This is a genomic window from Halobacteriovorax sp. XZX-3 (assembly GCF_043196495.1).
GTDB lineage: Bacteria > Bdellovibrionota > Bacteriovoracia > Bacteriovoracales > Bacteriovoracaceae > Halobacteriovorax_A.
In genome coordinates, this window is the sequence record NZ_JBEBMO010000002.1 from 461374 (window position 1) to 519044 (window position 57671).

At 36.2% G+C, this 57671-nt stretch carries 56 protein-coding genes, 1 other RNA gene and 1 pseudogene (2 of these 58 only partly in view); 40 read left to right on the forward strand and 18 right to left on the reverse strand.

Annotated features, from left to right (window positions below; genetic code table 11):
* Together ABMA70_RS12740 and ABMA70_RS12745 are read right to left on the reverse strand one after the other, a co-directional pair.
* A protein-coding gene (locus ABMA70_RS12740) for a hypothetical protein (protein WP_103219217.1) crosses the window boundary here: on the reverse strand, positions 1-286 show its start. It extends 347 nt beyond the left edge of the window; the window shows 286 of its 633 coding nt (coding positions 1-286); it begins with the start codon at positions 284-286; its stop codon lies beyond the left edge, outside the window.
* 172 nt (positions 287-458) lie between these two features.
* A complete protein-coding gene (locus ABMA70_RS12745) occupies positions 459-1112 on the reverse strand; it encodes a hypothetical protein (protein WP_103219218.1) in 654 nt (217 codons plus the stop codon).
* 436 nt (positions 1113-1548) lie between these two features.
* Here ABMA70_RS12745 and ABMA70_RS12750 point away from each other — a divergent pair, with 436 nt between their 5' ends.
* Positions 1549-2031 carry a hypothetical protein gene (locus tag ABMA70_RS12750; RefSeq protein ID WP_103219219.1) on the forward strand — a complete coding sequence of 161 codons (483 nt, stop codon included), beginning with the start codon at positions 1549-1551 and terminating at the stop codon, positions 2029-2031.
* A 7-nt stretch (positions 2032-2038) separates the two neighbouring features.
* Here the strand turns inward: ABMA70_RS12750 and ABMA70_RS12755 are convergent, their stop codons facing one another.
* Positions 2039-3016 carry a bifunctional oligoribonuclease/PAP phosphatase NrnA gene (locus ABMA70_RS12755; RefSeq protein ID WP_103219220.1) on the reverse strand — a complete coding sequence of 326 codons (978 nt, stop codon included), beginning with the start codon at positions 3014-3016 and terminating at the stop codon, positions 2039-2041.
* A gap of 110 nt (positions 3017-3126) precedes the next feature.
* Between ABMA70_RS12755 and ABMA70_RS12760 the strand changes: the two genes are divergently transcribed.
* The 10 genes from ABMA70_RS12760 to ABMA70_RS12805 all read left to right on the forward strand — a co-directional run bounded on the left by ABMA70_RS12760 (position 3127) and on the right by ABMA70_RS12805 (position 11665).
* Complete coding sequence (locus ABMA70_RS12760) at positions 3127-4035, forward strand: ABC transporter ATP-binding protein (protein ID WP_103219221.1); 909 nt, start codon at positions 3127-3129, stop codon at positions 4033-4035.
* Positions 4028-4780 (forward strand): ABC transporter permease, encoded by a 753-nt coding sequence (locus ABMA70_RS12765; RefSeq protein ID WP_103219222.1) that lies wholly within the window; start codon positions 4028-4030, stop codon positions 4778-4780. The genes ABMA70_RS12760 and ABMA70_RS12765 overlap by 8 nt, the downstream gene beginning before the upstream one ends.
* Positions 4777-6288, forward strand: a complete 1512-nt coding sequence (locus ABMA70_RS12770; protein WP_392993058.1) for a Gldg family protein — start codon at positions 4777-4779, stop codon at positions 6286-6288. The genes ABMA70_RS12765 and ABMA70_RS12770 overlap by 4 nt, the downstream gene beginning before the upstream one ends.
* On the forward strand, positions 6288-6836 hold the full coding sequence (locus ABMA70_RS12775; RefSeq protein WP_392993055.1) for a hypothetical protein: 549 nt from the start codon (positions 6288-6290) through the stop codon (positions 6834-6836). The genes ABMA70_RS12770 and ABMA70_RS12775 overlap by 1 nt, the downstream gene beginning before the upstream one ends.
* 47 nt (positions 6837-6883) lie before the next feature.
* Positions 6884-7555 (forward strand): hypothetical protein, encoded by a 672-nt coding sequence (locus tag ABMA70_RS12780; protein WP_103219225.1) that lies wholly within the window; start codon positions 6884-6886, stop codon positions 7553-7555.
* Between the two features lie 132 nt (positions 7556-7687).
* Complete coding sequence (locus ABMA70_RS12785) at positions 7688-8350, forward strand: thymidine kinase (RefSeq protein WP_103219226.1); 663 nt, start codon at positions 7688-7690, stop codon at positions 8348-8350.
* Positions 8334-9149, forward strand: coding sequence for a uracil phosphoribosyltransferase (locus ABMA70_RS12790; protein ID WP_103219227.1), 816 nt, complete (start codon positions 8334-8336; stop codon positions 9147-9149). Before ABMA70_RS12785 ends, ABMA70_RS12790 begins: the two co-directional genes overlap by 17 nt.
* Positions 9150-9166: 17 nt before the next feature.
* On the forward strand, positions 9167-9679 hold the full coding sequence (hpt, locus tag ABMA70_RS12795) for a hypoxanthine phosphoribosyltransferase (protein ID WP_103219228.1): 513 nt from the start codon (positions 9167-9169) through the stop codon (positions 9677-9679).
* Positions 9672-10694 (forward strand): hypothetical protein, encoded by a 1023-nt coding sequence (locus ABMA70_RS12800; RefSeq protein ID WP_158246952.1) that lies wholly within the window; start codon positions 9672-9674, stop codon positions 10692-10694. The genes hpt and ABMA70_RS12800 overlap by 8 nt, the downstream gene beginning before the upstream one ends.
* Positions 10691-11665 (forward strand): hypothetical protein, encoded by a 975-nt coding sequence (locus ABMA70_RS12805; RefSeq protein WP_103219230.1) that lies wholly within the window; start codon positions 10691-10693, stop codon positions 11663-11665. Before ABMA70_RS12800 ends, ABMA70_RS12805 begins: the two co-directional genes overlap by 4 nt.
* Here ABMA70_RS12805 and ABMA70_RS12810 read toward each other — a convergent pair.
* Positions 11634-12143, reverse strand: a complete 510-nt coding sequence (locus ABMA70_RS12810) for a hypothetical protein (protein WP_392993051.1) — start codon at positions 12141-12143, stop codon at positions 11634-11636. The two genes, ABMA70_RS12805 and ABMA70_RS12810, sit on opposite strands and share 32 nt — an antisense overlap.
* 23 nt (positions 12144-12166) lie before the next feature.
* Here ABMA70_RS12810 and ABMA70_RS12815 point away from each other — a divergent pair, with 23 nt between their 5' ends.
* The 5 genes from ABMA70_RS12815 to smpB are packed head-to-tail and all read left to right on the forward strand — an operon-like array spanning position 12167 to position 16881.
* Entirely contained in the window at positions 12167-13105 is a 939-nt protein-coding gene (locus ABMA70_RS12815) for a calcium/sodium antiporter (protein WP_103219232.1), read from the forward strand.
* Between the two features lie 51 nt (positions 13106-13156).
* Positions 13157-14491: an HD domain-containing phosphohydrolase gene (locus tag ABMA70_RS12820; protein WP_392993047.1), complete on the forward strand. Its 1335-nt coding sequence runs from the start codon at positions 13157-13159 to the stop codon at positions 14489-14491.
* Positions 14492-14536: 45 nt separating this feature from the next.
* Entirely contained in the window at positions 14537-15619 is a 1083-nt protein-coding gene (gene tsaD / locus ABMA70_RS12825) for a tRNA (adenosine(37)-N6)-threonylcarbamoyltransferase complex transferase subunit TsaD (RefSeq protein WP_158246953.1), read from the forward strand.
* A gap of 2 nt (positions 15620-15621) precedes the next feature.
* On the forward strand, positions 15622-16428 hold the full coding sequence (gene rsmA / locus ABMA70_RS12830; RefSeq protein WP_392993045.1) for a 16S rRNA (adenine(1518)-N(6)/adenine(1519)-N(6))-dimethyltransferase RsmA: 807 nt from the start codon (positions 15622-15624) through the stop codon (positions 16426-16428).
* A gap of 3 nt (positions 16429-16431) precedes the next feature.
* Positions 16432-16881 (forward strand): SsrA-binding protein SmpB, encoded by a 450-nt coding sequence (smpB, locus tag ABMA70_RS12835; protein ID WP_103219236.1) that lies wholly within the window; start codon positions 16432-16434, stop codon positions 16879-16881.
* A 24-nt stretch (positions 16882-16905) separates the two neighbouring features.
* Here the strand turns inward: smpB and ABMA70_RS12840 are convergent, their stop codons facing one another.
* Genes ABMA70_RS12840 through pal form a run of 4 tightly spaced genes read right to left on the reverse strand, consistent with a single transcriptional unit; the run spans position 16906 to position 20142 of the window.
* Positions 16906-18510: a multiheme c-type cytochrome gene (locus tag ABMA70_RS12840; protein WP_392993043.1), complete on the reverse strand. Its 1605-nt coding sequence runs from the start codon at positions 18508-18510 to the stop codon at positions 16906-16908.
* Between the two features lie 8 nt (positions 18511-18518).
* Complete coding sequence (locus tag ABMA70_RS12845; RefSeq protein WP_103219238.1) at positions 18519-19304, reverse strand: tol-pal system YbgF family protein; 786 nt, start codon at positions 19302-19304, stop codon at positions 18519-18521.
* Positions 19305-19328: 24 nt separating this feature from the next.
* Positions 19329-19640 (reverse strand): DUF4398 domain-containing protein, encoded by a 312-nt coding sequence (locus ABMA70_RS12850; RefSeq protein WP_103219239.1) that lies wholly within the window; start codon positions 19638-19640, stop codon positions 19329-19331.
* A 10-nt stretch (positions 19641-19650) separates the two neighbouring features.
* Positions 19651-20142, reverse strand: a complete 492-nt coding sequence (pal, locus tag ABMA70_RS12855) for a peptidoglycan-associated lipoprotein Pal (RefSeq protein WP_103219240.1) — start codon at positions 20140-20142, stop codon at positions 19651-19653.
* A gap of 520 nt (positions 20143-20662) precedes the next feature.
* Here pal and ABMA70_RS12860 point away from each other — a divergent pair.
* Positions 20663-24337: a hypothetical protein gene (locus ABMA70_RS12860; protein ID WP_392993038.1), complete on the forward strand. Its 3675-nt coding sequence runs from the start codon at positions 20663-20665 to the stop codon at positions 24335-24337.
* Between the two features lie 198 nt (positions 24338-24535).
* Complete coding sequence (locus tag ABMA70_RS12865) at positions 24536-28321, forward strand: hypothetical protein (protein ID WP_392993037.1); 3786 nt, start codon at positions 24536-24538, stop codon at positions 28319-28321.
* 53 nt (positions 28322-28374) lie between these two features.
* Here ABMA70_RS12865 and ABMA70_RS12870 read toward each other — a convergent pair whose 3' ends face one another.
* Both ABMA70_RS12870 and ABMA70_RS12875 read right to left on the reverse strand, forming a co-directional pair.
* The gene (locus tag ABMA70_RS12870; RefSeq protein WP_392993035.1) at positions 28375-29550 is read right to left on the reverse strand and encodes a hypothetical protein; all 1176 of its coding nucleotides are present in this window, start codon (positions 29548-29550) and stop codon (positions 28375-28377) included.
* A complete protein-coding gene (locus tag ABMA70_RS12875; protein ID WP_392993033.1) occupies positions 29550-30326 on the reverse strand; it encodes a hypothetical protein in 777 nt (258 codons plus the stop codon). The genes ABMA70_RS12870 and ABMA70_RS12875 overlap by 1 nt, the downstream gene beginning before the upstream one ends.
* Positions 30327-30439: 113 nt before the next feature.
* On the opposite strand from ABMA70_RS12875, the gene ABMA70_RS12880 reads away from it, so the two are divergent.
* From ABMA70_RS12880 to ssrA, 3 genes are all read left to right on the forward strand, one after another.
* Positions 30440-31255, forward strand: coding sequence for a hypothetical protein (locus tag ABMA70_RS12880; protein WP_392993030.1), 816 nt, complete (start codon positions 30440-30442; stop codon positions 31253-31255).
* Between the two features lie 10 nt (positions 31256-31265).
* Positions 31266-31847 carry a pyroglutamyl-peptidase I gene (locus tag ABMA70_RS12885; RefSeq protein WP_392993028.1) on the forward strand — a complete coding sequence of 194 codons (582 nt, stop codon included), beginning with the start codon at positions 31266-31268 and terminating at the stop codon, positions 31845-31847.
* A 121-nt stretch (positions 31848-31968) separates the two neighbouring features.
* Positions 31969-32336, forward strand: a transfer-messenger RNA (tmRNA) gene (gene ssrA / locus ABMA70_RS12890).
* A 495-nt stretch (positions 32337-32831) separates the two neighbouring features.
* Here the strand turns inward: ssrA and ABMA70_RS12895 are convergent.
* A complete protein-coding gene (locus tag ABMA70_RS12895) occupies positions 32832-33980 on the reverse strand; it encodes a hypothetical protein (RefSeq protein ID WP_392993026.1) in 1149 nt (382 codons plus the stop codon).
* Between the two features lie 54 nt (positions 33981-34034).
* Positions 34035-34292: pseudogene (locus ABMA70_RS12900) on the reverse strand (tyrosine-type recombinase/integrase); the annotation flags it as partial.
* A gap of 152 nt (positions 34293-34444) precedes the next feature.
* On the opposite strand from ABMA70_RS12900, the gene ABMA70_RS12905 reads away from it, so the two are divergent.
* The gene (locus ABMA70_RS12905) at positions 34445-34750 is read left to right on the forward strand and encodes a hypothetical protein (RefSeq protein ID WP_392993023.1); all 306 of its coding nucleotides are present in this window, start codon (positions 34445-34447) and stop codon (positions 34748-34750) included.
* On the opposite strand, the gene ABMA70_RS12910 is transcribed toward ABMA70_RS12905, so the two are convergent.
* Positions 34715-36379 (reverse strand): DNA/RNA helicase domain-containing protein, encoded by a 1665-nt coding sequence (locus ABMA70_RS12910; protein WP_392993020.1) that lies wholly within the window; start codon positions 36377-36379, stop codon positions 34715-34717. The two genes, ABMA70_RS12905 and ABMA70_RS12910, sit on opposite strands and share 36 nt — an antisense overlap.
* Positions 36380-36440: 61 nt before the next feature.
* Here ABMA70_RS12910 and ABMA70_RS12915 point away from each other — a divergent pair, with 61 nt between their 5' ends.
* On the forward strand, positions 36441-36800 hold the full coding sequence (locus tag ABMA70_RS12915) for a nucleotide pyrophosphohydrolase (protein WP_392993017.1): 360 nt from the start codon (positions 36441-36443) through the stop codon (positions 36798-36800).
* An 825-nt stretch (positions 36801-37625) separates the two neighbouring features.
* On the opposite strand, the gene ABMA70_RS12920 is transcribed toward ABMA70_RS12915, so the two are convergent.
* Positions 37626-38111 carry a PH domain-containing protein gene (locus tag ABMA70_RS12920; protein ID WP_392993015.1) on the reverse strand — a complete coding sequence of 162 codons (486 nt, stop codon included), beginning with the start codon at positions 38109-38111 and terminating at the stop codon, positions 37626-37628.
* Positions 38112-38614: 503 nt separating this feature from the next.
* On the opposite strand from ABMA70_RS12920, the gene ABMA70_RS12925 reads away from it, so the two are divergent.
* From ABMA70_RS12925 to ABMA70_RS12950, 6 genes are all read left to right on the forward strand, one after another.
* Positions 38615-39199 carry a YajG family lipoprotein gene (locus ABMA70_RS12925; RefSeq protein WP_392993012.1) on the forward strand — a complete coding sequence of 195 codons (585 nt, stop codon included), beginning with the start codon at positions 38615-38617 and terminating at the stop codon, positions 39197-39199.
* A 3-nt stretch (positions 39200-39202) separates the two neighbouring features.
* Entirely contained in the window at positions 39203-39331 is a 129-nt protein-coding gene (locus ABMA70_RS12930; RefSeq protein WP_392993009.1) for a hypothetical protein, read from the forward strand.
* Positions 39332-39409: 78 nt separating this feature from the next.
* Complete coding sequence (locus ABMA70_RS12935) at positions 39410-42274, forward strand: DEAD/DEAH box helicase (protein WP_392993007.1); 2865 nt, start codon at positions 39410-39412, stop codon at positions 42272-42274.
* A gap of 91 nt (positions 42275-42365) precedes the next feature.
* Complete coding sequence (locus ABMA70_RS12940) at positions 42366-42839, forward strand: thermonuclease family protein (protein ID WP_392993006.1); 474 nt, start codon at positions 42366-42368, stop codon at positions 42837-42839.
* Positions 42840-43096: 257 nt separating this feature from the next.
* On the forward strand, positions 43097-43741 hold the full coding sequence (locus tag ABMA70_RS12945; RefSeq protein ID WP_392993003.1) for a hypothetical protein: 645 nt from the start codon (positions 43097-43099) through the stop codon (positions 43739-43741).
* 1 nt (position 43742) lies between these two features.
* On the forward strand, positions 43743-44708 hold the full coding sequence (locus tag ABMA70_RS12950) for an HNH endonuclease signature motif containing protein (RefSeq protein ID WP_392993000.1): 966 nt from the start codon (positions 43743-43745) through the stop codon (positions 44706-44708).
* A gap of 53 nt (positions 44709-44761) precedes the next feature.
* On the opposite strand, the gene ABMA70_RS12955 is transcribed toward ABMA70_RS12950, so the two are convergent.
* Complete coding sequence (locus ABMA70_RS12955; RefSeq protein WP_392992997.1) at positions 44762-45670, reverse strand: phosphorothioated DNA-binding restriction endonuclease; 909 nt, start codon at positions 45668-45670, stop codon at positions 44762-44764.
* A gap of 61 nt (positions 45671-45731) precedes the next feature.
* Here ABMA70_RS12955 and ABMA70_RS12960 point away from each other — a divergent pair, with 61 nt between their 5' ends.
* The 4 genes from ABMA70_RS12960 to ABMA70_RS12975 all read left to right on the forward strand — a co-directional run bounded on the left by ABMA70_RS12960 (position 45732) and on the right by ABMA70_RS12975 (position 50396).
* A complete protein-coding gene (locus ABMA70_RS12960) occupies positions 45732-46298 on the forward strand; it encodes a class I SAM-dependent methyltransferase (protein ID WP_392992994.1) in 567 nt (188 codons plus the stop codon).
* Positions 46299-46501: 203 nt separating this feature from the next.
* On the forward strand, positions 46502-48235 hold the full coding sequence (locus tag ABMA70_RS12965) for an ATP-dependent endonuclease (protein ID WP_392992991.1): 1734 nt from the start codon (positions 46502-46504) through the stop codon (positions 48233-48235).
* 111 nt (positions 48236-48346) lie between these two features.
* Positions 48347-49675 carry a Shedu immune nuclease family protein gene (locus tag ABMA70_RS12970; RefSeq protein WP_392992989.1) on the forward strand — a complete coding sequence of 443 codons (1329 nt, stop codon included), beginning with the start codon at positions 48347-48349 and terminating at the stop codon, positions 49673-49675.
* A 433-nt stretch (positions 49676-50108) separates the two neighbouring features.
* Positions 50109-50396 (forward strand): thermonuclease family protein, encoded by a 288-nt coding sequence (locus ABMA70_RS12975; RefSeq protein ID WP_393022285.1) that lies wholly within the window; start codon positions 50109-50111, stop codon positions 50394-50396.
* A gap of 61 nt (positions 50397-50457) precedes the next feature.
* Here ABMA70_RS12975 and ABMA70_RS12980 read toward each other — a convergent pair whose 3' ends face one another.
* Positions 50458-50835, reverse strand: coding sequence for a hypothetical protein (locus tag ABMA70_RS12980; protein WP_392992983.1), 378 nt, complete (start codon positions 50833-50835; stop codon positions 50458-50460).
* Between the two features lie 212 nt (positions 50836-51047).
* Here ABMA70_RS12980 and ABMA70_RS12985 point away from each other — a divergent pair, with 212 nt between their 5' ends.
* Positions 51048-51239: a YwbE family protein gene (locus ABMA70_RS12985; protein WP_392992980.1), complete on the forward strand. Its 192-nt coding sequence runs from the start codon at positions 51048-51050 to the stop codon at positions 51237-51239.
* 9 nt (positions 51240-51248) lie between these two features.
* Here the strand turns inward: ABMA70_RS12985 and ABMA70_RS12990 are convergent, their stop codons facing one another.
* A complete protein-coding gene (locus ABMA70_RS12990) occupies positions 51249-51881 on the reverse strand; it encodes a metallophosphoesterase family protein (RefSeq protein WP_392992979.1) in 633 nt (210 codons plus the stop codon).
* 129 nt (positions 51882-52010) lie between these two features.
* On the opposite strand from ABMA70_RS12990, the gene ABMA70_RS12995 reads away from it, so the two are divergent.
* The 4 genes from ABMA70_RS12995 to ABMA70_RS13010 all read left to right on the forward strand — a co-directional run bounded on the left by ABMA70_RS12995 (position 52011) and on the right by ABMA70_RS13010 (position 55140).
* On the forward strand, positions 52011-52331 hold the full coding sequence (locus ABMA70_RS12995) for a hypothetical protein (protein WP_103218351.1): 321 nt from the start codon (positions 52011-52013) through the stop codon (positions 52329-52331).
* Between the two features lie 3 nt (positions 52332-52334).
* Complete coding sequence (locus tag ABMA70_RS13000) at positions 52335-52871, forward strand: metalloregulator ArsR/SmtB family transcription factor (protein ID WP_103218350.1); 537 nt, start codon at positions 52335-52337, stop codon at positions 52869-52871.
* Between the two features lie 200 nt (positions 52872-53071).
* Positions 53072-54655 carry a C1 family peptidase gene (locus ABMA70_RS13005; RefSeq protein ID WP_393022262.1) on the forward strand — a complete coding sequence of 528 codons (1584 nt, stop codon included), beginning with the start codon at positions 53072-53074 and terminating at the stop codon, positions 54653-54655.
* A gap of 158 nt (positions 54656-54813) precedes the next feature.
* Positions 54814-55140, forward strand: a complete 327-nt coding sequence (locus tag ABMA70_RS13010; protein ID WP_392992974.1) for a hypothetical protein — start codon at positions 54814-54816, stop codon at positions 55138-55140.
* Here the strand turns inward: ABMA70_RS13010 and ABMA70_RS13015 are convergent, their stop codons facing one another.
* Entirely contained in the window at positions 55141-55944 is an 804-nt protein-coding gene (locus tag ABMA70_RS13015; protein ID WP_392859131.1) for a TIGR02147 family protein, read from the reverse strand. It abuts the gene before it with no gap.
* A gap of 163 nt (positions 55945-56107) precedes the next feature.
* On the opposite strand from ABMA70_RS13015, the gene ABMA70_RS13020 reads away from it, so the two are divergent.
* Both ABMA70_RS13020 and ABMA70_RS13025 read left to right on the forward strand, forming a co-directional pair.
* Positions 56108-57415: a hypothetical protein gene (locus tag ABMA70_RS13020; protein ID WP_392992972.1), complete on the forward strand. Its 1308-nt coding sequence runs from the start codon at positions 56108-56110 to the stop codon at positions 57413-57415.
* A gap of 93 nt (positions 57416-57508) precedes the next feature.
* Positions 57509-57671 carry the beginning of a hypothetical protein gene (locus tag ABMA70_RS13025; RefSeq protein ID WP_392992970.1) on the forward strand. It continues 233 nt past the right edge of the window, so 163 of the gene's 396 nt are visible here — the first part of the coding sequence; the start codon lies at positions 57509-57511; the stop codon falls past the right edge of the window.

Below are 57671 nucleotides of genomic sequence, written 5' to 3' on the forward strand. Positions count from 1 at the left end.
TATCATCAAGTGAAACAGTAAACGTTAGAACTGAACCAGCACCTTCTAGGTTAGGGTTAAGTCCGATAAATGACTTCTTGTACTTTGGTACTTTGTAAGTAGCACCTGCCATAATTGAAACATCTTCAAGTACCATTGAAACGACAACGTTATCTTCAAGTAGATTAACATTCGGTCCATCAACACCTGGGATTTCAACATTTCCTTCTCCACAAGAAACAGAGAAGAAAGAGAAGCTTAGTAGAGCCACGACTGTCAGTAGTCTTTTTCTTAATGTGATTTCCATATCCATACCTCACTAGTTTATAGGAAAAAATTCTCTCGTATGTTCATCTATCGACAGATATGAAGGGGTTCTTAATTTTTTTTGAAGAAAAAAAAAGCCCCTAGATTCCTAGGGGCATTTTTCCTGTATAGAATGTTTTGGTCAGTTATTACAGAATTTTTAAAACTTCTGATTAGTATCTATCAGCAAGTCTTTCAAGTGATCTTTCTTGTGAGCTTGAAACTGTAAGCGCTAAGAAGAAACCACCGTTTTCACCATTTGCATCTTCACCAACAAGTGAAAGGTTACCAACTCTCTTGCTATCAGTGTAGAAACGAGTTGTAAGCATTGCACCTGCCATATTAAGGTTGTTTACTGGAACCCAAATACCAAAGATTTGTGGACCTACGTAAAAAGCGATGTTCTTAATACTTGGTACTGAGAAAGCAACTGCTGGAAGGGCACCACCAGAAACACCTGGAATTGCACGTCCACCTGGTAGAGTAAGTGGATCAAGACGATCAACTTTTCCGCCAAAAATATCATCTAACGATACAGAGAAAGCAAGTAGTGTACCGTTTGATTGAAGGTCTGGTGAAATTTCAACATAAGAATTTGTGTAGTTAGGGATATTGAAACGAGCTCCACCCTCAACAACAACGTTTTCTAAAATAATATCAACTAAGATATCATCACCTAGAAGGACTACTTTTGGTCCATCTACACCTGGAATGTCCATGTTTCTAGAACTGTCCCCCGAACCACATGACGTCGTTAATAGTGACAGGGCCATAAGTGCAGAAGTGATTAAAAGTTTTGATTGCTTAAATACTACAGAATTTTTCATAATTACCTCAAATGACTTTCTATTGATTATTCATTTTCCTTTTAATAGAAGTCTCTTTGAAGGCTTGTGCTCTTTTACAACTAATTGAACTCCACTGACGTACGACAAAGACCACAAATCGTTCTCTCTTCAATTTCGATAAATGCATTATGAAGAAATCAAGAATTTAAACAAGGTGATGTTGATCTGAATTTACTTTTTTTGAAAAAAATGTAAATTTTTTCAGAAATGGTCTTGTTATTTCAGCTACTTAGTGGTGCTCTACATGACTTTTTTTGAGGGTGATCGCCTCGGATGGTCGTTTAGAATTTTACTTTCAAAACTGCCGTAGAAAATGGACACTGCCTTTGTAACTAGTCGAAACCTTAATCGAAAAGGCCCATCCCCCGAAATTTTCCACCTAACATCTCAAGTGAGAAAAGGTTAAAATATAGGGGTGAGATTATTAAGTGACAGAACAAATTTACGAACTAATTCAACAACGGCCACTAAGAAAGTAGGGCGTAGTAATGCCGCTGCAGACTTACCTGTTGCTTCAAAATCTACTGGTGGTCAAAGTATCGTTCGACGTGAAAGGCCTTCTGAGCTAAGTAGAGGCGAAATTAAGGCAAAAATAGAAAATCACAAAAGAGAAAAAGAAGAAAAAATGAAGGCCGCAATTGCTGAACATAAAGCTACTAAACAAGGGCAAGCAGTGCAAAAAGCGTCTTCACCTGTAGAGAAAAAAGCGCAGGCCATTAAAGAGGCGACAAAGGCGGAAGTAAAGATCACTCCTGAAGGAGAGCCTTTTGGTGATATCGCAAAGAATGATCCAAAAGATCCAGCTACTCAAGAAAAGCTTAAGGGTGTACTAACAGCAGGGGCATTTAATTTTTCTGATAAAGAAAGAGATGTTCTGGCAAAAATTCTTAATCAGTAGAGTCTACTTACTCAATCATTAATTCAATTTTTTCAATCACCTCAGGAATGACCTTTGCAAGGTTTCCATCAATGATTGTAGCTGCTGAGTGATTGTGTCCACCACCACCAAGGGCCTGGGCAATCACGCCAACGTCAACTGTTTGATTGACTGAGCGAAATGAGATCTTAACTTTGTCACCAACTTCTCTAAACATACAAGCAACTTCAATACCTTCAAGAATGAGTAGGTGATTGATAAAGCCGTGAGTGTCTTCAGTTTCACAACCAAAGCTTTCAATCTCTTCTTCTGTTAGAGAAATCCAAGCAACCTTGCCATTAGGACTCATTTGACAAGAGGATAGAACCTTTCCTATGAGCTTCATGTATTCAACTTGTTTAACACCGTTGATTTGATTAAATGCTTGAGGAGGAGAAATTCCAGTATCCATAAGTTTTGCAACAATACGATGCGTATTACCTGTTACAGTAGGATAGCGGAATGAGCTTGTGTCGATAATAATTGAAGTATAAAGGGCCAAGGCCATTTTCTTATCAAATTTTACACCAAGCGCCTCAATTAACTCGCCAACTAGTTCTCCTGTTGCAGCCTTTGAAGAATCGACACAGTGGATGGCCGCAATTTCTTTTGGGCAAGGGTGGTGATCGATAAATAGAAGCTCGCTTGATTTTAAAACAAGCTCTTGAACGTTCTTTCCGATGCGAGGAAGAGCGTTAGTATCTGTTACGATAAATAAATCAATTTTATCAAAGTAGTCTTTTGAATCATTGTAATTTGTAATCACACCATCTGGATCTAGGTAGCGATAGCGATCGAATAATTTTTCTTCATTAATGCAGATTGCATTCTTCCCAAGCTTTCTTAAGGCCATGCAAAGGGCAATCTCACTTCCGATACCATCGGCGTCTGGAAAGATGTGAGTTGTAATAACAATATTATTAGCTTTTTCAATAAGCTTCTTGAAGCGTTCTACATTTCTGGTCATATTTATCCTAGTCGGCAGAGTTAGGTAAATGATTAAATTTTAAGACTTTTCTTATTGTTTCATTTTTTGCTAGGATTTTAAAGAAGGATTTTTAATTAAGGACTTATGGAATGAGTGACAATAACCTTGTAGAGTTGTCGGACATTAGAAAAACATTTCCTGGTAAAGATGTTCTCAAAGGGGTGAATCTCACAATTGGTCGCAAAGGAGTTTTAGGATTCCTTGGACCAAATGGTGCAGGTAAGTCGACTCTAATGAAAATCATCCTTGAAGAACAGGAGTATACGGGGGGAAGTCTCGTTAAAGATAGCGAGCTAACGATTGGCTACCTTCCTGAAGAGCCAGCGCTCTATCGCCATATGTGTGTTAGGCCATTTCTAAAATTCGTCCAAGAAATTTATCAAGTTGAAGAAAATATCTATTCAATCGAAGAAGTTATTGAGAAGTGCGGACTTAAAGAAGTTGCTCATCAAAGAATTGAGAATTTATCTAAAGGTTATAAACAAAAAGTAGGGATTGCTGCTGCAATTTGCCACAATCCAAAGCTTCTTGTGCTAGATGAACCACTTGTTGGGCTTGACCCACATGCCATTATTCAAATTAAGGACGTGATTAAGGATCTTTCAAAAGATCACACGATCTTCATTTCTTCTCATCAGTTAAGTGATCTTGCTTCGATTTGTGATGATATTGCAATCCTTAATGAAGGTATCATTGTTGCTCATGGGCCTATAGGTGATATTGAAAAGCAGCTTGAAGTTGATCAAAGAGTTGAAGTTGAGTTTGAATCAGTTGATGAAAATAAGCTTCAAGGCCTAAAAGAGATGGGAATAAGCTTTATTAAAAAGAATGATCTTTATGAGTTTAGCGGACAAACACAAGACAGTGATTTAAGAATTACGCTATCTAAATATTTTGCTCAAAATGATTTAGCTATTTTATCGCAGCAAAATATTAAGGTAGGACTTGAGGATATCTTTAAAAAGCTAACAGCAAAAAAGGAGGGAACTCATGAATAAGAAGCTTCCTCTGTTTAAAGGTATTAAGTTGATTTATAAGAAAGAAATTAGCGAAAGCTTTTCTTCTCCAATTATTTATATCTTTGCGGCCATCTCAAATTTTATTATGTCTGCAATCTTTTACAATAATCTACAAATGGCACCGCAATTAACAAATAAGACAATAGTGGACTTTGTTATTGCACCGACATTTTCAGCACTTAATTTTATTCTTCTCTTCTTTGCTCCAATGCTAACGATGGGAGCCTTTGTGAAGGAGAAGAGAGAAAATACTTTTGGGCTTTTAAAGCTTTCAAATTTAACTGACGATTCAATCTTCTTTGCAAAGTATTTTGCAGCTGCAACGAAGCTTGTTTTCATTACTTTACCTATTTTTATTATTCCACTTTTCTTAGCGCCAAAAGGCTTTAACGACTTTGCCATTTTATTTACAAATATGCTGGGAATTTATGGACTAGGGCTTTGTTACTTAATTGTTGGGCTTAACGCTTCATTATTAAGTCGCTCTTATATTGCATCCATTGTTATTTCATTTGGTGCACTTTTTTCTTTCTTAATTATTTATGCAAGCTCGAATGTTATTGATAATGAAATGATTCAGGCCATGATGAGATACTTTAGTTTTAGCTCACATATCTTCTATTTCGCTAGAGGAGCTGTTTCTAGCTTTGACTTAGTTTATATCCTTTCTTTCGTTGGCTTCTTTAGCTTTATTGGTATTCGAAACTTGGGAGTTAGAAAATGAAGAAAATTACCCTAAGCCTCTGTGCCATTTTTTATCTTATTGCTTGTTTTCTATTTCTTATAATTCCTGAGCATATTTTTTTAGTTGGCGCGACATTTATCATTGCTCTTTGTTTAACTCTTCTAACTTTTTACTTTCATCTTGAAGAAGTTAAAAATTTTGTTAAGAGTACATTTGGAAAAAATCTTCTATCAAACTTTACTGCCTTCTTTCTAATATTTTGTATCCTTGCAGTATTAAACCTAATTGTTTTTAAACGAGGACCAATCTGGGACTTAAGTAAAAGACAATTAAATACTCTTTCTGAACTAACAATTAAAACTGTTAAGAAGATTGATGATAAGGTTGAAATGGTGGTCTTTTCTAATAAAGAATCAAAGAATGCTATTCTTTCACTACTTGAACTTTATAAGAATCAAAATCCTTCACTTGTGACTAAGTTTTATGATCCTGAGTTAAGGCCAGATATGATCGCCCAGTATGGAGTGACAGTTTCTCCTTCAATTGTATTAGCAAAACAAGAAGGTTCAGAACTTAAGAAAGTTGTGGTGACTCGCATTCTTGAATTAGGAATTACTAATGGTCTCATTCGACTTGAAAGAGATAAGGATCCGACTATTTGTTTTAATTATAATGCGAAATTTCAAGACAGTTCTGATAATGGTTTTACAGGACTATTACATGTTCTTAAGCAGTCGGCTTATCGTTTAAATGTAGTTGATCTTTTAAAAGCAAATGAAATTCCCAAGTCTTGTGATGTCTTTACGATCCTTGAGCCAACAAATGATTTCTCAAAAGAAGAAATCTCAAAACTAGAAAATTACTACCTCGATGGTGGTCGAGTTTTTGCAGCGATTATGCCGAATTTCCACGGAGAAAAGCTGGCAAATATAAAGAAATTCTTTTCGGATAACGGACTTAATATTGCAAATGACATCGTGATGGATCCTGTTAATGGACTTGAGTCATCAAAAGGGACTGCGCCGATTATTTCTCGCTACGATTCTCTAAATATAAATTCAGACTTTACTGAGAGAGTTTTCTTTCCGCTTGTTTCGTCCATAACTTCAACTCTACCACAAGAAGAGAAGGGAAGTTTCCACGCCCTGGCAACTTCGACGCCTGAAGGCTGGGCAGAGAAGAAGATGATTTCTGTTATCGCTGGGGATGTAAAAAAAGATAGTGAGGATATTGAAGGACCTATTGATATGGCCGCGGCCATTACAAGAGATGGAGTTCCTGCAATTGTTGCTATTGGAAACTCTGCCTTTATTTCAAATAAGTTCTTTAGTTATCAAAGTAATTTTAAATATGTATCAAATCTTTATCACTGGTTATCAGGTCAAGGACAACTGACTTCTCTACACTCAGTCGTATTTAAAGAAATTCCACTTTTAGTTTCAGATATTGAAAAGAAAGTGATTTTTTATTTCTCTATTGTTGTTCTACCTCTTGTTTATCTTGTGATCGCTCTAGTTCTTTACCAGAGAAGGAAGTTTGCAGCTTAATGAAGAATCGTTATCTCTTTGTCATATTAGTTCTTTCTATTTTTGCAGCGTATTTCTTAGTTGAAAAAGATGAGCAAAAGGAAGTTGCCTTAATAACTCAGAAAAGAAATATTCTTAGCTTCTCTACTTATGGAAAGATTAAATCTATTACTGTTGCTGGAAATACAATTGAGATAAAAGAAGCAATTGAAGATAATCTTAACCTTTTCTATGATGAATTACAGAAGCTGAAAGTTGATCGCATCCTTGAAAGTGATGAAGTAGACGAGAATCTTTTAAAATTTGATGGGGCAGAGACTATCACATTTAATTTTACTAGCGGAAAAGCTGTCAGCTTCTTAGTGGGAAAGAAGATTGAATTAAATCAGTCTTTTTATATGGCCGTAATAGATGGACAAAAGTCGACATGGCTTATTGCTCGCTTCGAAACAGCTTTTCCAGCAGATGCTAACGATAAGAATCGCGATCGCTCAAGTATTCCTTATGAGAAATTTCGTGAAGTTTTACAAACACCTAAAGAGTTTTTTTATACTAAACTTAAAGAGTAGGTCATTGCCTAGTTTCAATTTATGAGGAACTCGATTAAAATAGAGACGTGCTAGAAATATATATTCAATACATTAAATTTCTTCTTTATCCGAAACTTGTGAACTCTAATATAGCTCACCACAGGTTAGAGATAGAACGCATCAAAGAAGCGAGGCTTTTTGAGATCGTTAAAGAGGAGAGTGAGCGTGGAGTTAATTTAAAGTTTGCAGACTTCGCTCTAGCTTCATGGCCCTTTGTTTTCATTTATGGACTATACTCTCTTGCACAAATTCATATTGGAATAAATCTTGCGGGGAAAATGGCCGAAGATGGCTTCTTGCCAGCAATCTTTTCTTCAAGTGAATTTCAACAGAAGCTTTTTCTCTTTTCGACACTTTTTAAAGTCGTCTTCTTTCCACTTTCTGCTTGGGTATTTGTTAAGTTCTGGCGTTTAATTATCACAATGTTTGCAAGTCTATTCGATAAAGACCTAAAGGATATTGAGTTAGAAGATGTGATAGCAGGTGCGTTAGTTGGGAATTTCTTCTTAATCATCCCAATTTTTGGAGATTTTTTAAAATTTATTTCTCAAGTGATCTACTTGTACTTTGGACTGCGTTATAATCTGCAATTCTCATTTGTGCAGAGCTTCTTCATCCTTATGTCTCCGTTATTACTCATCGTGGGCTTCATGCTCTTTATGGTGATGTACCTAACGCTCATGATAAGCTTTATTTAGTCTTTACGCGTTGAGCGCATTGCCTTCCTTTTTTGAAAGAAGATGTAAGTGGCCTAAAACTGGCCCGGCCGTCATAATAGAATTTAGAGACACAACACAAAAAAAATCTGACATTAAGAGGAGTTTAAGTCAATGTACGCAAGTCACGCACACGCAACTGGTGGCATTGAAGTCGTATGCGGCCCAATGTTTTCTGGAAAAACGGAAGAACTTATCCGTCGAGTAACTAGAGCACAAATTGCTCGTCAAAAAGTTCAAATTTTCAAGCCTGTTATTGATGATCGCTATCACAAGACAAATGTCGTAAGTCACTCGTCACGTCATGTGGAAGCTGAGCCTGTCAAAGACGCAGTTGAAATCTTACAGAAGGTTTATGATTCAACTCGTATCGTGGCAATTGATGAGGTTCAATTCTTTGATGCAACAATTATCAAAGTTGTTTCAAAGTTAGCACGTCGTGGTATTCGCGTTATCTGTGCTGGTCTTGATCAAGATTTCAAATCAAAGCCATTTGGTCCAATGCCTGAGCTTTTATGTATTGCTGATGATGTTATGAAGATTCAAGCGATTTGTACTGTTTGTGGCGCACCTGCTTCGAAGTCTTACAGACTACCATCTGACAATAATAAAACAGTATTAGTAGGTGAGGCCGATCTTTACGAAGCTCGTTGTCGTGCTCACTTCGATTACTACGAAGAAGATGAAGATGTTAAGGCATTTTCGATTTCACTTGGAGGCCTAAAAGAGGTAAACTCTAATGGCGAGGTGAAATTGAACAATGAAAACACAATCTAAAAATTCGAACCAATATAAAATTAGTCAAATCGAACATAAGTATGGAGAGAATGTTTTTATTCTCTCCAATCCTCTTGCTGAAAGTTTACTTGCACGCTTCTCAAGCGAAGGTGTTATTCAGCCAGAATTAAATCACTTAATTCATAAACTCTATTTCATTTTATTAGAATCTGTTTTAGGAAACTCGTTTCCTAAAGAAGTTGTGGAAGTGCGCTCTCGTATGGCCGGATTAACAGAGAAGGCCATCTTTAAACAAGAGGTGATAAAAAGGGAACAGCCAGTTCTTTGTGTAGACCTTGCTCGCGCGGGAACTTTTCCAAGTCATATCTGTTTTGAGAATTTAAATTACTTTTTAAATCCTGAACTAATTCGCCAAGACCATTTCTATGTTCAGCGCAAAGTCGATGAGAATGAGCAGGTCATTGGTGTTGATGTTTCGGGCTCAAAAATTGGTGGTGGCCAAGAAAATGCAATTGTTCTGCTTCCTGATCCAATGGGAGCAACTGGTGGCTCAATGTCGTTTGCCGTTGGTCATTATAAAGACAAAGTTAAAGGGCGTGCACTTAAGTATATTTCACTTAATCTTATCGTAACTCCTGAGTATATTAAGAGAATGCAAAAAGATCATCCAGATGTTGAAATCTATGCTCTTAGACTTGATCGTGGGCTATCTCCAGATCATGTTCTTAAAACAATTCCAGGAACACTGTGGGATGAAGAAGTTGGGCTTACTGGAAAGCAATATATTGTTCCGGGCGCAGGTGGCGTTGGGGAAATTTTAAATAATTCATTTGTATAGGAATTGGGGAAGAATTCATGGCAATCGAAACTTATTTTTCTGAAGAGAAAATTAACGAAAGAATCAAAGAGCTTGCAACTAAGATTGATTCAGACTTTCAAGGTGAGGAAGTTGTGATCATTGGCGTGCTTAACGGAGCCTTCGTTTTTGTGGCCGATCTAATTCGCCAAATGAGTTCTCCTGTATATTTTGACTTCATTGGAGCAAGTTCTTACAAAGGGACCGAAAGTACTGGAAAGGTTTCCATTACAAAAGATATTAAAGTCGATATCAAAGATAAGAATGTTATTCTTGTTGAAGATATCGTGGACACAGGTCTTACAATTAGTGAGCTAACGAAAATGTTAAAAGAAAGAGGACCTAAGACAATTAAGCTAGCGACTCTTTTACATAAGAAAGTAAAAACACAACACGAAGTTCAAATTGATTACCTCGGCTTTGAAATTGAGGATAAATTTGTTATCGGCTATGGGCTTGACTTTGATGGCCGCTACCGAGAGCTTCCGTTTATTGGAATTTATAATGGATAATATGATTGCCAAGGCCGAAGGATCGGTTCGCGTTGACCTTCTTGGTGGAACTCTTGATATTGTTCCACTAAATCAGGTCTTAAGACATACAATTACTCTTAATCTTGCAACTTCTCTTAAGGCCAAGGTTAAGGTTGAAGAAATAGAATTTGAGGGTGTTGAGTTTGTTTCAGTTGATTACGATTCGGTAACAAGACACTCTAGCGTAGAATTCACATACGAAGACTTTGATAGTGATACATTTGGAGCTTTATCTTTTCTGGCCCAAATTCTTCATCACTTTAAATTAACTAGTGGTATTCGTTTAACGACAGAGTCTGGTTCTCCTCCGGGGGCAGGCCTTGGTGGTTCGTCTTCTATGGGAGTAACTGTTTATAAGGCCCTGTGTGACTATTGTGGAGTTGAGTTTCATCGCCAAACTGCGATTAATACAGTTCAAAATATTGAGGCCAAGATTTTAAATAAGGGCCCTTGTGGGTATCAGGATTATTATCCTGCTCTTTATGGTGGCGTACTTGCTCTAAAGGCGACAAATAGTTGTATTGAAGTTGAGCAGCTCTACAATGAAGAATTTAAGAGCTTTGTGGAGTCACACTTAACACTTGTGTATTCAGGACAACTTAGACTTTCGGCCATTAATAATTGGCAAGTTTATAAAGACTTCTTTGATAATCAAAATGGTGTAAGAGAAGGGCTTGGAAAAATTCGTGATTTAACTTTTAGCGCATACAATGCAATTCGAAATGGTGAGTACGATGACTTTCTTGGAATGCTTTGCCAAGAGGGTGCGCAAAGAGAAAAGTTATTTTCGGGTATTGTTACAGATGATATGCGAGATATTTATAATAAACTTCGTGAAAAAGACTTGGTTATTGGAATGAAGGTTTGTGGAGCTGGCGGAGGCGGATGTTTCTTACTGGCACATGGCCCTCAGCATAAGTCCCAGGTTTTAAAAGAACTAGCACGTGTAAAAGATATGCAAGTGTTAGAGTTTAGTGTTGAGAAACCGCTATGAATTTAAGCTTCAATCGTGTTGCAGGACTATCAATGAAAGGTGGACGAAGAGATAATTTCTTCTTCTGTCTTCTTGATCATCACGAGGGGAGCGGACGCTGGTTTTTAAAATCAATTCTACATGTAAAAGATGAAGTTCGTGATGAAGACGTTGAGGATGGTGATGATATCCTCAATCAGTGGATAGATAAGTATAATCTTAAGCACGTTATTATCGACTTTCCATTATCGAAGCCTCCTTGTCATAACTGTGACCTTAAGTGTCCAGGTGTTGCAAAATGCCCAGTTGGCGATGTGAAGCAGGTTCGTGAAGATATTGCATCGATCTTAGAGATGGATCGAAAGATGGAAGAGGAAAATCCAAAAGAGTATGAGCGAAGGAGAAATTTTGAAGACCTCACTCATTTTGATCGCGATACATTTGTAAAAGAGTCTAATGATTTCATGCTTTCGAAGTCTTTTAAGAGAAGATTAAAGAAAGGCTTTATTCCTTACTGGAATCGCTCTCTTGATTTTTGGATATGGTGCTCTTATCACGATCAGCTATTAGAGCTCTTCAATACAACTTTTGATTCATTTGGAAATACATCTCTTATGATGCTTTCACGCTTCTCATATATGAAGAGACACTTTCCTGAAGAGTGCCAATTCTATGAAGGACATGTAAACCTCATTCTATTAGAGCTTTTAAAGAGTCGCATTGTCCTTAAAAAAAATATCGTCAATTTAACGGATCTTGATCTTGGAGTTGAGGCACGCCTTGATATCGTTAAAAAGATTGAGAATAAATTGGGAATCTTTATTTACGATAATGATCTTGAAGTTATTGTAAAAAATGTAAGGGCCTTTGACTCATTCTTACTTGCAGTTTGTGGATTGCAAAAAGCAAAGGGACAAGCTCGCAGTATGCCAGATTGGACTCTTCCTCACTTAACAAATTTTATTCTTCCTTCATTTGATCCACGTGCTTAAAGCCTAGTGCATTAAATAAAAGTAAAACCCCTGGAATCATAAACATGGCCACTCTTGGAGTATCAAGATTAAAGAGCGCTATAGAGATCATAAGCACGCCACCTGTCCATGAATAGAGTTTGATATAACTCTGTGCAAACTTTTTATTATAGAGGCGAAAGATATAAATAATTAGGTGAATAATTAAGTAGACACAAATAATTGAGATCACCGTATGGACCATTAATTGGATAACTTGATCTTGAAAGTGAGGATCTTTTATTCCATTTGCAATATTCGGATCAACAAGCCTTAGTGATTGATAAGCAATCTTAAAGCTTTCTCGATAGGTTTGCGGATTTGCGTAAACTAAATAAAGATAAAAAGCGACAAAAGCATCTGCAATCATACATGTCGAAATACTTAGAAATTTGAATTTCTTTTTGCTAAACTTAGAAAAAATATTTTTTAGAAATGAAGAGTTATTTGAATTAGTCATAAGCTAATTATTGGAAATAAAATATGGTTTTACAAGTTGTGTTATTAATTCTTGCTATTGTTATGCTTTACTATGGTGCAGAGTTCGCTCTGGAGTCAGCTGAAAAGATTGGACTTGCTCTAGGGTTATCACCACTTGTTATCGGTTTATTAATTGTGGGCTTTGGGACTTCGCTTCCGGAATTCTTCGTTTCTCAACTTGCAAGTTATCGCGGTGAGCCGGGAATTGCTCTGGGAAATATTGTCGGCTCTAATATTGCCAACCTTTTTCTAATTCTTGGTGTATCTGGATTAATGGGACGTCTTTTCATCTCTGGAACAGAAATCAAGAAACAACTTCTTCTACACCTAGCACTTACAGTAATTCTTGGGATCGTTCTTCTACAAGATCAAATCTACTGGTGGGGAAGTGCTCTACTAATTGGTTTTATGCTTTTCTATCTATGGGACACATTTGCTTCGATGAAAAAAGAGCGTGCTCACCTAGGTAATCAAGAACAGCCTCATCACATGGATGAGAAAATAGGGCCAAAAGAAATCATTCACCTTTTTGCTGGCTTTGCCCTTTTATATGGAGGGGGAGAGTTACTGGTTAAAAGTGGAACAGCTGTTGCTCTTGAGTTTGGAATTTCAAATTATGTTATTTCGGCAATTTTCGTTGCCTTTGGTACTTCATTCCCTGAACTGGTTACGGCAATCATGACAAGTCGTAAGGGAAAGAACTCGGATATCATTACAGGAAATATTATCGGTTCAAATATTTTCAATGCGGCTTTTGTTTTAGGTAGTTTAGTGTTCTATAAAATCAAGATTGCGGAAAACTTTATACCGGAGATGTCCGCTCTACTATTTGCTTCACTATTTTTACTAGCAATCTGTTTTGCAAAAAGGGCCTTTTACCGCATCGCTGGTGGAGTTTTTCTGGCCTGCTATATTGCCATGGTCCTATACTGGGTTCGTTAAAGCACAAAGTTCCTTCTAGTTTATAAACATGGAAGTGTTAAAATAACTCCTATGAGCTTTAACGTACTAGTGGCCGAACCAGATTTTGAACTAAGTGATATTTATGTCTTGGGTATTGAAAATGCATTTCAAGGTGTAAACGTCATTCGTGTTTCAAACTTTCGCGAATTAAAATTAAAGCTTCAATCATCAAAAGATTATAAATTAATTGTCACAGACTATTTTAGAGAAGGTGATGATGATATCTTCTCATTCTATGATTCAATTGATTGTAATATCCCATCTCTTGTCATTACTTCATACACTGAAGCAGAGTTTGTTAACTTTGAAAGAGATGTAACTTATCATAAGAAAAGAGAACATCTACCAAAGCCATTTTCATTTGTTAAATTTGAAAAGCTTCTAACTCAATTAGGTGGTGTTTCTACTTTTGTTCAATCAAGTAGTGCATATAAGAAAATTAATACAGAGTACTTCTTAAGAGGAACTCTGGCCATTTGTGATACATACGTAAAGCTTAGTGACTCTAAATTCGTAAAGGTTATTCACCGCGGAGACACATTTACGATTTCACAAATTGAGAGCTATCTTGATCGCGATATAAACTACCTCTATATCAACAAAGACGATATCGATGAGTACGTTAAGAAAGCAGGAGAGGTTTCATTTTTAAAGTATGATCCCTCAACTCCAGCAGAGCATCTTGATATAGCTCAAAAGTCCATGATGACTCTAAAGCGCCTCGTTGGCCGCTATGGAATTAGCACAGGAACCTCTACTGTTGTTGATAGCTATGTTTCAAATATTTCAAAACTTGCGCAGGGAAGTCCAAAACTTCGAAACCTTTTAAAAGAGCGCGAGAATATGACAAATTATCTCTACGATCATTGTTATCTAACAAGCCTCTTTGCCGTTGAAATTTCAAAGCAACTAGAGTGGGGGAAGAAAGATAATATTGAAACTCTTATTCGAACAGCTGTCTTTCATGATCTTCTACTTGAAGATGAGGCCCTTGCTCGTATTTCGTCACAAGAAGAACTACTTAAGGCCGAGCTTACAGATTATGATAAGAACCTTGTCCTTGGGCACGGGCGCTTAATTAGTGAGATGCTTGAGAAGGAAGGGCTGGCAGATCAGAATATGTATGAGATTCTGATTAACCACCATGAAAGGCCAGATGGGTCCGGATTTCCTCGTGGACTTTATGCGAATCAGATTAAGCCACTAACGGCCGTCTTTATTGTTGCCCATGAACTTGCTAAGCAAATTGAGCTTCGAAACTACAATCTCGACGAAAGCCGTACTATTTATCAGTACTTAGCGGATAATTTCGGGCGCGATCACTTTGAAAAAATCATCAAAATTGTCGATAAAATCTTAAAATAATGATAGGGTGCATCTTATTATTTAATCGTAAGAACGGAATATTTCGTGGCCACTAAATATATTTTAGGTATTGAAACAAGTTGTGATGATACATCAGTAGCAGTTCTAAAGGGAGATCCTGATAAGATTTCTCAAGGTGAAGTGCCTGAGGTGTTGGCCTTTGAGCTATTTTCTCAAGAACAAATGCTCGCCCAATGGGGTGGAGTTGTTCCAGAAATTGCCTCTCGAAATCATCTTGAAAAATTAGCACCTCTTATCAAGCAAACAATTGGTAAGGCCGGTGTAAACCTTTCTGATATTGATCTTGTTGGTGTGACGACTTTCCCTGGACTGCTAGGGCCATTACTTACAGGACTTAATGCTGCTAAGACAATTTCTCTTTTAAAGAAAGTTGATCTCTTTGCAGTAAACCATCTCTTTGCTCACCTGGAAGCAATCCACTTAACAGAAAAAGTCTCATATCCATACTTAGGACTTCTCGTAAGTGGAGGCCACAGCCTCTACACACTTGTGAGCGCAAGTGATGAGATTGAAGTTCTTGGCTCAACAATTGATGACGCCGCTGGTGAAGCATATGACAAAGGTGGAAAGCTAATGGGGCTAGGCTATCCTGCTGGTCGCATTATTGATGATCTTGCAAAAGAAGGTGATATTAATCGCTTTGAGTTTCCAATTGGGCTTAAGACATCAAAAGATTGTAACTTAAGCTTCTCTGGTGTGAAGACATCTTTAAGAACCTTCCTCGATAAGAATCCTCAGTATCTTGTAAAGTCGCCAGAAGATATTAATCAAGATACAAAAGATATTTGTGCTTCTTATCAGCATGCTATCGTTTCAGCTCTTAAACTTAAGCTACGTTATGCACTTGAAGCTGCAAAAGAGAAGGGATTTAATAATCTTCCAATTGTTGTTGGTGGTGGAGTTGCTTGTAATAGCTATCTTAGAAAAGTGTTGCAAGAAAAGTATAAGCAGGTACATTTTGTACAGCCGAAATTTTGTACCGACAATGGTGCAATGATCGCTAATTATGCTTTTAGAAACTATAATAGTCGTATCCAGTATCCTGATACACTGAGTATCGATGCCAGATCACGATTTATTAATAAGAAAGAACATAGGAAGGCCTAATCATGGAAGAATCAAAATCAAAACTACCTTGGGCCAATAAAGAACTCGGTCAGCACTTTTTAAATAATCAAAATATTATTACTAAAATTACAGATGATTATGCAGATGTTGCAAAGAATATCATCGAAGTTGGACCTGGTCCTGGAATCCTAACAAAGCATCTTGCTGCTCATGATGGCAATCTTAACGTTGTTGAAATGGATACTCGTATGATCGAATATCTTGGACCAATCGTTAAAGAAGAAAATATTCTTTTCACAGATGCCCTTGCGCTAGATTTTGATCAATTTATTAGCGATAAGAATATTAGTGACGAGTTATGGCTGGTTTCAAACCTACCATATAATATCTCGACACCACTTCTTTTAAAATTTCTACAAACACCAGCGATTAAGTATATGACGCTGATGTTTCAAAAAGAAGTTGCTGATAAGGTTTTTGCCTTTGCTTCAAAGAAGAATTTCATGGGGTCTTTAATGGCCCTGTCACAAACATATTTTAAGACATCTTTGCTTGTAAAAGCGCCTCCAGGTGCCTTTACACCTCCGCCAAAGGTTGACTCAGCTGTAATTAGCTTTGAGCGCCTGGAGAGTCCAGTGATTCCTCTGTCTGAATTTAGTAAATTTGAGAAATTCTTAAGAGCTGTCTTTCAATTTAAGAGAAAACAGCTTGGAAAAGTTCTTAAAACCTATGCTCCAGCAGATAAGATTGCCGAGGCCCTGGCCAAAATCAATCAGCCTTTGACAGTTAGAGCAGAAGCGCTAAAATTAGAGGACCTTCAAAATTTATATAAGTATCTAAATGAGTAAATAATGGGAAAGAAAATAATCGCCAAAAATAAAAGAGCAAAGTTCGACTATCAAATACTTGAACTTTACGAAGCAGGAATGATGTTAGTGGGAACTGAGGTTAAGTCTTTGCGCGCTGGAAAAGTCTCAATTGGTGAGTCCCATATTACAATTGATAAGAACGGCGAAGTTTGGGCCAATAATATCAAAATCCCTGAATACGAATTTGGAAATCAATTCAATCACGAAGAGGCGAGAAAGAGAAAACTTCTTTTAAATGAGAAGGAAATTGCTGAAATCGCTCACCGTGTGAAGGCCGAAAGGCTTACGATTGTTCCAACGATCATCTATTTTAAAGGCTCACGTGTTAAGCTTGAAATTGCTCTTGCAAAAGGGAAGAAGCTTCATGATAAGAGATCTGATCAGCAGAAAAAAGATGTTGAGAAGAAGCTAAGAAAAGGGGACTATCAGTAAGAAACTGAAGTCCCCGTCGTATTTTTAGTGTGTCATTTTTTGATACATTTTATCGAAGTACTCGTCATTTATTCCAGAATAAATTCCATCGCGATCTTTCTTATACCACTCTGGTGATTGGTCACTAGTGTGACAACCAAGACATTTATTCTTAATGGCCGCTTTTGTATGGGCCTTTTTTTGTGTCTCATCTTCAATGGCAAATGGGTGATCTGTTACCATCGAGTGGCAGTTTAGACACTGAACATTAGCAAATGAGTGCTCCACATTGTGTTTCTCATTGGCCTTATCCCATGCAACGCGAATTGATTTAACTTTCTTAGCATCGAGTTTACGAACAGAAGTAACACCACTAAAGGCCTTTGATACATCCTGCCAGTACTTTTGTTTGTGAGCATTAAATTTGGCATCACTTGTTTTTAAATCTTTAAAGTGCACGATATCGTTGTGGTTGATATAGCCACCTTCTTCATTCATTCCAAGAGAGTGACACTGCATACAGCTCGTTTTATTCTCTTCTTTGGCAATCATAAGAGTTCCAAAAGAAATCGCGTGAGGTGTCTTGGCCCAGTGATCACCTTGATCTGAGTGACACTCAAGACAGCTTTTTGTATCGGCAAGCTTTTTAATACCGCTATCAGCAAAGCTTAGGCTTTTTTGTTCTTTATCGCGAATGCTATCAAGCTCTTGTTTGTGATTATTGATATAGCTTGTAAAAGGGTTATTTGGAATCCTCTCTCCTAACTGCTCACGCATTTCATGGTAAGAGAATTCTTTTTCAATTTTTTCAGTCCCTGCAGAGAAGGCGACTTCTCCGATATAGTGGTTCTTTGAGAGAACTTGAACGATTTGTGTTGTACCAACGTCAATAGAGTAATTTGTAAAACTTTGTGAGTGTGAACCAATTATCCAATCGATCATCGGGTATGTTTCAGCAAATTTCTTATCGTAATCAAGTCCAGCATGGGACATGAGAACTAGTTTATGGAGTGGATTCTTATCATCAAAGCCAGCTTCTTTTAGCGTTGTTAATGTATTTTTAAAGTTTTTAACTGGATTGATAAATAGATCTCTAAACTCTGATTGCAAGCTTCCGGCCGCCACGATTCCTGTTAGAAAGATTGTGCTCTTTCCAAATTGAATCTTTGCATATTCTTGGTGGGGTAGGGACTTCTTATCAGCAAGGTTTGAAACGAGAACTTTAAAACTTACTTGTGAAAGTACTTCTTTGTAGAAATCAAGTCCAGCAGCTAGATCCTGATCTCCTGGGATTGTGTATTTAAGCCCAAGTTTATCTAATCCTTTTGCAAGTGATAAGGCCGCAAATTTCTGAGACTTTTCAATATGGCCAGGAACAACTGATGAAGGAAAGAGCATATCACCAGTGTCAATATAGAGGTATTGATGATCCTTTTTAAAATCACTCATAAAGCCTGCAACTTGCGGAAGACCTCCTAATGGAAATTGGCGGCATCCACATGGGTGAGTCTCTCCAGAGATTGAGTGAGAGAAGAGGATTGAAAATTTTGGTCCTTCAATTTTTAACTCTTCACTGTCGCGATCCAGGTCAATAATACTTTGACACGAAAGTGCGAAAGTTAAGCTTAGGAGTCCTAAAATTTTTTTCATGCTATTCCTTATTTTTTGTAGCTTGCTAATAACTTTTTAGCAGTAGGGACGTGGCGACTTTTTGGGAATGACTTAAGCATCTCCTCAAGTGTCACAACTGCTTGTTCGGCTTGGCCTTGTCTTTTAAAAGTTCTGGCCAAATAAACTAGTCCATTAGCATTGTAAGCAGACGAAGGCATTGATGTATAAAGAGTTGAAAAGTATGTGACAGCATCGTCATTTCTTTTTTGGATATACGAGATCATTCCTAGATTGTGAATGATACGACCTCTTCTTTTACCTTTGATTTTATTTTCATTATAGAGTTTTTCAAGAATAGGACGAGCTTCGCTGTATTTACCTTTTCCATAAAGAAACATGGCCTGATCATAAGGTGAGCGACTTTTTGCTTTCGCTATCTCTTTTCTTTCAGTTTCTTTTTTTTTTAGGAGTGCTAATACTTCCTTGATGAACTTATCTTGTTCTTCAATCTTAGCTGTAAGCTTTGTTACCTCATCAGTTAAGACAGTATTCTGTTCTTCTAGTTTTAGAAGTTTTTGATCAACTGTTTCTAGCTTTTGATCCTTACCGTTTGTGTACTCTTCAAGTTGTCCTTGAAATTGAAGAACGCTATCTTGTAGCTCTTGTACTTTTGAGAGTGAATCAGCATTAAGCTTTTGATTCTGTTGCATTTGCACAGACATCGTATTGATCTTTTGTTCGCGCTCAATTTGTTCTTGTGTTTTACAAGATGTCATTGAAGCACCCATTAAAATTGTTAATGTAATCGTTGTAAGTAGGGAAGGTTTCTTCATGAGAAATTCTCCGAATAAGATATATTAAATGCTATCGAGAGTTTTCTTACGATATGCCTTGAACTCGGCCTTTTCTGAGAATTGCTTAGATAGAATGGCGTACTTCTTAGCTTTGTTAAAGAATTTTCTCTTGTAGCTTGATTTTGCTTTTAAGTAGTAGAATTCGGCTTTTCGGTAAAGGTTAGGGGCGAGTGTTTGTCCGCCAGCTTCCTTGGCCGCAAGGAAAGCAACCTGTGCATAAGTCATTTCTAACTTCGGGCGTACGGTCGTTAGACCGCAGCTACCCAAAGATAGAAGTAAAATTAAAAATGTGATTTTATTTTTTAATTCTTTCATTTTTTAAAGATTACTTAGCAATAATTACGAAGTTTCCTCTTCTGTTTTGTGACCAAGAATCTTCATTGTGACCAAATGAAATTGGTCTTTCTTTACCGTAAGAAGTAGTAGAGATTCTTGAAGCATCAACACCAAGAGCTACTAGGTAGTTCTTAATTGCACGTGCACGGTTTTCACCAAGTGCCATGTTGTACTCACGTCCACCTCTTTCATCAGCGTGACCTTCTACTTGTACTTCAACAGAAGTATTTCCTTTAAGGAAGTCAGCGTTTGCTTCAAGAGTTGCTTTAGTTGATGAGCTAAGTCCTGATGAATTAAATGCAAAATAAACAGTTCTTAGTGCACCAGCTTTACCTGAATCTGAGTCACCATTCACTTCAAGAGAAGCATTGCTGTAATCAACAGATTCTACAGAAGTTGTGTCATCAGTTTTTGATGATGAACCACATGAAGTCATAACTAGTGCAGAACCTAAAAGTAATAGTGTAAAAAGCTTTTTCATTTGTTCCCCCTTTCCATTTTATGTAGAGATTTTATTGTTATCTGGAAAATAGCTATACCTATAAAGTATATAATAAATTTAGGTGTTTAGATACCGGCAGAAAAGGAGATTTCACTAGAGTAATTTGCTCGGGTTATTAAAAACCCATACTTGATTGACTTTATCTTTTGAAAAATGTCTTTTTCCAAAATAAGGAAATCTTCAAATAATTGCCAAGTATTTAAGTAAAGAAAAAGTAAAGTTTAACAAGAGCTATTTACAATGTGATTCGCTCAAAATAATGTTTATTTGAGGTTATTGAAAAGTCCTTATCTTGTGTGTAAAAGCCTGGCCGCCGTCTTTTCCTGTCTCTGCTTAAGTTGCGGCCAGGCATTTTTCAATCCTCAAATTTATAATTAAATCTCAAGTTGCTTTAATACTCCTCACAAAATTTAGATGCACTGAGACTGTTGGTAATACCAATGGGCGGTTTTTTGTGCATAAAGTTAGTCTTTTGAACTTTTAGAAGAAGGGGAGAAATATGAATACAATTGGAATTAGTAAAAAATTAGTTATTTTATCACTTATGGCCGTTGCTTCACATGCAACATTACCTGATGAAATTGATTATCAAAAGTATTCGAAGCTTTATGATACTTCGAAGGCCCAAAGCCATTCAGCGATGTTTAAAGTAGAAGAGCTTAAAGCTGAAATTATGAAAATCGCTGAGCTTCTTGAAGTTAATACTCACGATGTTGAATTAACTCAGAAAATCGTTGCTGATGCGACTGCTATGATTGATCAATTAAGCGGGGAAAGCGAAATTCTCGAAGTTAACTTAAATGAGCTAGTTAGAGAACAGGGGCAAGTAGAAGAGCTCTTAGTTTCTGTAAAAAAGGAACTGAGTGAAGGTCAAGTCATCATTAGTAATAATGAGGCCATGCTTACATCTCTTAAAAAGAGTGTTGAACTTGAGCAGTCAATTCTAAAAGAAACAATCGCACAACTTGATGCTAATAGTCGTTTAGCTAAAGAGAATGAAGATCAACTTATCTCTTTAAAGGCAAGAGTTACTCTTTTAAGTAAGCAAACTGATAATAAGTCTGTTGAAGTGAAGAGCTTAACGAATGAGTACAGTAGTGTACTTAGTAAAGTCTCTAAGAATAAGAAGCAGCTCGATACTCTTTTACCAAAAGTTAGACCATTAGAATTAGAAATGGAAAAGCTTGATAATTTTGTTGCCCGAAAAAGAGAAATCTTTCGTTCAGCAAAACTTAAGGCCGAAGAAATTAATATCGACTATAACGAGCAAACAAGTAATATTCGTCCTCTTTTAAGAAAGAGAGATACAATTCTTGCAAATCTTAGTGTTGAAAAGAAAGAATATTCTAAAACTCATGTTGCCCTCATTAAGTACCAAGAAATTATGGATACTGTTAAAGAAGAAGCAACTGCTCTTGAAGCTGAGATTGAAAGAATTGAAGCAGATCAAACGATTAAAAAACATGAATTAGAAAAGATCGAAATCGACTTACTACAGTTAGGTGATGATCAGACTTCTCAAAGAAAAGATTTACTAGCTAGAAAGTTACTCGTTGAAGGTGAAATTAAAGCATTAAATGATGATTTCCAAGCTGTTAAAAAGAAACTTTCAGTAGTTGAGTACAGGATTAAAGAAGGCGATTTAAAGCTAATGTTCCTTGAAAAACAATATATTAGTGCTGAGAAGAAACTAAGATATCAAGAGTCACTACTTGTCTCTGTTGATGAGAGGATTATTAGAACTGCTCCACGATTTAAACAAGTCGAAGCTGCTCTAGAAGAAGCTAAGTTAGAGTTAAAACGTTCTCAAGATGATCTTGGTGCATCGATCAATGATTATGAAGAAGTGAAGCATAAACTTACTGTTTTAAATGGTGAGATTAAAGTACTTAGTGAAGAAGGTGCTGATCTTAGAAAGAAAGAGCTTCTTGCAAAGGATAAGCTAAGAGTTGCTCAAGTGTCTCTTAAAGAACTTAAAGAAGAGCATGTAAATACTCAAAATAAACTCGTTGAAACTGAAGTGAACTCAGGAAAGATCTCAAGAAATCAGACGACTCTTGAATCAAATCGTGACTTACATCAGAAGAAAATTTCAAGTCTTAATGACAAGATTTTTGAAACTAAAAAAATGTCTGAAGATACTGCTAAGAGAACAGAAGAGTTAAATATCATTGTTTCTGAAAAGACTAAGAGAAAATCTGAGCTTACAGATGAAATCATAACAACACGTTCTCGTCTTAGAACAAATTCTTCTGCTATCGTTGAAAATCAAGCGGAACTTAAGGCCGGTCAGGATTTCTTGGCCAAGCTAGAAAAAGAAAGTACAGAACTTCTTATGCGTAAGACTAAGAGTGAAGAAACTCTAATTGTCTCTGAAGCAAGAGCAGAAGAATTAGAGCAAAAAACTCAAGATGCTCGAATTAAGTTTGAAACTCGTCAAAACCTATTCAATGAGTATGTAAGTGAGTCTAAGGTTCTTGGACAAGTTGATGCTATTACTGATGGTGCAAGTATTGGTTCTGAAACAGCATCTGCAGATGCAACAGCTGATGCTAATAAGTACGGTGGTCTAAATGGTCAAAGCGTAGGAGAGTTAGATAGCTACCTTGTTGGTCTTGAAGAAGGACTTGAGCAAGGGAAGACTGATGGCTATGAGCAAGGTGTTAATTCAAAAGAAGATTACGACCTAGGACATAATGAAGGTTATGCAATAGGGCTTCAAAATGCCAAAAATATTGCTATGGAAGAAGACTTTCACACTGCGTTTACGCAAGCAAAAGAGCTTAAGATGTCAGTTCTTCCAGACAGTCATGTTGTTCTTGTTAATAAAGTACAAGAAAAAGCTTTCTTTATGGGTGCTGTGGAAATGCCATATCTTGCAGGCCTTGATGAGAACACATCTGATGATACTCATTCAGATCATGTTCCATTTGATCTTGGAAATTCAAAAGATACTTATGAGGAAGAAGTTACTCGTATCCAAGCTGAAATAGAATCTCTTACAAGTAATATTGAAGAGATCAAAGGAAGTGCTGAATATGTATATACAGCGCCAGCTAAGATTGCAGAAGGTAAGGCAGAGCTTCGTTGTCAAAAAGTATATAAAGCGGTTGCTGAGCTAAGGGCCATTTGTGAATCTTCTTATCATGAGCTTTACGGGCAGGAGTTCCTAGCTTCACATCGAAAGGTATACTTTGAAGAGTACGATCAACTCTTTGTCGATGCCAGAGAAGAAGCGAGAACTAACGATCATGCTGATACTCGTAAGATTGGTTTTGATCGTGGACACCGTTATGGATTTGGGGATGCGATGGTTGAAGGTAAGAACGTGGCCTTCGAAAATGGAAAGAAAGATGGAGCACTTTTAGCTGAAGAGGAAAATCTTGGAGAGCTACGCGAACAAATGGCAATGGAAGGAAAAGAGAAAGGAAACGCTCTTTTTGAAGAACAAGCTGTTGTAAGAGTTGATAAGTCGAGAGGGGCCATTTTAACAAGTGGAGATCCTAGAGGACTTGCTCAAGATAGTAACTTTGGAGTTGGACTTGGACTTGTAAACTTCGGAAAGATGGCAAGTGAGAAAGGCGCTATCTCTGCAAAGGTTATTTCTACAACTGATAACGTTGAAGTTTTCGATAAGAAGGTAAACCTTATTGATCTTCCAGCAGAAACTAAAATGGATCTAAAAGATGTGATTTTTGCGAAAATTGCAAATAATGCTCAACCAGGTTCCGAAGTACTTATGGATATTGAACTTACTTATCCAGGTGATAGCTTAAAAGATAAGTATACTGAAGTGACAACTTTCAAATCTGTTGTTCTTCCTAATCCTGACATTAGATATGCGGTTTCATTCGATGAAACTGTCGAGTACGGGAAGTGTTGGCTAGGATGTAAGTATAAAACTCACGATGTTAAGTTCCAACTTAAGGGAGTACGTGACAATATCCCTGGTGAATTTAATGTTAGATTAGAGGTTCTAGAAGGTGGTAAGTATATAGATTTAAAAGAATCAGTACTTACTCTTGGGGTTCCTGGGCAAGGTAAAATTGAGTCAGGAAAACTTTCTTACAAATTTAAAGAGAAGGCTTCTGGAAAAGAGTTAAAATTTAAATTTGAAGTCCTCTATAAGGGGAGCGTACTGCATACCAAAGTTTTCAATGTTAAAGTAAAGTAATGTCAAAAGGGCCCACTTAGTAAATAGGTGGGCCTTTTTGGCCTTTAGATCCTGTAAATATTTCAAATCACAATGTCATATTCTGATAAAAACTTACAATTGCCTCGATAAATTAATTTCTTTTTGAACTGCCCTCAACATTCTCAAAAGGGAATTATAAAACAATTCTTATCAAAGTGATCAAAAGGAGAGGGAATCATGATGAGATCAATTGCTGAAGTAGCAAAGAAGAGAAATGTTGTTTTATTAGCTGTTATGGCCATGGCCGCCAATGCACATGCGGGACTTCCATCGGGGCTTCCAGACGAGATTGATTACCGTACCTATCTTTCCGCATACAACTCAGCTAAGTCTCAAAGTGATGCTGCTAGAATGTCTGCCACTCAAATCAGTGATCTTATCCTTGAAATCGTTGCTAGGCTTGAGGCCAATGGAAGTGAGATCTCAATCTCAAAAAGAGAGATCGAAGAGGCCATCCTTCTTGTTTCTGATTTAAGTACACAAAATATGAATCTTGAAACGACAATTTCAGAGCTAAGCTTTGAAAACCAAGGCCTAGAACAAGAACTTCAAAGACTTGCTGACTCTCTAAGCGATGTAAACGGAGAAATTAATCGCACTGAATCTGATCTTTCAGGCCCTCGCAATACGGCCCGCAACCTTAAGCGTGCTCTAGACTCTGTTCTCTCAAGTCTAAGAACTAATGGAGATCGACTCGATAAAGCACAAAAGAAATTAGACCGCACAAGAGATCAGATCAAATCACTAGAATCAAATATCTCTAAAGCAATAGATGAGCGCGACCGCTTAAATATCAAACTCCCAAAAATCCAAGAAGAAATAAAATCAAAGAAACAAGATCTTGCGCAAGCAACTTCTAAGGTTTCTACTTTTGAGTCACAAGTCGTAAATGCTCGCACAAAACTTCAAACGGCAAATTCTGAAGTTAGTGAAGCACAAGCGCAAGTAACTCAAATCGAAAATAAGATCAGTAAACAAGAACAAGCAGTTAAGCCACTAGTTCAAAAAAGAAGTAATTTACAGTCTCAATTAAGTACTGCTCAAACAGCATTATCTGCTAAAACAAGCGAACTTGAAAAAGCGAAGAGGGAACTTGAGAGTGCAAAGTCACAAATCGATGGACTTAAATCACAAAGAGGTCCTCTTGCTTCTCAAAAGACTAATCTTGATAATAAGAGATCGGTACTAGAAGCTGAAATGGTACAAGTTGAGGAGGCCCTTAAAACTCTAATGGCCGGTGATCGCAACGATCGTGGCAATGCTAATCAAATCAAAAATCTTAGAGAGCGTCGTAAAATTTTAAGAGATAAAATCCAAGAAACAAAAACACGCCTAACTCAAGTGACTACAGAGCTTGAGCAACTTGCTAAAAAGATTGCTAAGGCCGAAAGTACAATCAGTGGTGGTAGCAATCAGATTGCTATCCTTGAGTCTGAAGTAAATACGAAAAAGGGTGAGGTTAGAAGTCTTCGCCAAGATATTAAAGATGTTGAAGCTGAGATCGCACAAGCGGCACCTCAGCTTGAAAAGCTAAAGCAAAGACTAGTTGCAGCTCAAAATAGTTTAAATAGTGCAAAGACAGCTCAAGCATCGGCCAAGTCTGATCTTGATAAGGCACAAGCTAAGCTTGCCCTAGTTAAATCTGATATAAAGCGTCTTGAAGGTGATATCGCTTCACTTCAAGATCAAAAGCAAAAAGCATCACAAAGAGTTGCACTCATTGATTCAGATTTAAAGAAATTTAGAAATGAACTAAACCGTGAGAAGAATCAGTTTGATAGTCAGCGCCGTGAAGTTGGCTCACTTAGAAATACTCAAAATGCACTCGTGGCAGAACGTGATTCATATGAAAGAAGACTATCAGTAGTTGAGTCAGACATTAAATTACTTGTTGATCGTCTTGATTCACTTCATGTAACTCGCTTAGAGTTAGAAGAGCAGTCTCAAGCAAGAAGTGAAAGACTTGTTGCCAACCAAAATATCATCGCTGATTCATCACAACGAATCATGCAAAACTCAAGTGTTATCGCTTCGAAAAGATCACAGATGGCAAGTAACGAAGACCGTATCGCAGATCTTGAAGTTGAAAGAAGTCGTCTTCTTGAAGATAAGCTAGTTAAAGAGCAAGAGTTTGCAAGAGCAGACACTGTTGCAAGTGATCTTGAAAATATCACAAATAATAAGTACCAAGCTTACCAAGGCCGCAGCAACCTTTATGTTCAATATGAAAGAGATGCAAAAGCTCTTGGAGCATCTCAAGGTGAAGCCGCTGGAGCAACTGCAGGTGAGTACAAGGCAAGTGCTGATGTACAAGAAGATGCAAGTTTCTTTGGAGGTGCCAACGGGAAGAAGCTAGGTGAGTTACGTGGCTACCTTGCAGGCCTTGTGGATGGAAAAGAAGATGGTCTTACAAAGGGGTATGAGGCCGGTGTTAATTCTCAAGCAAGCTATGATGAAGGTTTTGCAAAAGGGTATGAAGCTGGTGTTGCAAAAGCTAAGAGCTTAGCAAAGTCACAAGAATTTCCAAAAGGATATGAGCAAGTTAAGAGCGAGACTTTCTCAAATAAACCAACAAATAGAGTGATGTTATCAAATAGTGTTAACGGAAGCCTTTTCTTAGAGAAAGCATTCTCAATGGCACAAGAATTTGTTTCCCCTGCTTTTGAAGGATTTGATTTTGTCGCTCCTGAATACACAGCGACTACTGAATCATTAAGTTCAAGATTTACTTCAAAAGTAGATCAAGAGATCGCAAAAACACAAAGAGAGATCGAGTCATATGAAAATGATAGTGCAAAAACAAAAGCGCTTCCTCAGTATGCCTACACTGCGCCAACTCGTATCGATATCGATGAAGACTTCAAAAATTGCTTTGATGTTTACAAAGGTGTTAATGAGTTCAAGAAAGCGTGTGGTGCTTCTTACGATGCCGCTTATAAAGCTGAATTTAGTGTTAGTCACAAAGATACTTACTTCGCAGGCTACGTGGACTTCTTTGAGAGTTCTCGTGATGAAGCTGCCGCTGGTAATTTTGAAGCAGAAACGCAAAAAGGTTTCGACAAAGCTTACAAGACTGCCTTTGCTGAAGCTCGCTTAGAAGGAGAAGGTGTTGCCTTCAAAAATGGTGTTGCAGATGGTGAGGAAGCTGGATTTGATGAAAATATCCAAGCAGCAAAAGAAGAAATGCTTGCTCTTGGTAAGGCCCAAGCAAAGAAGCTATTTGCTAGTAACGCTGTTGTTCGCCTTAACCAAGCAGCACAAACAAGTGTAAAAACTGAAGATGCAAAAGGTCTAACTCAAGATGGAAAATTCTCTGTAGGTCTTGGGCTTGTAAACTTCGGAAAACTTGCTTCAAATCGCGGTGCGATTAGTGCAAAGGTAGTTGCAGCAACTTCAAATGTTGAAATCGTAAACTCTCGTACAAACTTAAGAGTTCTACCAGCACAAGCACAAATTGAGCTAACAGATGTTATCCAAGCGAAAGTTGCAAATAACGCTCGTCCAGGTTCAGATATCGAAATGAAGATCGAGTTAACTTACCCAGGTGATGAGCTAAGTGGAAGCTACACTGAGATTGCAACATTCAATGCAAATGTTGTGGTTAACCCAGAGGTTCAAGTTGCCCTTGATTTCGAAGATAAGGTTAAGGATCGCAAGTGTGCGCTAGGTCTATTTAACTGTAAGTTTAGAAGCCACGATGTAAAAGTTAAGCTAACAGGTCTACGTGACTTTGTTCCTGGAAGCTACGATGTTGCAATCAGTGTACTAGAAGGGGATAAGTTTGTTGAACTTAAGAAAGGATCAACTAAGGTTGCAGCTCCTGGTCGCGGTGTAACAGCAACTGGTGCCCTAACTTACAAGTTTAAGAAAAAGACAAAAGACGACAAACTTAAGTTTAAAGTCGATGTTTCTTACAAAGGCGAATTACTACAAAGTAAAGTAATCGATGTAAAAGCAAAATAAGAATCAAAGAAATTTATAATTAAAATTAGACCCCTCGTCCAAGGGGTCTTTTTTTATTCATTTAGTGGACAATCTTTTTCACTCGCACAATGACTTCTTAACTCATGAAATTGAACAGCAGCATCAGCATTATCATTGTGAGCGATTGTCGCTCCTCCAAGCTCTCCCCAATTTGGAAAGTTGTAGTAAAGGCCGCCATTCTCATTTATTTTAATTCTATTGTGACACATGTGATTTAAAAAAGGTTCGTTGTCGTTGTCTCGTACGCAAAGTTCGATATTTCCATCGACGATTCGATAATCAGAAATTAGGGTTGTATGAGTAAAACCAGCGCTTTCTTTTCTTGTGAAGACAAGTTGTGGCTGTTGGTTATTGTCAATTTTCTTCTTTATATCCTCAAGTAGCTTTTGAGAATCTTCACGCTTCATTGGTGACGTTGACAAAGTTGTCTTTAGGCCTTGAAAAGTCATGGCCTTGTTGGCCCACTCTTTTGACATTTTCGTCGCAAGATATGATTGAAGATCTGGGTGATATGAGAGCTCAAAAAGGTTATTAAAACCAGGGATTTTTCGAACTTTATTATCGGCAATATCATCAATAATCTTCTTGTAGTATTCAAGGGATTCTTTGCGCTCTTTTGAATCTGGAGCAGCATCCAAGTTAGCGCGAGCTTCTTTCTTACTGCCATCAAAGAAGGCAAGGCGATTAAACTTTGATGTTAGAGAAGCATGTCCCCAGCAATACCCCTGAGTCCCTTCAATATCTGATAATGTGATGGAATCGTAATTTCTAAAGGCCATTGAATTATTTATTTTGCTATTTTCAATTATGGGATCGCGTCTTTTGAAAATATCAAAGTTATTTGGACATAGGGTTTCACATGAGCAAGTCTCACTTGTGCAGCTTCCCCAACTCTTACACGAACAAACCTGCTGGCGAACTTCTTTAAGGATATTTCCAAAGTCTTCAAAAGCTGTTTCACTTGTCGGGCGCTGACAGTTTACTTGTTCAGATGATAGAAGCTGTGCATGTTGCTGAATTGAAACTACTTTGGTTTCCTCAGCGGTTTTAATTTGATTGTATTGATAATTACTAATGGCCGACTTCGCTCCACGATAAGGAGTTGTGATAAGATTTTTTACCGCCGTAACAGCTCCTAGTCCTGCTTGGTTACACGAGCCGAGAGCTAGTAAAGAAATAAGAAAGAAAGTGGATACCAGTAACTTCATTACTTAATATCCTTAAGAGCAGAGGCTATATGCACCAGAGCAGGAGCTTCTGTCTTTGCTCTTTCAATTAACTCATCTAATCCCTTATGCTTTAGCTTTCCTGATTTTAAATAGCGACAGATCTCCATCGAGACTGCGTAGGAATTTGGAAACTCTTTAAGCATTTGCTCACAGTAGAAGCCATGCTTTTTACCCTTTAGACGTGAAAGAGTGTCGTATTCAAGCTTGGCATTTATATTTGCATGTTCTAGTCCTGAAGGATTTCTAAGAGCTAGGGCCTTTGAGTATTTCTTCTTGGCCATGAGTTCTTTGACATTCTTATCTTTAAAGAATTGGCCATAGAATCCGCTTTGAATTTGTTTTGAATTAGAAAAGACATTCTTCCAAAAACGCAGGATCTCGTCTTTATCGGAATCTTTAGAAGAAGCAATCGCTTTTTGATATGACTGAAAATAGCTCTTGGCCTTGGCCTGATCGAATTTATAAAGCGCAAAGAGGTAGGACGTTTCTAACTCTAATGGCTCAACTTTTTTAGGTTTAAGCTTTTGGGCCTTTTCATAGAAGCTTATGGCCTTGCCTAAGTGGCCGTAGGTTTCAAGCTCAAATGCTAAGACGATATAGGCATTAAACTTTTCTTCGCTCGTTAGGCCATCTTCAATACCGTGCTTTTTTATAATTTCTTGGGCACTACTTAATAGGGCAGCATCTAATGCAGAGGCCGTGGCATTAAGTAGCATTAAGAGGAGTAAAAGTATTGAAATTACATATTTCTTCACAGACTTCTTATCGGAATCTGTTCGAATATATTGATAGGGTAAGTACTTGATATGTCATTAGATGTCATAAGTTTTTATTAGGCGATGGGACCAGAATTTGGGAGGATATTCCTATGAAAAAAATAATCCTAATCGCAATTTTAAGTCTTAGCTCTTACGCAAATAACTGCTCAAATCTTGAGGCCATCGCAGACACTTACAAAAGTGATCTCAAGGCCGAGCTTCAAAAGACATTTTATCCCGAAGACGCCGAAGGCCAGTCCCAATTTCGCACAAGTGTTGGCCAGAAGCTTAACTACTTAAAGGCCCTAAAGCATCAAGTGGATGTCTGTTATCAAGACTATCAAATGAAGGATGAGGTTTATAATTGTGGCCTTTCAGCAGATCTTATAAAGTCACGCCACCCTGGAGGTTTAACCACAAGTTATACCGGAGCGATCTCTACAGATGGTGATTGCATGGCCTATCTCTATCTTGGGCATACCATGACTCGAAATCGAGAAGGCAAAGTCGTGCTAAAAAACCTTGGTGGGAAATTTGAAATCAACACGCTTTATAAGTGCAGTGGCGCTTATACAACTGAGGAAGATTCATTTCGTAAGATGATCTTATCAGGTGATAATTTCTTTGTGATGGATCAGTACATGATTTATCGCACCGATGTAAAGGTACTTGGCAAAAAGTATGTGACGCAAAACCTTCTTGAGATTAATTATAAAGATTCGGAGATTGTCTTTCATTACGGCGCAGCTGAACTTGCTATTTCGACAAAGGATGGAAGTGTCATTCGCACAAATTTCCTGACGATAGATGAGGTGAGTGAGGGAAGTTGTGAGACTTCGTATAGTGAAAAGAATAACTCGATCTATCCACGCACAAATATTGATGAAGAGGCGTGGGGATTTAAGTTAGAATACGTGGCATACTGAGATTTATGATATGAGAGCAAAGAAAGTTTTAATCACAGGCTTTGATGCCTTTGGTAGCAACTTAATTAATCCAAGCGGCGAAGTGGTTCAAGCAACCACGGCCAACTTCTCCCACCTTGAGGTTCACAAATTAATTCTACCCACAGTTTTTGAAAAGAGCTTGGCCATCTTAAAGAAGGAGGCCTTTTTTTTAAATCCCGACTATATCATCTGCTTTGGCCTTAACGAAAAGGCCCGCGAAATAAACCTCGAAGTTCTGGCCCACAACCTTAACGATGCAAGTATCGCAGACAATGAAGGGAATTGCCCGGTAAACGAAGTGATCTTTGAGGGAGCAGCCGCAACTTATGATTCCACTCTTCCTATAGGGGAGATTGAAGATGCCCTTCTTGCTGCGCAAATTCCCGTGGCCATCTCTCGCGACTGCGGACGCTTCGTGTGCAATCACGTCTTCTATGGCATTCGCCACATCATTGAAGAAAAAAAGATGCGCGCCAAGGCCGGCTTCGTTCATCTTCCAAGCTTTGAGACCATGGGGCTCGCCGATCAGGTTGAGGCGCTTGAAGTGATTTTGGCGGTGGTTAATCACTAAGTGAATCTAATCGCGGAAGCGTTGCGCAAACTATGAACCGTTTTCTTTCCACTTTTGAAATGCTGTGCTATACTGCCGCTTACGTATATTTGTTCCAAATATCCGCAAGTCAAAATCTAATGGGGGTGCCCTGGTTTCGACGGGATGGTTGACAGGTATCCGGGCGTGTCCAGGTTGGTCTCCACGGTCCTGGTAAAAAGGAGTCCACCGTTAATTGCAGACGATTATGCAATGCCAATGGCTGCCTAATTAATTAGGATTAGTCTTGTGAGGCGCTACTGCCAAGAAACAGAATGTAGCAATCCAGTTGAATCTGCTGGTTAACTAGGTTTCGAGCCTGCCGGGGCATCTCGTTAATCACTCACCGGGGTTCGCCGAGGTCACGTATCACGGACAGTCTTGTCTTCTGACGATAACCGAAGACTACGCACGTAGGCCGCTATCAAGACGCTATTTCGGACGTGGGTTCGATTCCCACCACCTCCACCACGATCTTCTAACTATTTAATATTATTCAGCTTTTCGTGGTGGTTGCCTTGTCGTGTGGCAACGGTGTGGCAGGCAAGATGTTTTATATTTTTTAAAATGCAATGAAAACTGAACGCGTGTTAGAATACTCTTACTTTACTGGCGGTTACTTGACATAAAAATGGCGCGTGCATGCGTAAAGAGGTATGCCAAATGTATGCTCATGTAACAGGCACTGGAATGTGCCCTTAGGTAAGGAGAATTTTTCTTATGGAAAAATTTCGAAGAGTTCTAGAAGTAGCTCTTAGCATTGTCAAGCTGGTTGGCGCCGTACTGGACATGCTAAGTGACCTACTCTAGGTTAAAATGAGAAATTGGGGGTTCGCCCCCTCTTTCTCTCTCCATCTTAACACAGGTTTCATCGGTTTGTTATTAGTATTTTATTAACTGATTCGTTTTAAGTAATAATTTCAGTCACTTCGCTTGGATTGGTGTTTCAGATCTGAAAAAAACAGTCTATTTATCGTCTGTGTCACTTGAGTTATCAATAAGCTCTAGCATTTTCATAGTTTCTTCACTTAAACTTTCTAGTTTCTTTGAGTACTCTAGGTAGCTAACTTCCGCGTTAGTATTTGTTAAAATGTTCATATATTCGAGTTTTAGTACTTCTACAAAACCGCCTTCTTTGTAATGGGTAATAATTTTTTTTGTAATTTTATCAATTATCATTTCTTTGTTTGGCTCTTCAAAGTGTGATTTGTTATTAATAACTATTTCTCTTTTTTTGTACTTGAGATCGCAGTCAAGGTTTGTTAGGCACCTTTTTATTTTTTCATTTGTTTCTTCTTGTTTTAATTTTATTAATTCTTCTATTTCATCTTTATATAGATTTCTAACTTCATTAAGTAGTGTTTCTTTTTCTTGCTCTTTGTATTGATTCATTTTTTTTAAATGTCTTAATTTCTCTTCTTCAATTTTAAGTTTAACTTTATGAATTTCATTTTTATTTGAAATTTCCATAATTTCGTTAAAGTGTTTTGATACTGTCGAAATTATAGGGGAGACTATATTAACAATTAGAAAGGTTGCACAGATAACAACCTTCATCGAACCATCTTCGACATGTGTAATTTCGAAATCTATATTTTCATTAGAAATATTTTTTACAAGTTCTAAAATTTCAGAAATATTCTTTAATTTATTATATGATTTATTTAAATAAACTGATTTATTTACATCTATTGTAAAAATGAGGTTATTTTCAAATTTTGACGTTTCATTAAAGTCAAAATTTGTAGAATGGTATTGGAAATAGGAAGTAACATAGTCTAAATATTCTTCTATTTCGTCATAGAATTTATTAAGGGAGCTATTCTCTTTTACTCTAATATGTGAGTCTATCGTATCAGTAAAGGATTTTGCATTTAATATTAGCTCATGTTTTCCAAAAGATTTTATTAATTTACTTATATAGCTACTTGAATTCAGTAGTTCTAAAAAAACTTTCAATTCAATCGCTTCATTAAAATAAGATGTTATTTGGTTATCAGTTCCCTGTGAAAGGTGATACGATTTCTCTTTAAGATAAGTAAGTCTTTTATATAATTTATTATTTACAATTTCATTATATAATTCATTTAATTCAAAAATTTCTTTTAGATTCAAAATTTCCCCCAATATATTTGAAATTTATATCGGAATATAAATGGGGGAACTTTATTAAAACGAAACAACGTTAGCGGCTTCAATCATAAAGTCTTTGTCTAAGTGAGCATAGATCATGGTCGTCTTGATATCGGAGTGCCCTAATAATTTCTGTAACGTATAGAGGTTTCCTCCATTCATCATAAAGTGACTCACAAATGTATGCCTTAGATCGTGAAAGCGAATTATTTTTGAAAGGCCCGCAACTCGTTGTGCTTTTTTGAAGTGTCTTTGGTTAATATGGCTGTAGGGGAGAGGTTCATCACTAGGCTTAGAATTAAATACTTGAGCCTTATATCTAAATTATTATAACGATCGAAGTAATTAATTTAAGTGACAACATTTTACCCCAAGTATTTTCAGTAGTTTTTATATCTCACAGTATCGAATAGTTTGCATATAGTTTCTGTATTTGTGAGGTGTGTATGCGAAAGAATATAAGGCAGAAAATTCTAAATATAGTAAAATTACTTCCTTTAAATGAACCAATAGGATTTGATAGTATTGTCTATATTCATATATCTAGATCGATTAATCCTGGTGATTGGTATATTACTCATAAAAATGATGAAGGTGAATTATGTGGTTATTTTAAGGGGGGGAGTAGCACATGGTTCTCTATGAGCATAGATGACTTTGAAGATATCAATCTGCCTTTTGGAGAAGAGCTTCTAATTTATAAAAGTAGTGAAGGATTAACTCTTGATATATTGATTAAATCTTTCTCGTAAAGCACGATCTTTAATGTAAACAGATGTACTCTCAATACCTCTTGTTAAAAGAACGTAATAAGCATTTTTTATATATTGTGTTAGCTCTTTATCATCAGGGTCAGTTCCTTTAACGGGTATTCCCTTCTCGTCATAATAGTGTTCTTTTCGAATTTTTACTTTATTGTCTTTCTTGTCGAAATAGATATCATCTCCAATTATTACACCACAGTGAGTGATATCGAATCCTTGAACAGTATGAACACATCCGATCTCATTATCTGCATTCTTTGAGTTTACCCAGTCTTTATCTGTTGAGTTCCAGGCTACATTCAAACCTTCATCTTTAAAATCTTTAATATGCTTTTTGTTCTTTGGTTTTGACATCCATGGTATATAAAATCCTGCTACAATTCTTGCTACTCCATGACCTTTCTGTTTTTTCTTAATTTCTTTATATAAGTCATTTATCGTATTGAAACTTTTGAAATATTCACTTATACCTTCCATTTTTAATGGTTTTTGCTCATCCATTTGCAATAATCCTTTTATCCAATCTGTATATATAGATCCTGCTTTTACTCTGAATTGCTCTTTCAATTCTAGTGAAAGGCAGGGCGATTTTAATTCTGAAACTCTTATATCCGCAGGTCTAATCATTTGAAGTTTGTCATGGAAAATAATTGTTTTTTTTGACTTCTCCCTTGCGAAATCAAGTTGAGTCTTCCCTTTGTTTTCAAGAATTTTGAGAAAATTTGCTTGTTTAGAATAGTACTGACATAGTCTATGAGCTTCATCTACTAAAAGTAGATCATAGTGTTTATCATTCAATTTATAAAGATCACTAGGCTTAAGTAAGTCTATTTCTATTTTATTCTTACTAGAGTTTAATTTTGAATAATGTCTAATTACTTTTCTATATGTTGGAATAAGGTTTTTTTTTGATAAACAAATACCAATTTTTAAGTTTCGAGGAATTTGGTAAACGAGGTATAGTTCAAATATTATCTTTGATATTAAAAGAGATTTTCCTGTTCCTGGATTTCCCGATACAATTATAAAGTTTTCATTCTTAGTTAATGTTCTTTGTATAATGTCTCCATCATGATGAACTACTATCTTTGACGTTTCCTCTGTTATAAAATCAATGATCTTATCTAAAACATCTAATTGAGAACCTGAAAAGCCTTTGAATGGAGAAAATTTAAAGAGATCGCTATTTTCAATTAGTCGTATGTCAGACTTTACAATTTTAAGATCCTTAAGTTCTTTCCATAATTCAACAAATAAATCGCTATTTATTTGATCTCTCATATAGTAGTTATGAGGAGCTTGATTCGTTTTTCGATTGACGATTTTGTACTTCCCATCAGAGAACATATAATTCATCAATCTAGTTTCAATGTCGTACACTGCACTTTTATTAAAGTAATCGGAGATAATAACCCTTGTAGATGTTAGATTATACTGTTTTTTATGTTTATCATTGCGATGTGAGACGATGCGTTGGGCAAAGTTAGAACTTTCTCCTACATATAACTCATTATTATTGTGAAGGAGGTAGGTAACACAGTGGTTATCATATTCCTTAATGTTTTTACTTAGTTTTGGAAACTTGTCCGTTACAATTTTAAAGCTTAACTTTTCCATTAGTAAAATTATACTATTTATTTTATATTTAGCTAGTAAGATAAATATTTCTAGAGATAGTATGGACAATATAAATGTAAAAAAAATCAATGATTTAGTATCAAAATTCAATGAAGAAAGAGATTGGGATCAATTTCATTCAATCAAGAACTTATCAATGGCCCTGTCTGTAGAAGCCTCTGAGCTTGTAGAAATTTTCCAATGGTTAAAAGAATCTGAATCAAATGAAGTTATAAATGATCCAGAATTAAAATCTAGGGTCGAAGAAGAAATTTCTGATATCTTTATTTACTTAATGAGAATAGCATTTAAGTCAGGTATTGATATAGAAAGCTCTGTTATGAAGAAAATAAAATTAAACTCCGAGAAGTATCCAATTGAAAAGGCAAAGGGTTCTGCAAAAAAATATTCTGAGTTATAAAAAGGGCCTTAGTTTATATTCAAGTTAAAACATTAGATGTATAACCTAGCTATAGTAGCGATTTCTTCTTAATTTTATTATTGAGCAAACTGAGCCATCTAATGATGTAAAGTTCTAAATTCGAAAACTTTGGAGAAGCGTTCAATCTTAGTAATAAATATTTGATATATGTTATGAGTACAAAAAAATATAGAGTATACGGACTATCCGTTATTTTATAAAATTTATCTAGAGAATAAATTATTCTTCCGAATAGAAATCCGTAAATGAAATAGAATGCAATGGTTCTAAATGTAATGCTAATCAGCTCTTCAGTTGGAAATACTCTGTCTGTTAGATTTAATCTAGTCAGTATTTTTGTCCAGAGTAGATCTTGAACAATCCAAATTACGCTAACACCAATTAGCGCAGCACACCCTTTCATTATGGTTAGTGCTTCATTAACAGGGTCTGTTTTGTTTATTAAGTAGGCAGATAATATTAAAACTACAGCTATTAGGGATAGAAATAACACCAGAATTAGAATAAAAATTGCAATTGTTATGAGTATAGGAAATATGATATCAAAATATTTGATAAAAAAATATGCGATGATAATTCCAAAAAATACTTGTAATGCAATCAATGTAATCAATCTCCCAATATACTTTAATTTGGACTTATTTAAGATCATTTTAAAAAAAGTGAATTAACGTTTTCTTCACTCTTTCTTCATCTTCAAAAATATCACAATCATAAAACTTATTACTTGGAGGTAAATAGAGGTTGCAGGTTTTCTTCCATTTTTTTTTGATCAAGGAATAGTCACCTGAACCATTATTAGTGTTATGCTACTTGGTAATTTTCACCTTGAGTAATATTGAAAACTTCAGACTTAAATTGATCAGGGTTGTCGATATCCTTGATTATTACAGGAACACTATTTCCAGAGAAAATATGGATATCACCAGAACCAAAAATTCTTTGTAGAATTCCTTGTTTCATTATTACGTCATTGATCTTGTTGTAAGGAATATCAAGTTTACTTTTTGAAACGATGCCCTCTTCAATATATAGTCTTTTGTTTGTTACAGCATAGGTTTTGCATTTATTTTTTAAAAATCTTATATTAACCGGTCCAAAAAATAATGCTGAATAGAAAATATAATGCATAGCTGATAATTGTTGGCCACCTTCCTTTATTGATGCAATTAGTGCACCAAGTATACTCAAGGCTCCAATAGATGCCCATACCGCTGGGAATAAATAGCTAGACCAGTGGAGATGTACTTGATAAATTTCTCTTTCATCTTGTGATAAATGTAATGCCATTTTACGTCCTTTGAAAATTGTTGTGCGAACAAGTTCGGTAATAATCTTTATTCACTTAAGTGCTTTCTTAATCTCAGTTTTTAGATTTTCTTTTTTTCTTAAGAATCTATTTTGATTTAGGGTTTAAATTCTTGATTTATTTTTGTTAACAATCTAAAAATTGGAACAGAAATATTAAAAAAAATACGAGATAAGTTTTTCGTTAGCTTTTTATTTTGTTTGATGGTCGAAGGATTGAAGTAGAATTGTGATTTCATTCAAGTAGTACATATTTAAAAGTAAACAAAGCTTGGGCATTAGGGTAAGTTGTTATGTTTGTCTCTAAGTCTAATACTCCTGGCCATTATAAGTTTTCTAATTACATATCTTATTAAGAATTCATAAATATATTTCAATAAGTTACATACGATAACTTGTTTTATTCATAAGTTGTTGAATTTATTCATTTTTTATCTTAGTTAACCGATTAAATAAAATATAGAAATTATTTTATAGGAGAGGTTATGTCCAGAGGTATAGCAATATTAAGTTTACTATTTTTATGTTCTTGTGCCTTTACTGATGTGAACATTCGTAACGAGTATTCTTCTCGCACAGTAAAGAAAACGAAGAATAATGTTCGAGTTTATGTCCACGTCGATAACAAAGAAAGTCGAACTGTAGGTGTGAAGAAAAATGGTTATGGAGTCGACACTGCACAAGTTTATTTACCAAGAGCGCAATCTCGTTGGTTAAAAAGCGCCATTGAAAATGAATTAGGTGCTCAAGGATTCGCTATCGTTGCAAATCGTAAGCGTAGTGAAGTTGTTCTTGATGTGAAAATCAATCAGTTATTTGTTGAGCCAGATGTGGGTTTCTGGGCCGCAAGCCTTGTTGGGATTGCTGATTTAAATGTAAGAGTAAAAGTTAAAACAGGTCATGAATACGAGAGAAACTTTGTCGAAGTTGAAGAAACGACAGAGATGATTTGGAGTGACTCTGATATTGCTGAAAGATTTAATGGAGCAGTTTCAATGTGCCTTAGCGATATCTCAGTAAGACTAAATGAACTTGTAAAATCTAAAATTATAAAAATTGTAAAGAGGTAATATATGAGAAACGTACTATCAATTCTAATGCTTTTGTCTTTAGTAAGTTGCGCTTATGGATTAAAGCATATCGATAAATCGAAGAAGACAGATGCTCAGTGGAAGAAGGTGAGTAAGAATAAAAGAGGATAGGTTCTAGGTTCTTTTCATCACACATAGTCAATGGAAAAGAACCTTGAAGCATTATTTATTTAAAGAAGGGGAAGTATTTTGAGTTTTTTTAAAGAACATAAAGATGAAATTAGTTTTTTTCATGAGAACCTTCGTGAAGCTCAAATTGGTGGAGTTGGTGCAATTGTTTCTCATTTTTCAATTGATAGTAGTACTCCTGGAATAATTGTTGTTCCCACTGGCGTAGGGAAAACTGCCGTTATCTCTCTCGCACCTTTTTTACTTGAAGTATCTAGTGTTCTTGTAATAACTTCCTCAGCTCTTGTTCGATCTCAAGTTGCTGATGAAATACGAAATTTAAGAACAATCTCAAGTATTGGTTGTTACTCTGGAAAGAATCTTCCTAAAGTATTTGAATGTTATAAGTCCTTAGACGAAGAAGCTCTTACCTGCCTTAACGAAAGTGATGTTGTAGTTGGTATACCTGCTAAATTAATTGATGTTTTTGAAAATGAAGTTGATTTAAGCGAGGACTTTTTTGATTTGGTCTTGGTCGATGAGTCACATCATCTACCTGCTAGTACTTGGACAAAGTTGGTTGAAATGTTCCCTTCTGCTATGAAATTATATTTTACGGCAACTCCTTATCGAAGGGATGGGAAACCAATTGATGGTAAAATCATTTATAACTACCCTCTAAGAAGAGCTTATGAACAGGGAGTTTTTGGAAGAGTTGAATTTTGTCCTGTTGAGGTTCCTGAAAACGAAAAAGATAAAGAGATTGCTAAAAAAGCAGAAGAAATTTTGAATGAAGATAGAGATAATTTACTGAGTCATGCTTTATTAGTTAGAACGGACTCTAAGAAACATGCAAAAGAGCTCCTGAAGATTTATGAAGAAAACACAAACCTTAATTTAAAAGTTATTGATAGTTCTAAGACGGACCGAGTTTTAAAGACTTCTATTCGCAATTTAAGAGAAGGTACGCTTGATGGTTTAATATGTGTTGATATGCTTGGTGAGGGATTCGATTTTCCAAATCTTAAAATTGCAGCAATACATAAACCACATAAGTCTGAAGCTGTAACTTTACAGTTTATTGGTAGATTTGCTCGTACAAATGCAGATGATATTGGATCTGCCAAATTTATTGCAGCTCCTAATGATATGAGAGATCGAATAAATGCTTTGTATAAAGAGGGAGCGGTGTGGAATGAAATCATTATAGACATTCACAGTAATCTTGTTGACTCGCAATTGCTAGAGAAAGAGACTGTATCGTCTTTTAAATTAGAGGAGGGAGAAGAGTTAGAAGACTTATCCCTATTTTCAATAGCACCTTATTGTCATGTGAAAATATTTAATGTGGACTCCTTTAGATCCTCAATCGATATAAACAGAGAGATTGAAATTCCTGGTCAACAGCTTGTTCAAAGATTGTTTAGTGAGCACTTAAACTGCAGCATTCAGGTAATGGTACAAAAAGATACGCCCAAATGGGTTAAAAACGATCAGTTAGAAAATATAAAATATCATCTATATATTATTTATTATTACGAAGATAGGAATCTTCTCTTTATAAACTCAACGGATAAATCAGATCAGCTCTATGAGATTTTGTTTCGGAATACAACCGGTGAGGAAGAGAGGAATCCCTGGGAGTTTCATATCTCAAGAATTATGATGAATAAAGTGCTTTTGGATTTGAATGACGTATCCTTCTTTAATATTGGGATGCAGAAAAGAGTTCCAAATTCTGGAGAGAGTTATAGAACACTAACAGGTCCTAATGCCCAAAGTGTAATTCAAAAAACTGATGGGGTTCTATTTTCTGGGGGGCACATGTTTTGCAAAGGCGTTGAAACCAGTTCAGCAGTTACAATCGGCTATAGTAGTGCTTCAAAGCTATGGAGTAATTCATATAAGACCTTAGGTGATTTTATTTCATGGTGTAAATTGAATGGAGAAAAACTTTTTAGTGCTAGGAATGTAAAAACTAACTCTGGATTTGATCATTTACCGTTTCCTCGTAAAGTTGAAGTACTTCCAAAAAATATTTTTACAGCATACTGGGACTATGAAACTTATAGAGATGCTCCAACAATCAATATAACAGGAACTGATTATAATATTCATGATTTTGATATAAAAATTAGGGATATAACTGGAGATTTAATAAAACTTAGCTTGATACATGATGAAGCAGCAGAAGTTAAGCTAAAATATTCAATTTCTAGTAGGTTTGAAATTGAATCAGGTGTTAACCCTAGGGTGGGGGATGAGATAACATTAACATCTTATTTAAATGAGAAACCAATCCTATTCCAGACTATTGACTTTGGTGTTCTGTCTGGGGATGAATTTACATCTGGATATGTGGATGAAGGTGCTAAGTTTAGTAAAGAAAGTCTTGAAGTATATGATTGGGTTGGAAAAGGTATTAACATTGAAAGTGAATTTGGTAATCAGGACTCAATTCATGAGAAAATGCTTGAGGATATAATTGCTACGGGTAATGAAGATATAATTATTTATGATCATGGACCTGGTGAAATCGCAGATATTGTGACTTTCAAAGAGATGTCTCAGGAAGTAATTGTGTCTTTTTATCATGTTAAGGCATCATCTGAAGCGAATCCGGGAAACAGAGTTAATGAGCTTTATGAGGTTTGTGGTCAAGTCGTTAAGAGTGTAATCTTTGCTAACCATAGAGATTCCTTTAAGAGAAAGTTGAGGCAGCGTGTCCTAGGAAAAGAAGACAGAAAATTTAAAAAGTCTGATTACCATCAATTAGATGAATTGTTTGATAAAAGAGTTCCATTGAAATTACAAATGTATATTGTTCAACCGGGTTTAACTAAAGATAGAGCTGAGGATAAAATGCTATCTATGTTAGAATCTTGTGATCATTTTATTTCTCAAATGGGAAATTTTTCTAGACTGAAAGTACTTTGTTCAAGATAGATTAAGAAGTAATATTTGATTATTATTTCACTCGAGACTACATGTGATTTTAGTGGGGTGTTGTAGGGCTACCACCTCCACCATTCTATGTATGAAATACATAACCCTCACACTCCTCATCTCAATCTTCCAATTAACAACATACGCAACATCAGACTGCACCCACGATGCCAAGAACTTTCGCTGCGTAAAATATGTGAAGAACTACGACGCGGACACGGTGACATTTGATATTCCAAATGTGCATCCGCTGATTGGAAGTCGAATCAATGTGCGAGTGAGTGGGGTGGATACGCCGGAGATTCGAACGAAGAATGCGTGCGAGAAGAGTAAGGGGCGAGATGCGAAGAAGATTGTGACGAATCTTTTAAAGCACGCCAAGCGCATTGATCTAGAGAATGTGCAAAGAGGTAAGTACTTTCGCGTGGTGGCCGATGTGAAAATCGATGGCCAGTCGCTGTCATACTATCTTCTTAAAAATGGCCTTGCCTATGCTTATGATGGCGGCACGAAGAAGAAGGTGGATTGGTGTAAGACGAATCGCGAGATTGCGTCGGAGAATTAGGATACTGGCGCGCATCCAGGAACCTTTGGTTTTCTAGAAGATTTTGTTAATTTATTATTATTTACATTTTTCTTGAATTGAGTTTCAAAATATTATACGTTTATCGACGGAATCGATTTGCCACAGGTGTGAGCGCCCGAAAAGACGATGAATATCTTATACTAAGAACATAGTGAAACTTTATAAAATCGCTGGCTTAGTTGTAATGAACGCTCACAACAACTAAATATAAGTCCAGCAAATTTATGGAGGTTGCTATGTTGCAGCAAGAAATTTCAAAAAAATGTGCAGATTCTCTGCGTAAGTTCACCCAAGAAAATTATAAGATCAAACTTAAAGCATCTCATGCTCATGAGTTAGTCGCTACTTATTTTGGCTATCGGTCTAAGAATGCATTACTTGCAGATCAGCTTTATTCAATTAGTCGAATAGCTGAAGCAGTAGTCTTTATTATGATTCAGGATAGCGTAATAGATAAAAGGCGAAAGGATTTTATTGATCTCTCGGAAGATCTACCTGATAGCTACTCTCTTGGAGAGGCTGTGTATGCCCCCCTTTTTTCTGACGAGTCTTTGTATAAAAGTGAGTACCCACCATTTAGGAGCTATTTATCGTTTGCAAAGTATTATATCGACAATAGTCAAAGATGGCGTGAAAACTTTCAGCAGTTTGGATCATTTAGCTTCGACCATATTTTTGATGTTGTGGAGGAGAAAGACTTTGTTCTGTTGGCTATAACTCATACTTCAAAGGCATCTGAAAATGAATATATTGGTATAGGAAAGACAACTTTGAAACTACCTCGTGCGATGGGAAAAGTTGGGTTCCTTGAGCCAGAAGTAAACTTCGAAAGTTGGTCTGGTCAAGCACGAAAGCATTTTAAACTAAGTAATAGAGGTTAGAATGCTCGATATATTTGAAAAGGAAGTGATCGTTTCATATCGTAACGAAACTTATAACGTTCGAGATAATGGAGCCATATTTAGGTATAAGAAAGAGGGACGAAAGAAAAGACGATATGATTGTATATGGATGTTCGGAAATGAAAGTCGGAGTCATCCTTACCTTACTATTGCGAGCGAAAGAGTTCATCGAATAGTTGCAACTGCCTTTCACGGTGTTCCTCCACAAGATGATTATATCGTAGATCATATTGATACCAACTGTCGAAATAATAGACCAGAAAATTTAAGATGGATAACACGTTTAGAGAACGCTTTACTTAACCCAATTACAAAGAAGAGGATTGAGTACCACTGTGGAAGTATTGAAGAATTCTTAAAGGATCCTACTTTAATTCGTAATCTTGCTACTGATAAAAACTTTTCTTGGATGAAAACTGTGACAAAGGAAGAAGCTCAGAATAGTCTTGAGAGGATGATGATTTGGGCAAACGAAAATAATTCAACTCCTGAGGTTAAATCTCAAAATTCAATTGGAAAATGGTTATATGGTTCACTCCAATCAAGTAAAGTTGTAGATGTTGTTAAATCTTTAACGCCTCATTGTTATCAACTAAATTGGCGAACTCCATCTCAGTTTCCTTCTTGTCCAATACCATTAGGAGATGACCCTCTTCGGGATTATTATATTTCACTCGAAGTAGGTAAAATATTTTCTAAAAACAAGTATTGCAATGGAGCTAAAGTAGTTGAATTCACATATGTTGAAGATAAAAAGGAAATAGTTGTTTTAACAGAAAGAGATGGAATGAAGCCTTGGGCATTAGGTAAAGTCGAGTATCAGGATAGTAAATTCATTCATTCTAACCTTGGTTCATTTTTCACTTTAGAAGGTGCCAAAAAGCAGTTCTGTATTGTACAAGGGTTGGCCTGGGAAGGTGAAGATTCAATCGATGATTATTGCTAGGTTTTGATTTTTGTAGTGGGGAACCTTAGTTCTCCACTTTGTTTAATTGTTATCTATTTTAAAATATTCTTTCTATGCCATTCAATATTCCCAATACTTGGAAGTAATTCTTCATTTAGAATAAATCTACCAATCGATTCACCAATATAAGGAGTAAAGAAAGTATCATTCTTACGATCAATTAGAATTGAATCACTAAGCTCAATTCTATAGTCAGAGTTAAGTGTCCAGATACCACGATCAAAAGTGTAGTGGTGAGTAGGGCATAGAGCGAGGCCATTATGCTCATTACAGTCTCCGCCGCGAGCTTTCCATTTGATATGAGCTGCTTCCATTGATAGGGCCGTGTTATTTTTGAAATTAATCTTTAATCCGCAACAAGCGCATTGGTTACCGTAGAGAGATAAGATAAGCTTTGGAAACTTTGGGTCTCTTTTTACTTTAGTCACTGTTGTCGTGATGGTCTCTTGAGTTGGAGCTTGAGCTTCAAGGTCAAAGACACCAAGTAACTCCCAAAGAGTTTCATGTAGGCTATCTGGAAAGTTGTCTACAGTTATATAGCGAATGAGAGCATGTATTTGAGCTTTATTTTTATTAAGCTTGTTGTAGATTTCATCACTAAAACCAGCTTTGAAGTTATTCTCTTTCGCACTTCCCGTAGGAATATCACCTTTGCTATTTAAGACAATATTTGAGGGCTGTGTTGTCCAAAAAGGCTTTGTCTTTGAATCGTTAGTTAGCCGCCAAAGAGGCTGAAGACAATTTGGCTTTGTTGAATACTTCGTAAATTCACTAATAATAGATTCAAGCTCTTCACGATCTCTATTGAATTCAATCCAGCGAACGTCATTTGCAGTTTTTACAAGCGCATATAAGATTGTGATAGGCTTGTGAGGTGCATAATAATCTTTTGCACGTGCCTTATTAATATTTTCATACCATTGGATAAATTCTTCGATCATAGTTACATTATATCGTCTAAATAGAATTGATGCGATTATAAATTTCGAGTAATCTAGTTATATGAATTACTACGACAAGAATAACCAAGAATTCATCGATTCAACGCTTGATCTCGATCTCACAAGTCTGTACGAACCTTTCTTAGAAGAAATGAAATCAGGCGGGGTAATCCTTGACATCGGCTGTGGCCCAGGTCGTGACTTGAAGTATTTTGTCAATCACGGATATAAGGCAGAGGGAGTAGAGCCGAGCTCGAAACTTGCAGGCTTTGCTCGTGAGCATAGTGGTTGTGTCGTACATGAAGGCTTACTTCAAGACGTGAGTATTGAAGGAAAGTTTGATGGAATCTGGGCATGCGCTTCTCTTTTGCATGTGCCATCAATTGAGCTTAAAGATGTCTTTTCAAAAATTGCAGATCTTATGAATGAAGATGCTGTCTTCTATTGTTCTTTCAAGTACGGAGAGTTTGAAGGTGAGCGGAGCGGACGCTTCTTCAATGATCAAACTCTTGATACGATTAAAGAGTTTTTACCTCAGGGACTTACGATCTCAAAGGATTGGCTTACCGAAGATAAGAGGCCTGATCGTGATGAGAGGTGGCTAAATCTTCTTCTATCTAAGCACTAACTCTTCTTTAAACTCATTATTTTAACTACTTATCATTAGAACCATAATGTTTTCATAAATTATTGATTTTGTTCAACTTTTTCTTGTTGTTGTCGATTATTAACTAATACGATTTTACTTAGTTATTGAGAGTCAATGGAGATACAGCAAAAACAGTTGTTGTATGAATATTATAATATTGCTTAAAAATAAGGTTTTGAAATATGAGTTATCAATTATCAAAAGTATTAATTAAGAATTTTAAATCATGTAAAAAGACAACGTTAAATCTTGCTTTGTATACCCCATTTGTTGGATACAATAATGCTGGAAAATCAAATATCATTGCAGCGATTAAGTGGTTTGTAGATGGAGGTACATTGGGGAGAGAGTTTTTTTATGATGAAAGTTGCCCCATCGAAGTAGAGACTACAATTAATGGAATAGATGCAGATGTAATTTCTTTTTTAACAGAACCAAATAGAAAGAAGATTATACCTTATCTAGACAATGGAAAACTTACGATGAAAAGAGTTCTCAATAAACCAAGTGGGGGGAGGAGTGACCAGTCCCTCTTTCTTTTCAATTATGAAAATACTGAATGGAAGAAAAATCCTTCTGGTATAGATGCTGCAATAAAAGGAATACTCCCCAATGTTTTACATGTTGAAGCGATGGATAATTCTGAAGAAGATTCTGTAAAAGTAAAAAGCTCAAACACTTTAGGTCAAATTATATCATTATTAATTGAGCCTGTTGAGAGTGAGCATGGTGAAAAAATACAAGGGGCTTTAGAGATTGTTCGAGAGATGCTTCATGTTGAAGGGAAAGATCGCCCTAGTGAGTTAAAGCAGTTTGATGAAGAATCTTCATCGCTACTCGATAGTTTCTTTCCTGGCTTGAATTTACAGTTACACATTCCAACACCACAAGTATCAGATTTATTCAAAAATAGTACAATCAGAATCAGGGAAGGAAAAGGGTTAAAAAAATTTTCTCAACTTGGCCATGGTGCCCAAAGATCCATTCAAATGGCTTTGTTGAGATATTTAGCGTCAAAACGAACTAGTGAAAAAGGAAAAACATTACTTCTAATTGACGAACCAGAATTATATCTTCACCCACAAGCAATTGAGCACTTAAAAGCAGCATTAATGGATTTGACACATGTAGGATTTCAAGTTCTTTTTAGTACACATTCTCCGCTACTCATTTGCGAAAAAACAATTGCGGATACAGCATTAGTTCGTAAAGATAAAGTTGATGGTACATTTTCAAGAAAACGTATTAAAGATGCTGTAGAAGAGGCTATAGAGAATAATCAACATCAAGCTGAGGTTATTTTTTCATTGTCAAATTCTTCGCAAGTGTTGTTCTGTGAATCAGCTTTGCTTATTGAAGGAAAGACTGAGAAAGCTTTACTTCCTTTTTTATATGAAAGAAAGCATAGAGCGACCCCTGCACAGCATAAATTAGCAATAATTAGTCAAAATGGATCAGGAAGTGTTTTAAAAAGTATGAAAGTTCTTAACGCTATAAATCTTCCTGTAAAATCTGTAGTCGACTTAGATTTTGCATTTAAAAGTAATGTTTTAAATGATGATAATAACAACATCATTCGATGTAAAAAGATATTTCAAGAAAACGCTACAGATATCGGCTACCTTTTAGGAAATGATGGCTTCCCTAAAAATGGTGGGAGTATTTCTGCTGCAGCTGCTTACGAATGGCTTGCAACTACTGCAGTTCAAGAAGTTGAGAATTTACATAATGAACTTAAGGCAAAAAATATTTGGCTTTGGAAAAAAGGAACGATAGAAACACATCTAAAATTAGCTGAAAAAAATAACTTAGAATGGAGTAAGTTCAAATCAAGGATTGAGGGAACTTCTCTTGATATAGAATGTCGGGATGAATGTCTGCATAGTTTGCTTGATTGGTTACGCAATTCTGTCTAAATACAGTAAGTATACAAATGGATATATTAACAGTGGTACCTAGTGCTTTTCCTTTTCGCAAGGTTTATGAAAAAGTGTATGGAATAGGACTTTAAGTAAGGAAAAGGTTGTATGAGTTTTAAAATATATAAAGATGAAAACTTAATTTTAGTTGATTATGAACCACAAAATGGAGCCGGTTTTTTATTTGAAATATTCGGTATTGAGATTGACGAAACAAATAAAATAGATATTGAAAAGGAACTAGAAGAAAATCAAAAAAAAATTAAAAATGGTGATTTCTCACAGATAGGAGATTTATTTAAAAATAACTTTGGACCAAAAGACTATATAAAAAATGGGATTCGATTGTTAGGAGAAACCTTGAGTCCAGTAATTTTTCAAAGAAGTGCTAGCCACTTGAATCGAGCAACATTTATATTAGGTTCATTAGATGAGGAGATTGATTACTATAGGATTCCAAAATATCTTTTAACAGCTTATAGAAAAAAGGGCTATGTTGCATTTGATGTTTTAATACATAAAGATGTAGAAATTTCAAAAGACCTTTTTTTTCATGATTCGTCTCAGCTTTACTTTGAAATAATCGATCTCATAAAGCCGGAAGACCAGATTATAATAGGAGGTGATCGAGAAGATTCGATTCCTTATGAAGATTTTAAAAATATTTTAACGAAGTTACCGACAAGAACTGGATATCAACATTACATGAGAGCGCAGATCGAAAAATGCTTTTCTGGATACTTTGATGTAAAAGAAGATTATATTCAAAAATACAAAAAATACCTTAATAAAAAATCACAAGGGAAGGGCTTTCAATTCATCGAAGATATTGGAAAATTTGAAGAACAAAAGTATCGCTTCATCTTAGAGCGTTTAAACTCAATGCTCGATGGAGTTGAAGGATACTCAGAATCTAAATGGCAAATGGAGATTCTAGAAATTGTTTTAATTCTTTTTCCTAAGTATACAAATGTACTATCGGAGGTTCTCGTGAGAACTCCTGAAGGAAAACAAAGAAGAATAGACTTTGGACTAATCGATTCTGATGGCCATTTAGATTTAATAGAAATCAAGCAGCCTTTTGATGATTGTTTAATAACGAAGAGACCTAATCGAAATAATTATGTACCTGTTCGAGAACTTAGTACGACCATTGTTCAGGCAGAAAAATATATATACTATCTAAATAAATGGGGAAATGAAGGCGAAAAAGTATTAACCAGAAAGTTTCAAGAGAAACTTAATAAAACGGACTTAAGCGTAAGGATTACAAATCCAAAAGCTATTTTAATTTTAGGTCGAGACTACAATTTATCTCAAGAGCAAAGAAATGACCTTGAGGTTATAAAAAGGCAGTATTCAAATATTGCTGATATTATTACATACGATGACCTTCTTCGTAGATTAAACTCTTTGGTGCTTAAGTTCTCAACTTAAAAATAGTTTGTTTTGATTAAATATATCCATATCTTGTTTACTCATTTGATTGGTATTAGAATAAATTCATCCAAAGGTTACATAAAAGAATAGTGTTAACGTTTATCGAAAGAGTGATCCGTTGTAGCTATTTTAGCTACACTTCGCTTTGTGACTTAAATGATAACAAAATGTTGGAAGTCTATCGGCGTCGCGACCATTTTCATATTAGTTAAACAAACTCACCAGTTTAACCGATACGCAATACATGAAATACATAACCCTCACACTCCTAATCTCATTCCTCCAACTAACAACACTAGCAACATCAGACTGCACCCACGATGCCAAGAACTTTCGCTGCGTAAAGTACGTGAAGAACTACGACGCGGACACGGTGACCTTTGATATTCCAAATGTGCATCCGCTGATTGGAAGTCGTATCAATGTGCGAGTGAGTGGGGTGGATACGCCGGAGATTCGAACGAAGAATGCGTGCGAGAAGAGTAAGGGGCGAGATGCGAAGAAGATTGTGACGAATCTTTTAAAGCACGCCAAGCGCATTGATCTAGAGAATGTGCAAAGAGGTAAGTACTTTCGCGTGGTAGCCGATGTGAAAATCGATGGCCAGTCGCTGTCATACTATCTTCTTAAAAATGGCCTTGCCTATGCTTATGACGGCGGCACGAAGAAGAAGGTGGATTGGTGTAAGACGAATCGCGAGATTGCGTCGGAAAATTAGGATGCTGGCGCGCATCCCGAAAAGTATCCAGAAACCTTTTACATTTTAGGAACCTTCAAGCTTACAGGTTTATATATTTACTTTCTTTTAAGCATTTTAAGGCACTACCTGCTCTAGATGACCAGCTGACCTTCTTGTAACAAGATTCAAGCTGTCTTGAATTTTCAAATTCTTTATTTTTTATAAATGAAAGGCAATCATTAGCTTCGCCAATTTGAGAGCTCCAACTTTCAGAAATGGCATAACATACTGCCACAGCATTTCGATCAAAGAATCCAACATCTACGATCTCCATGCACTTTTCATAACCGTCACTAGATTGACTAGTCCAAGAGCTATCTTGAGAGTCACATACGTCATACGTAGACATTGGAGTAAACTCACCAGCAAAGCTTAAAAAGTTTCCAAGGACAAGAAGTGTAACTAATAACATTCTCATTATATTCTCCTATCATCTATGTAATGTTTAATGAAAAATATTTGTATTGATTATCCCTACTTTTATGATTAGTTTCATTTATTTTGAAGAATTTTTATAGGCCGTTAGAAAGTTAACACTTAATAAATTTTCCAATAAATTAAGGTTTTTATGTGTACAACCTGTTAAAATCACTTTTAAGGAAGCTAAGGCTAGACTATAAAAGGAATAAAATGGAAGGCAACGTAAGAGACCATATTGAAATCGGTGAGAAGGTACGCATTGTTCTTAAAAAAGATCAACGAACAGGAAACCTTACTGAAGGTATCGTAAAAGATATTCTAACGAAGTCAGATTATCATCCGCATGGGATCAAGGTTCGTCTTGAAAGCGGTGAGGTTGGACGCGTAAAAGAGATACTTTAGCATCACTTGTTAGCTTAGCTCTAACGTAATCGGTGCATTCTTATACCTGTAATTTTCATCCAAACTACAAGAGTTTACAAATATTATTCCACCAAAAATATCAGTACCGTAACCTTCGTGGATATGGCCAAAGGCATGCACGCGAGGCTGTACTCGTTGGATGGTTTTGAGCAGGTCTGTGCATCCGACACGTTCGCCATTTGCACATAAGTCCATCACGGCGCGAGGTGGACCGTGGGTGAGGAGGATATCAGTATCATTTGGGATTAAGTCCCAATGTTTTTGAATCTCAGGACCTCGGTGCCTGTTAAATGCCCAGTCATGAAACCACGGCTGAATTGGTGAGCCCCAAATTTTAAATCCTTCAATTTCAATTCCTGAATCATTTAAGTAGATGATGCCGTTGTCTTTTAAGATTGCTTCGGCCTCTTCCTTTCTTTCATCATCAAAGCAGAAGTCGTGGTTGCCAGCGATGACGATCTTGTGTTTGAAGTCAAGGCCTGCAACAAATTCTGCAAATGCTCTCGTATCTTCCAGCGAGCCACGGCGTGTGAAGTCTCCTGTGTGAAAGAGGATATCCCCTGATTCGAAGGGAACTTCGCCGTGGCGATTATGAGTGTCTGAGAAGAAAGTTAGTTTCATTTAGGTATAATAGCATATGTTTTAATATACTGGTTTTAAATCTAATTTGATAAGTATCAAAATAAATATTGACCTTTCTATTTCTTGAGTCTATTTTGACAAGTATCAAAACAGATTCAGGAGGTAAAAATGAATTTTTTGGATGAATTGAAAGAACTTTCAAAGCAGGCATCGAACCTTTCAAGAGGAAAAATCGATATCAACGTTGAAAGAAAGATTAGAGAGAATGTTTTTGAAATTATGGAAGAGCTTTACGGAAATGCTACGACTGCTAATTTCATCAAGACGACAAAACTTATGTACCGTGATTGGTCACAGAGCTATAGCGAAGACATCAGATTTGGACGTGATGAAGATGCAGACAAGGCGATGGTTAAGCTTAGTACATTTGAGTGGATCGTATCTCTTCCATCTGTGCAAGAAATGCGCGCATCCCTTGGCGAAGGTTAAGAGATGAGTCTTGCGAACGTATTTAAAGTTTTAGGTGATGAGGCGAGATTAAGTATTATCAGAAGCCTGGCAGAGAAAGATCTCTATGCAGAAGTTCTTGCAGAAAGACTTTCTCTGTCTCCTGGAACGATTACGCATCACTTGAAAAAGCTTGAAGCTGTAGGACTTATTAAGTCGCGCAAGGAGCAGTACTACAAAGTCTTCTCACTACAAAAGAAGATGCTTGATAAGAATATCCTAAGTTCAATTTTAGAGGTTTCAATTTCAAACGAAGATGAAAATGAAGTTCAATATGAACAGAAGATCATCAAGTCATTTTTTAAAAATGGTGTGCTTAAGTCGATCCCTGTACAACGTAAAAAACGACTCGTTATTTTAAAGCATCTCTTACAAGAATTTAAAAAGGGCCGTGATTACACAGAAGCTGAAGTTAACGAAAGGATTGAAAAGTATAACGAAGACTTTTGTACCATTAGACGTGAGTTTATTGCAGAGAAGCTAATGGAGAGAAAGGCCGGCATCTACCGCGTAAAAGCTTAATGCTGGCCAATTTTTGTACATTTACAATTTATTCAACACTTTACTTCGTTCTCAACCCATAACTAGCTGATTATCCACACCTCAAAAGCCCACTTCTTTGCAAAAACTGGCTTCACTCTTGCTGTATCTAATTACTGATACAACTCTTTTAAAAGTTTGGAATTATGAAGCACTCATTATTTTTATTCACAATTTTGCTCTTGCAGTTTTCTGTTTGCAATTTCGCAAAAGCGAGTGAGTCTGTAATTCCGGCTTCACTGGATTTAAGTAGCATTCAGTCTTCAGTTAAAAATCAAGGAAATCGAGGGGCATGTACATTCTTTAGTGCTACCTCCTTATTAGAAAGTGAAATCATCAAACAACATAATATTGAGATAAATATCTCAGAACAATTTATGATTTATGCTACCAAGAACTATGCTCGTTATGGAGAATTAGAAGAAGGCTCTAGTGTCATTAGGAATCTTTATGCAGCAAGAAAGTATGGGATCACTTTTGAGCAGGATCTACCTTACCAGCAAAGCTGGTTCTCCCCAGGCATGCCATGCTCAGAAGACGCCTCTGTTAGATCATCTGGTTATGAATGCTACCACCATAATAGCAGTGTCGATAAAAATAGAATTATTTCATTAGGGAATAATTTAGAAATCACTGATATAGACGATTATGAAAATCAAAGATCAGATCTAATTATTTCATACCTCGCTAAAAATAAACGGCCAGTATCTGTTAATATCGTAATTAATGATGACATAATGCTTAGTTCGAAAAATGGAGAGATCAAATATAATACGAGGCTAAGAGATGAGTGCAATATTTCTAAAAAGTGTTTTGCTCACTCCATCGTCATAACAGGTTATAACCTAAAAGATAAAACTTTTAAGTTCAAAAATAGCTATGGAAAAAGCTGGGGAAGTAATGGATATGGAACAATTACCTTTGAGTATATTAATAAACTCTATGGGGCCCCTCAAATTATGGCCGTCGAGCTAAAGAAAAAATTGAAGCTTATTAAGCCGAAAGTGCCAGCAGCTACATCTCCTAAGGTATCAGTGAAGTCAGATATTGATTTTGATGGTAGTGACATAAATATAAAAATCAATGGAAGGGTAGAGTACTTACCAAAAACACAGTTTAAAATTCAGTTTGCAATTGTAAGAATTGATGAAGCCGGTGAGCCAAAAATCATCACACTTGATGAAAGGTTTGCTACGTTGTTTCACTATGCAACAACTGATGATTCTGGAAATCTAGATTTAGATGAAATTAAAGAAGTAAGTTTTAAAAACGTAAGACATAAACTCACGAAGTTAAATGAAGAGCTCTACCTATTCACTCTTGTTAATAAAGTAAGTGATAAAGAAGATGAAAATATTGACTATACCTTTAGTAAGCTCACTTTTCCCGCTTATGTCGAAACATTCAAAGACTGTTCTGAAGCATCAAAAATAGGCCCTAATCCTGACAAGCAAAAATGTTTTGATAAATTTAAGGGCAGCTACACGCTCCAAGAGTGTCTATCTCATGCAACGCTTTTTGATATTATCTATATGGATAAGGTTGCTAGTTGCTTTAAAGAGCTTAAGGGGCAATCTAACTTTTCTCAATGTAGTAGTCTCATTAGATCGATTCCTAAGAGCATGGACAAGTACACTCAACTCGAAAATTGCAAAGACATTTATGAGGGCGAATACACCGTATACGAGTGTAAGAGCGCAGCAAGATTAATCTCTGATGGCTACTATAGAGATCAACAGCTAACGAGATGTGAGCTAGGGTTTTAAAAATGATCTATCATAAGTTGTTGTAATTATATTATTTTAAGTAGTTTTTCATAGTTGAGCTTAAGAAAGGCTGATTTTTTTAATTAATTTAATCTATCAGTGCGTCATCTGTTGGTCTATAACTCCTTCAACAAAACAAAAAGAAAAGGAGAATACAAATGAAAAAGACAATGATGATTTTACTTAGTAGCTTAATTCTTTCACTAAACACTTTTGCTTCTACAGAGGTTGAAAACTCAAGACTTGTTAATATCGTTACTCAACTTGAGACATTTATTGGTGAAGATAGTGAGCTTATGGCCGATTCTCAGATTAAGCTAATCTTTGAAGAGAGTTTAAATAATTTAGATGATTCGAAAGTTATTCTTTCAAATATCCTCGAGCTTGATGAGAGATTTGAAGTAACAATGGATGATGAATTCGCCAATAAGTTAGCGATTTTTTCAGCACTACTTCATGAAGTTATGCTAGCGGCTAGAGCTTAACTAAACTTTAAAGAGATCCATCGTGTAACAGAAGACATCCTCTTGGGTTGTCTTCTTTACTACCTCACGTATCTCTTCAATGGCCTTTACCATGATGCCATTAACCTTTGGCAAATCTTCCTTAGAAAGAGTGATAACAGAGGAATAGTGAAGCTCATCTTCAGTTGCTCGGTCCATACTTTCCATCGCACGCAGACGCCAATTTGAGTGATGTCTTGCAATCATTGGAGAGTTCTTTCCAAGGTGAAAACTTTTTGATGTAAGCTTTATTTTATCACCGTCATTAGTAATAAGCCCCGCATCCAAAAGGAAGTCGATAACCTTTGCCACAGTCTCTGTGGAAATTGAAAAAGTTGCAGCGATCACTTCTCTGTCATACTGCTTTGTGATTGAGAGGTAGGCGTGGATCGCAAGATAATGCCAGCTTGAGTAGTATTCGTATTGCTGCTCTTTTGTTAGCTCTTTCTTATCAGTTAGGCGTTTACTGAGATCTTTTGAGTCTTTGACAAGCTCATCTATCTTGAGCTTGTAATAGTCACTTAATCTCTTATTTCCAGCGCGCTGATAATTAACTAGCGTTAAATAGAACTCCGTCTGCTTATTTGATAGAGACAGAAAATCTGCTGTGAGCAGTGCCTGCTCAAGACTAAAGTGAGCATCTTTGTTTAGGACTTGTGAGATATATGCCGTTTGGCAGGCCAGCTTTTCAGCAAGTCTTGACCTTGTTCCGCGCACCCGTTTTCCAAGCTCTTCAAGAGCATCAATAGTGAAATCTTTGTAATTTTGATAACTGAAAATATCCATAAGTTCTCGTTATTATTGGCTTGTGTTCTCTTCTTCGTAGTATTAGTTAATACTTTAGCATATTTTTAGTTAGCTTCGGCATAGTTGTGTATTTATTAAATACAGGGCCTATAAATTAAACACTTTCCCCTTTGCTAAATTGCTTTTGGTCTATATTGAAAGCATGAAGACTCAAAAACTTATTTCACTGATTGGACTATGCTTATGCTTGAATCACCAGGCTTTTGGTGTGGAAAGTTTGGATATTAAGCATAAAGTTCAAGTGGATTTATCAAAGTATAAGACACTTCTTGATATTAAGAAGTTTAATCTTCATAAGGAAAGGCCTCAGCAACTAGATTTAAATTCTTTTTTAAAAAAGAGTGTGCAAGACAATTCAGATGAGGGTGGCTTTGAGAGTTCTGGTGGAGGAACGATTGTTAAAACAGGAGTCGGTGCACCTATCTTATTAGACATTGCTGTTTATGATCAAAACTTTGTTGATGAATTTAATTATTCTCAAGGTTCATCAGTTGTCTTGAAAAAATATGCCAGTGTTCTTGGTTATGAGAAATTCACTTTTGATCGCATTAAAGAAATGGAAATATATCCGCTTTTAGAAGAGAGAATCGAGAAGTGGCAAGAGAGTAGTCCTTTGATTACTCATGGGATTAAGTCCGCCCTAAAGGGAGCTGATTGGAGATTTACTCCACATCGAGTTAGCAGCTTTTATGAGGGAGAGATTTTTCAAGGTGCAGTTTTTTATTCTGGAGATAAAGGCGCCTGGATTTCTACTCCTGTTTGGAATAGTGTCGGTGACTTTTCAAAAATAGGGCTTCTTATTCATGAAGCTTTAAGACATATGAGTATTAGCTATGGTGATAAGTTAAGTGAAGAAGTAATCCATGATATCACTTACCGAATTACCCTTACTGAACCTATCGAAGGTGAAACCTTAGACTCTAGGGCCTATTATCATGAAGACTCAATTACGGCGCTACATTATAAGAGTAAGGATAAGCTTGCTCAAAGCAAAGAAAGACTAAGAAATCTTATTTTAGATGAGAGATTAACTAACGATCCTGAGCTCCTTTCTCTTATTCAAAATAGCATCGATAATATTGATAACTCTAAAGTTCTTATGGAGAGCGTAACGGCTCTTGATAAACTTTATGAAGTGACATTTGAAGATAAGAAGGCAAATCTCTTACTTGATCTCTCTAGTGGCATTCACGAAGTCATTACTAGTCAACTTCGTGTAAAAGCTTCAAGGCCTGCCTTAGAGTTAACGGATGCTATTCGATCAATGAACTCAATTATCAGTCTAGAAACAATAAGTGAGAGCTTAATAATTGATTATATTGAAAGTGGTAAGATTCCTTATGAGTTCTATCAAGTGAAGGAGCGCCTTCAATTTTTAAATGAAATTCAGAAACTAAAACAGCGACATAAAAAGCTACTTGAGAGTGGTGCCTTAATTGAAGCTTACTAGTTCTAGAGATAATAAGTATTAATTTGATTTTATAGTTTTTACGATATACCCTAGGGGGGTATGTGTAATATCATGCTACCCAGAGGAGAAATTATGAAATTATTTATAGCTTTAATATTATCTTTTAACGTTTTTTGCCATGAGTTAGAATATCAAAATTACCTAATTCTTCAGAAGTCATTAGTTGAGGGAAATCTCGACCAGGGCCTAAAGTCTTGGAAAACGATGTGTAAGAAAGAACTTGGCCACTATGCTA

Coding starts and splice junctions, on each gene's coding strand:
- ABMA70_RS12745 (WP_103219218.1), bottom strand. CDS start 1,112: ATGAAAAATTCTGTAGTATTTAAGCAATCAAAACTTTTAATCACTTCT.
- ABMA70_RS12755 (WP_103219220.1), bottom strand. CDS start 3,016: ATGACCAGAAATGTAGAACGCTTCAAGAAGCTTATTGAAAAAGCTAAT.
- ABMA70_RS12760 (WP_103219221.1), top strand. CDS start 3,127: ATGAGTGACAATAACCTTGTAGAGTTGTCGGACATTAGAAAAACATTT.
- ABMA70_RS12765 (WP_103219222.1), top strand. CDS start 4,028: ATGAATAAGAAGCTTCCTCTGTTTAAAGGTATTAAGTTGATTTATAAG.
- ABMA70_RS12770 (WP_392993058.1), top strand. CDS start 4,777: ATGAAGAAAATTACCCTAAGCCTCTGTGCCATTTTTTATCTTATTGCT.
- ABMA70_RS12775 (WP_392993055.1), top strand. CDS start 6,288: ATGAAGAATCGTTATCTCTTTGTCATATTAGTTCTTTCTATTTTTGCA.
- ABMA70_RS12785 (WP_103219226.1), top strand. CDS start 7,688: ATGTACGCAAGTCACGCACACGCAACTGGTGGCATTGAAGTCGTATGC.
- ABMA70_RS12790 (WP_103219227.1), top strand. CDS start 8,334: ATGAAAACACAATCTAAAAATTCGAACCAATATAAAATTAGTCAAATC.
- hpt (WP_103219228.1), top strand. CDS start 9,167: ATGGCAATCGAAACTTATTTTTCTGAAGAGAAAATTAACGAAAGAATC.
- ABMA70_RS12800 (WP_158246952.1), top strand. CDS start 9,672: ATGGATAATATGATTGCCAAGGCCGAAGGATCGGTTCGCGTTGACCTT.
- ABMA70_RS12805 (WP_103219230.1), top strand. CDS start 10,691: ATGAATTTAAGCTTCAATCGTGTTGCAGGACTATCAATGAAAGGTGGA.
- ABMA70_RS12810 (WP_392993051.1), bottom strand. CDS start 12,143: ATGACTAATTCAAATAACTCTTCATTTCTAAAAAATATTTTTTCTAAG.
- ABMA70_RS12815 (WP_103219232.1), top strand. CDS start 12,167: ATGGTTTTACAAGTTGTGTTATTAATTCTTGCTATTGTTATGCTTTAC.
- ABMA70_RS12820 (WP_392993047.1), top strand. CDS start 13,157: ATGAGCTTTAACGTACTAGTGGCCGAACCAGATTTTGAACTAAGTGAT.
- rsmA (WP_392993045.1), top strand. CDS start 15,622: ATGGAAGAATCAAAATCAAAACTACCTTGGGCCAATAAAGAACTCGGT.
- smpB (WP_103219236.1), top strand. CDS start 16,432: ATGGGAAAGAAAATAATCGCCAAAAATAAAAGAGCAAAGTTCGACTAT.
- ABMA70_RS12840 (WP_392993043.1), bottom strand. CDS start 18,510: ATGAAAAAAATTTTAGGACTCCTAAGCTTAACTTTCGCACTTTCGTGT.
- ABMA70_RS12845 (WP_103219238.1), bottom strand. CDS start 19,304: ATGAAGAAACCTTCCCTACTTACAACGATTACATTAACAATTTTAATG.
- ABMA70_RS12850 (WP_103219239.1), bottom strand. CDS start 19,640: ATGAAAGAATTAAAAAATAAAATCACATTTTTAATTTTACTTCTATCT.
- pal (WP_103219240.1), bottom strand. CDS start 20,142: ATGAAAAAGCTTTTTACACTATTACTTTTAGGTTCTGCACTAGTTATG.
- ABMA70_RS12860 (WP_392993038.1), top strand. CDS start 20,663: ATGAATACAATTGGAATTAGTAAAAAATTAGTTATTTTATCACTTATG.
- ABMA70_RS12865 (WP_392993037.1), top strand. CDS start 24,536: ATGATGAGATCAATTGCTGAAGTAGCAAAGAAGAGAAATGTTGTTTTA.
- ABMA70_RS12870 (WP_392993035.1), bottom strand. CDS start 29,550: ATGAAGTTACTGGTATCCACTTTCTTTCTTATTTCTTTACTAGCTCTC.
- ABMA70_RS12880 (WP_392993030.1), top strand. CDS start 30,440: ATGAAAAAAATAATCCTAATCGCAATTTTAAGTCTTAGCTCTTACGCA.
- ABMA70_RS12885 (WP_392993028.1), top strand. CDS start 31,266: ATGAGAGCAAAGAAAGTTTTAATCACAGGCTTTGATGCCTTTGGTAGC.
- ABMA70_RS12905 (WP_392993023.1), top strand. CDS start 34,445: ATGCGAAAGAATATAAGGCAGAAAATTCTAAATATAGTAAAATTACTT.
- ABMA70_RS12910 (WP_392993020.1), bottom strand. CDS start 36,379: ATGGAAAAGTTAAGCTTTAAAATTGTAACGGACAAGTTTCCAAAACTA.
- ABMA70_RS12915 (WP_392993017.1), top strand. CDS start 36,441: ATGGACAATATAAATGTAAAAAAAATCAATGATTTAGTATCAAAATTC.
- ABMA70_RS12920 (WP_392993015.1), bottom strand. CDS start 38,111: ATGGCATTACATTTATCACAAGATGAAAGAGAAATTTATCAAGTACAT.
- ABMA70_RS12925 (WP_392993012.1), top strand. CDS start 38,615: ATGTCCAGAGGTATAGCAATATTAAGTTTACTATTTTTATGTTCTTGT.
- ABMA70_RS12930 (WP_392993009.1), top strand. CDS start 39,203: ATGAGAAACGTACTATCAATTCTAATGCTTTTGTCTTTAGTAAGTTGC.
- ABMA70_RS12940 (WP_392993006.1), top strand. CDS start 42,366: ATGAAATACATAACCCTCACACTCCTCATCTCAATCTTCCAATTAACA.
- ABMA70_RS12945 (WP_392993003.1), top strand. CDS start 43,097: ATGTTGCAGCAAGAAATTTCAAAAAAATGTGCAGATTCTCTGCGTAAG.
- ABMA70_RS12950 (WP_392993000.1), top strand. CDS start 43,743: ATGCTCGATATATTTGAAAAGGAAGTGATCGTTTCATATCGTAACGAA.
- ABMA70_RS12955 (WP_392992997.1), bottom strand. CDS start 45,670: ATGATCGAAGAATTTATCCAATGGTATGAAAATATTAATAAGGCACGT.
- ABMA70_RS12960 (WP_392992994.1), top strand. CDS start 45,732: ATGAATTACTACGACAAGAATAACCAAGAATTCATCGATTCAACGCTT.
- ABMA70_RS12965 (WP_392992991.1), top strand. CDS start 46,502: ATGAGTTATCAATTATCAAAAGTATTAATTAAGAATTTTAAATCATGT.
- ABMA70_RS12970 (WP_392992989.1), top strand. CDS start 48,347: ATGAGTTTTAAAATATATAAAGATGAAAACTTAATTTTAGTTGATTAT.
- ABMA70_RS12980 (WP_392992983.1), bottom strand. CDS start 50,835: ATGAGAATGTTATTAGTTACACTTCTTGTCCTTGGAAACTTTTTAAGC.
- ABMA70_RS12985 (WP_392992980.1), top strand. CDS start 51,048: ATGGAAGGCAACGTAAGAGACCATATTGAAATCGGTGAGAAGGTACGC.
- ABMA70_RS12990 (WP_392992979.1), bottom strand. CDS start 51,881: ATGAAACTAACTTTCTTCTCAGACACTCATAATCGCCACGGCGAAGTT.
- ABMA70_RS12995 (WP_103218351.1), top strand. CDS start 52,011: ATGAATTTTTTGGATGAATTGAAAGAACTTTCAAAGCAGGCATCGAAC.
- ABMA70_RS13000 (WP_103218350.1), top strand. CDS start 52,335: ATGAGTCTTGCGAACGTATTTAAAGTTTTAGGTGATGAGGCGAGATTA.
- ABMA70_RS13010 (WP_392992974.1), top strand. CDS start 54,814: ATGAAAAAGACAATGATGATTTTACTTAGTAGCTTAATTCTTTCACTA.
- ABMA70_RS13015 (WP_392859131.1), bottom strand. CDS start 55,944: ATGGATATTTTCAGTTATCAAAATTACAAAGATTTCACTATTGATGCT.
- ABMA70_RS13020 (WP_392992972.1), top strand. CDS start 56,108: ATGAAGACTCAAAAACTTATTTCACTGATTGGACTATGCTTATGCTTG.